At 70.5% G+C, this 55,339-nt stretch carries 55 protein-coding genes, 1 tRNA gene and 1 pseudogene (1 of these 57 only partly in view); 31 read left to right on the top strand and 26 right to left on the bottom strand.

What is annotated here, in order from left to right; translation table 11 throughout:
* Positions 1-389 precede the first annotated feature (389 nt).
* On the bottom strand, positions 390-1,103 hold the full coding sequence (locus C6N31_RS27385; RefSeq protein ID WP_164294345.1) for a GOLPH3/VPS74 family protein: 714 nt from the start codon (positions 1,101-1,103) through the stop codon (positions 390-392).
* Positions 1,104-1,363: 260 nt separating this feature from the next.
* On the opposite strand from C6N31_RS27385, the gene C6N31_RS45955 reads away from it, so the two are divergent.
* The gene (locus C6N31_RS45955; protein ID WP_198358480.1) at positions 1,364-3,754 is read left to right on the top strand and encodes a D-alanyl-D-alanine carboxypeptidase; all 2,391 of its coding nucleotides are present in this window, start codon (positions 1,364-1,366) and stop codon (positions 3,752-3,754) included.
* Here the strand turns inward: C6N31_RS45955 and C6N31_RS27375 are convergent.
* On the bottom strand, positions 3,738-4,427 hold the full coding sequence (locus C6N31_RS27375) for a rhomboid-like protein (protein WP_198358479.1): 690 nt from the start codon (positions 4,425-4,427) through the stop codon (positions 3,738-3,740). The genes C6N31_RS45955 and C6N31_RS27375 overlap by 17 nt on opposite strands.
* 105 nt (positions 4,428-4,532) lie before the next feature.
* Positions 4,533-5,756 carry a winged helix DNA-binding domain-containing protein gene (locus tag C6N31_RS27370; RefSeq protein WP_198358478.1) on the bottom strand — a complete coding sequence of 408 codons (1,224 nt, stop codon included), beginning with the start codon at positions 5,754-5,756 and terminating at the stop codon, positions 4,533-4,535.
* 148 nt (positions 5,757-5,904) lie between these two features.
* Here C6N31_RS27370 and C6N31_RS27365 point away from each other — a divergent pair, with 148 nt between their 5' ends.
* A complete protein-coding gene (locus tag C6N31_RS27365; protein ID WP_138359345.1) occupies positions 5,905-6,318 on the top strand; it encodes an SsgA family sporulation/cell division regulator in 414 nt (137 codons plus the stop codon).
* Between the two features lie 36 nt (positions 6,319-6,354).
* On the opposite strand, the gene C6N31_RS27360 is transcribed toward C6N31_RS27365, so the two are convergent.
* From C6N31_RS27360 to C6N31_RS27350, 3 genes are read right to left on the bottom strand one after another with little or no spacing between them, the layout of a single operon-like run.
* Complete coding sequence (locus C6N31_RS27360; protein WP_187145297.1) at positions 6,355-8,601, bottom strand: heavy metal translocating P-type ATPase; 2,247 nt, start codon at positions 8,599-8,601, stop codon at positions 6,355-6,357.
* A gap of 58 nt (positions 8,602-8,659) precedes the next feature.
* Positions 8,660-8,806 carry a hypothetical protein gene (locus C6N31_RS27355; RefSeq protein WP_164294349.1) on the bottom strand — a complete coding sequence of 49 codons (147 nt, stop codon included), beginning with the start codon at positions 8,804-8,806 and terminating at the stop codon, positions 8,660-8,662.
* Complete coding sequence (locus C6N31_RS27350) at positions 8,803-9,078, bottom strand: heavy-metal-associated domain-containing protein (protein WP_187145296.1); 276 nt, start codon at positions 9,076-9,078, stop codon at positions 8,803-8,805. Before C6N31_RS27350 ends, C6N31_RS27355 begins: the two co-directional genes overlap by 4 nt.
* A gap of 198 nt (positions 9,079-9,276) precedes the next feature.
* Between C6N31_RS27350 and C6N31_RS27345 the strand changes: the two genes are divergently transcribed.
* The 4 genes from C6N31_RS27345 to C6N31_RS27330 all read left to right on the top strand — a co-directional run bounded on the left by C6N31_RS27345 (position 9,277) and on the right by C6N31_RS27330 (position 11,009).
* Positions 9,277-9,681 carry a hypothetical protein gene (locus C6N31_RS27345; RefSeq protein WP_187144908.1) on the top strand — a complete coding sequence of 135 codons (405 nt, stop codon included), beginning with the start codon at positions 9,277-9,279 and terminating at the stop codon, positions 9,679-9,681.
* 130 nt (positions 9,682-9,811) lie between these two features.
* A complete protein-coding gene (locus C6N31_RS27340; protein ID WP_187144907.1) occupies positions 9,812-9,967 on the top strand; it encodes a hypothetical protein in 156 nt (51 codons plus the stop codon).
* Positions 9,964-10,575: a PRC-barrel domain-containing protein gene (locus tag C6N31_RS27335; protein WP_138359351.1), complete on the top strand. Its 612-nt coding sequence runs from the start codon at positions 9,964-9,966 to the stop codon at positions 10,573-10,575. Before C6N31_RS27340 ends, C6N31_RS27335 begins: the two co-directional genes overlap by 4 nt.
* On the top strand, positions 10,575-11,009 hold the full coding sequence (locus tag C6N31_RS27330) for a PRC-barrel domain-containing protein (RefSeq protein ID WP_138359353.1): 435 nt from the start codon (positions 10,575-10,577) through the stop codon (positions 11,007-11,009). The genes C6N31_RS27335 and C6N31_RS27330 overlap by 1 nt, the downstream gene beginning before the upstream one ends.
* 108 nt (positions 11,010-11,117) lie before the next feature.
* On the opposite strand, the gene C6N31_RS27325 is transcribed toward C6N31_RS27330, so the two are convergent.
* From C6N31_RS27325 to C6N31_RS27305, 5 genes are all read right to left on the bottom strand, one after another.
* Entirely contained in the window at positions 11,118-13,469 is a 2,352-nt protein-coding gene (locus tag C6N31_RS27325) for a right-handed parallel beta-helix repeat-containing protein (protein ID WP_138354764.1), read from the bottom strand.
* Positions 13,470-13,472: 3 nt separating this feature from the next.
* On the bottom strand, positions 13,473-15,782 hold the full coding sequence (locus C6N31_RS27320; protein WP_198358477.1) for a NosD domain-containing protein: 2,310 nt from the start codon (positions 15,780-15,782) through the stop codon (positions 13,473-13,475).
* A 72-nt stretch (positions 15,783-15,854) separates the two neighbouring features.
* Positions 15,855-18,149, bottom strand: coding sequence for a right-handed parallel beta-helix repeat-containing protein (locus C6N31_RS27315; RefSeq protein WP_138354762.1), 2,295 nt, complete (start codon positions 18,147-18,149; stop codon positions 15,855-15,857).
* Between the two features lie 485 nt (positions 18,150-18,634).
* Complete coding sequence (locus C6N31_RS27310) at positions 18,635-18,889, bottom strand: hypothetical protein (RefSeq protein WP_198358476.1); 255 nt, start codon at positions 18,887-18,889, stop codon at positions 18,635-18,637.
* A gap of 665 nt (positions 18,890-19,554) precedes the next feature.
* Positions 19,555-20,028: an NUDIX hydrolase gene (locus C6N31_RS27305; RefSeq protein ID WP_198358485.1), complete on the bottom strand. Its 474-nt coding sequence runs from the start codon at positions 20,026-20,028 to the stop codon at positions 19,555-19,557.
* 18 nt (positions 20,029-20,046) lie between these two features.
* Here C6N31_RS27305 and C6N31_RS27300 point away from each other — a divergent pair, with 18 nt between their 5' ends.
* The 13 genes from C6N31_RS27300 (at position 20,047) to C6N31_RS27240 (ending at position 29,016) form a co-directional block, all read left to right on the top strand.
* Complete coding sequence (locus tag C6N31_RS27300; protein WP_198358475.1) at positions 20,047-20,826, top strand: GntR family transcriptional regulator; 780 nt, start codon at positions 20,047-20,049, stop codon at positions 20,824-20,826.
* Positions 20,827-20,963: 137 nt separating this feature from the next.
* Positions 20,964-21,317 (top strand): SCO3933 family regulatory protein, encoded by a 354-nt coding sequence (locus C6N31_RS27295; RefSeq protein WP_164294355.1) that lies wholly within the window; start codon positions 20,964-20,966, stop codon positions 21,315-21,317.
* Positions 21,318-21,322: 5 nt separating this feature from the next.
* On the top strand, positions 21,323-22,693 hold the full coding sequence (locus C6N31_RS27290) for an FtsK/SpoIIIE domain-containing protein (RefSeq protein ID WP_498063721.1): 1,371 nt from the start codon (positions 21,323-21,325) through the stop codon (positions 22,691-22,693).
* Between the two features lie 80 nt (positions 22,694-22,773).
* Entirely contained in the window at positions 22,774-22,950 is a 177-nt protein-coding gene (locus tag C6N31_RS27285) for a hypothetical protein (protein WP_198358474.1), read from the top strand.
* 81 nt (positions 22,951-23,031) lie between these two features.
* Positions 23,032-23,676: a DUF2637 domain-containing protein gene (locus C6N31_RS27280; RefSeq protein WP_198358473.1), complete on the top strand. Its 645-nt coding sequence runs from the start codon at positions 23,032-23,034 to the stop codon at positions 23,674-23,676.
* 14 nt (positions 23,677-23,690) lie between these two features.
* Positions 23,691-23,882 (top strand): mobile element transfer protein, encoded by a 192-nt coding sequence (locus C6N31_RS27275; RefSeq protein WP_198358472.1) that lies wholly within the window; start codon positions 23,691-23,693, stop codon positions 23,880-23,882.
* Positions 23,883-23,903: 21 nt separating this feature from the next.
* Positions 23,904-24,101 (top strand): hypothetical protein, encoded by a 198-nt coding sequence (locus C6N31_RS27270; protein ID WP_198358471.1) that lies wholly within the window; start codon positions 23,904-23,906, stop codon positions 24,099-24,101.
* A 19-nt stretch (positions 24,102-24,120) separates the two neighbouring features.
* The gene (locus C6N31_RS27265; RefSeq protein ID WP_198358470.1) at positions 24,121-24,438 is read left to right on the top strand and encodes a SpdD-like protein; all 318 of its coding nucleotides are present in this window, start codon (positions 24,121-24,123) and stop codon (positions 24,436-24,438) included.
* A 97-nt stretch (positions 24,439-24,535) separates the two neighbouring features.
* The gene (locus C6N31_RS27260; RefSeq protein ID WP_198358469.1) at positions 24,536-24,736 is read left to right on the top strand and encodes a hypothetical protein; all 201 of its coding nucleotides are present in this window, start codon (positions 24,536-24,538) and stop codon (positions 24,734-24,736) included.
* Positions 24,730-26,250, top strand: coding sequence for a DNA cytosine methyltransferase (locus C6N31_RS27255; protein ID WP_198358468.1), 1,521 nt, complete (start codon positions 24,730-24,732; stop codon positions 26,248-26,250). Before C6N31_RS27260 ends, C6N31_RS27255 begins: the two co-directional genes overlap by 7 nt.
* The gene (gene repSA, locus C6N31_RS27250; protein ID WP_198358467.1) at positions 26,247-27,641 is read left to right on the top strand and encodes a replication initiator protein RepSA; all 1,395 of its coding nucleotides are present in this window, start codon (positions 26,247-26,249) and stop codon (positions 27,639-27,641) included. Before C6N31_RS27255 ends, repSA begins: the two co-directional genes overlap by 4 nt.
* A gap of 2 nt (positions 27,642-27,643) precedes the next feature.
* Positions 27,644-27,853 (top strand): excisionase family DNA-binding protein, encoded by a 210-nt coding sequence (locus C6N31_RS27245; RefSeq protein ID WP_198358466.1) that lies wholly within the window; start codon positions 27,644-27,646, stop codon positions 27,851-27,853.
* A complete protein-coding gene (locus C6N31_RS27240; protein WP_198358465.1) occupies positions 27,853-29,016 on the top strand; it encodes a tyrosine-type recombinase/integrase in 1,164 nt (387 codons plus the stop codon). Before C6N31_RS27245 ends, C6N31_RS27240 begins: the two co-directional genes overlap by 1 nt.
* A 95-nt stretch (positions 29,017-29,111) precedes the next feature.
* Here the strand turns inward: C6N31_RS27240 and C6N31_RS27235 are convergent.
* Both C6N31_RS27235 and C6N31_RS27230 read right to left on the bottom strand, forming a co-directional pair.
* Positions 29,112-29,184: transfer RNA gene (locus C6N31_RS27235), tRNA-Arg, on the bottom strand.
* 108 nt (positions 29,185-29,292) lie between these two features.
* On the bottom strand, positions 29,293-29,778 hold the full coding sequence (locus tag C6N31_RS27230) for a MarR family winged helix-turn-helix transcriptional regulator (RefSeq protein ID WP_138354761.1): 486 nt from the start codon (positions 29,776-29,778) through the stop codon (positions 29,293-29,295).
* A 106-nt stretch (positions 29,779-29,884) separates the two neighbouring features.
* On the opposite strand from C6N31_RS27230, the gene C6N31_RS27225 reads away from it, so the two are divergent.
* Complete coding sequence (locus C6N31_RS27225) at positions 29,885-30,301, top strand: organic hydroperoxide resistance protein (RefSeq protein WP_138354760.1); 417 nt, start codon at positions 29,885-29,887, stop codon at positions 30,299-30,301.
* An 83-nt stretch (positions 30,302-30,384) separates the two neighbouring features.
* Here C6N31_RS27225 and C6N31_RS27220 read toward each other — a convergent pair whose 3' ends face one another.
* Positions 30,385-30,867 (bottom strand): MarR family winged helix-turn-helix transcriptional regulator, encoded by a 483-nt coding sequence (locus tag C6N31_RS27220; protein WP_138354759.1) that lies wholly within the window; start codon positions 30,865-30,867, stop codon positions 30,385-30,387.
* A 231-nt stretch (positions 30,868-31,098) separates the two neighbouring features.
* Here C6N31_RS27220 and C6N31_RS27215 point away from each other — a divergent pair, with 231 nt between their 5' ends.
* Both C6N31_RS27215 and C6N31_RS27210 read left to right on the top strand, forming a co-directional pair.
* The gene (locus C6N31_RS27215; protein ID WP_138354758.1) at positions 31,099-31,743 is read left to right on the top strand and encodes a TetR/AcrR family transcriptional regulator; all 645 of its coding nucleotides are present in this window, start codon (positions 31,099-31,101) and stop codon (positions 31,741-31,743) included.
* A gap of 57 nt (positions 31,744-31,800) precedes the next feature.
* Entirely contained in the window at positions 31,801-33,327 is a 1,527-nt protein-coding gene (locus C6N31_RS27210; RefSeq protein ID WP_198358464.1) for an MFS transporter, read from the top strand.
* Between the two features lie 162 nt (positions 33,328-33,489).
* Here C6N31_RS27210 and C6N31_RS27205 read toward each other — a convergent pair whose 3' ends face one another.
* Positions 33,490-34,113: a hypothetical protein gene (locus C6N31_RS27205; protein ID WP_164294369.1), complete on the bottom strand. Its 624-nt coding sequence runs from the start codon at positions 34,111-34,113 to the stop codon at positions 33,490-33,492.
* Between the two features lie 138 nt (positions 34,114-34,251).
* Entirely contained in the window at positions 34,252-35,430 is a 1,179-nt protein-coding gene (locus C6N31_RS27200) for a questin oxidase family protein (RefSeq protein ID WP_198358463.1), read from the bottom strand.
* A gap of 514 nt (positions 35,431-35,944) precedes the next feature.
* Here C6N31_RS27200 and C6N31_RS27195 point away from each other — a divergent pair.
* The 5 genes from C6N31_RS27195 (at position 35,945) to C6N31_RS27175 (ending at position 41,918) form a co-directional block, all read left to right on the top strand.
* Complete coding sequence (locus C6N31_RS27195; protein WP_138354754.1) at positions 35,945-36,940, top strand: sigma-70 family RNA polymerase sigma factor; 996 nt, start codon at positions 35,945-35,947, stop codon at positions 36,938-36,940.
* A 238-nt stretch (positions 36,941-37,178) separates the two neighbouring features.
* Entirely contained in the window at positions 37,179-37,940 is a 762-nt protein-coding gene (locus tag C6N31_RS27190) for a DeoR/GlpR family DNA-binding transcription regulator (RefSeq protein WP_138354773.1), read from the top strand.
* Positions 37,937-38,881 (top strand): 1-phosphofructokinase, encoded by a 945-nt coding sequence (pfkB, locus tag C6N31_RS27185; protein WP_138354753.1) that lies wholly within the window; start codon positions 37,937-37,939, stop codon positions 38,879-38,881. The genes C6N31_RS27190 and pfkB overlap by 4 nt, the downstream gene beginning before the upstream one ends.
* Positions 38,882-39,026: 145 nt before the next feature.
* Entirely contained in the window at positions 39,027-41,087 is a 2,061-nt protein-coding gene (locus C6N31_RS27180) for a PTS fructose transporter subunit IIABC (RefSeq protein WP_198358462.1), read from the top strand.
* A 36-nt stretch (positions 41,088-41,123) separates the two neighbouring features.
* The gene (locus tag C6N31_RS27175) at positions 41,124-41,918 is read left to right on the top strand and encodes a VIT1/CCC1 transporter family protein (protein ID WP_138354751.1); all 795 of its coding nucleotides are present in this window, start codon (positions 41,124-41,126) and stop codon (positions 41,916-41,918) included.
* Between the two features lie 38 nt (positions 41,919-41,956).
* Here the strand turns inward: C6N31_RS27175 and C6N31_RS27170 are convergent, their stop codons facing one another.
* Both C6N31_RS27170 and C6N31_RS27165 read right to left on the bottom strand, forming a co-directional pair.
* Positions 41,957-42,718, bottom strand: a complete 762-nt coding sequence (locus tag C6N31_RS27170) for a VC0807 family protein (RefSeq protein WP_138354750.1) — start codon at positions 42,716-42,718, stop codon at positions 41,957-41,959.
* A gap of 138 nt (positions 42,719-42,856) precedes the next feature.
* Entirely contained in the window at positions 42,857-44,032 is a 1,176-nt protein-coding gene (locus C6N31_RS27165) for a low temperature requirement protein A (RefSeq protein WP_138354749.1), read from the bottom strand.
* A 109-nt stretch (positions 44,033-44,141) separates the two neighbouring features.
* Between C6N31_RS27165 and C6N31_RS27160 the strand changes: the two genes are divergently transcribed.
* Positions 44,142-44,594 (top strand): group III truncated hemoglobin, encoded by a 453-nt coding sequence (locus C6N31_RS27160; RefSeq protein WP_138354748.1) that lies wholly within the window; start codon positions 44,142-44,144, stop codon positions 44,592-44,594.
* Positions 44,595-44,621: 27 nt separating this feature from the next.
* Here C6N31_RS27160 and C6N31_RS27155 read toward each other — a convergent pair whose 3' ends face one another.
* Positions 44,622-45,782, bottom strand: a complete 1,161-nt coding sequence (locus C6N31_RS27155; RefSeq protein WP_138354747.1) for a PLP-dependent cysteine synthase family protein — start codon at positions 45,780-45,782, stop codon at positions 44,622-44,624.
* Between the two features lie 111 nt (positions 45,783-45,893).
* Between C6N31_RS27155 and C6N31_RS27150 the strand changes: the two are divergent.
* Positions 45,894-46,244: pseudogene (locus tag C6N31_RS27150) on the top strand (hypothetical protein).
* Positions 46,245-46,322: 78 nt separating this feature from the next.
* On the top strand, positions 46,323-46,535 hold the full coding sequence (locus C6N31_RS27145; RefSeq protein WP_138354746.1) for a hypothetical protein: 213 nt from the start codon (positions 46,323-46,325) through the stop codon (positions 46,533-46,535).
* A gap of 10 nt (positions 46,536-46,545) precedes the next feature.
* Here the strand turns inward: C6N31_RS27145 and mscL are convergent, their stop codons facing one another.
* The 6 genes from mscL to C6N31_RS27115 form a co-directional block, all read right to left on the bottom strand.
* The gene (gene mscL, locus C6N31_RS27140; protein ID WP_138354745.1) at positions 46,546-47,001 is read right to left on the bottom strand and encodes a large conductance mechanosensitive channel protein MscL; all 456 of its coding nucleotides are present in this window, start codon (positions 46,999-47,001) and stop codon (positions 46,546-46,548) included.
* A 102-nt stretch (positions 47,002-47,103) separates the two neighbouring features.
* The gene (locus tag C6N31_RS27135) at positions 47,104-47,568 is read right to left on the bottom strand and encodes a hypothetical protein (protein ID WP_307811553.1); all 465 of its coding nucleotides are present in this window, start codon (positions 47,566-47,568) and stop codon (positions 47,104-47,106) included.
* A gap of 332 nt (positions 47,569-47,900) precedes the next feature.
* Complete coding sequence (locus tag C6N31_RS27130; RefSeq protein ID WP_164294385.1) at positions 47,901-48,749, bottom strand: S-methyl-5'-thioadenosine phosphorylase; 849 nt, start codon at positions 48,747-48,749, stop codon at positions 47,901-47,903.
* 116 nt (positions 48,750-48,865) lie between these two features.
* On the bottom strand, positions 48,866-49,180 hold the full coding sequence (locus C6N31_RS27125; RefSeq protein WP_138354742.1) for an FmdB family zinc ribbon protein: 315 nt from the start codon (positions 49,178-49,180) through the stop codon (positions 48,866-48,868).
* A 66-nt stretch (positions 49,181-49,246) separates the two neighbouring features.
* Positions 49,247-50,542 (bottom strand): MFS transporter, encoded by a 1,296-nt coding sequence (locus tag C6N31_RS27120; RefSeq protein WP_244809209.1) that lies wholly within the window; start codon positions 50,540-50,542, stop codon positions 49,247-49,249.
* A gap of 240 nt (positions 50,543-50,782) precedes the next feature.
* Positions 50,783-52,270 (bottom strand): potassium/proton antiporter, encoded by a 1,488-nt coding sequence (locus C6N31_RS27115; RefSeq protein WP_138354740.1) that lies wholly within the window; start codon positions 52,268-52,270, stop codon positions 50,783-50,785.
* 185 nt (positions 52,271-52,455) lie between these two features.
* On the opposite strand from C6N31_RS27115, the gene C6N31_RS27110 reads away from it, so the two are divergent.
* On the top strand, positions 52,456-55,158 hold the full coding sequence (locus C6N31_RS27110) for a penicillin acylase family protein (RefSeq protein ID WP_138354739.1): 2,703 nt from the start codon (positions 52,456-52,458) through the stop codon (positions 55,156-55,158).
* A gap of 7 nt (positions 55,159-55,165) precedes the next feature.
* On the opposite strand, the gene C6N31_RS27105 is transcribed toward C6N31_RS27110, so the two are convergent.
* A protein-coding gene (locus C6N31_RS27105) for a 5-formyltetrahydrofolate cyclo-ligase (protein WP_138354738.1) crosses the window boundary here: on the bottom strand, positions 55,166-55,339 show its 3' end. It continues 420 nt past the right edge of the window; 174 of the gene's 594 nt are visible here — the last part of the coding sequence; its start codon lies beyond the right edge, outside the window — the gene reads right to left on this strand; the stop codon is at positions 55,166-55,168.

Here is a 55,339-nt window from a genome sequence, read left to right as displayed (position 1 = left end):
ATTGGCATTGGCGACCACAGGGAGTGCACCTCCGGTTCCGTACTGCTCTTTGTACGGCCGCCTCGCTTCTGGCCGTCTACTGCTGGTCAGCAGCCTGCCACTACCGGTCATCACCGCGCTGGCGATTGGTCGTACGAACTGCGCAAACGCAACGCGCGGGGTGGGGGACCGGCGTTGACCGGTGCCCCACCCCGCGCGTCGTAGCGGTTCCCTGGATTTCCCCGGGCCCGAGGGCCGGGGGAGGGTCGCTGAGGACGGCGGGCCTTCGGTGTCCGGTCCCTGCCGCCGGACACCGTGCCCTTGCCTGCCGTCCCTGCTGTCTGCGTGCTGCTCATCTGCCGGGTACCGCGAACTGCGAACTTCGCCCCGCGCACTGCTCCGGGGCGCCGCTATCGCGCTCCGGCCCGGGCCATGCTGTTGTGCCCGGCCGGCCCCACCGCTGCGGGCCGTCCCTGCACGGGAGCCCGCTTCGGCTGTGCCGCGGCGCCGTTCTGCACGTCCATGACGGCGTGCGCGACGAGACCGCCCATCGGGTCGTATCTGATCAGGTCCCGCAGGCGCGATCGCGATGACCGGCCCTCGTTCCCCGGATACAGGTGCTTGCCGAGGCCCACCGCGTGGGCGAGGGCAGCGAGAGCCGCGGTCCGCGGGTCCGGCGGGACGCCGGTGCGGATCGCGTTGTCGAGCCGGGCTCTGATGTCCCGGCTGACCTCGCTGTCGCTCGCCTGGTAGCGAGTCGTCGGCAGCACCCCGCACATCTGTCCCGCTACGGCATGCACCATGCCGCACCGCTCCAGATGCGCGAGATACGTCTGGCGCAGCCCCAGGCGGGGCCCGCCGATCCAGTGGACAGCGCGAACCGGACTGCCACGACGGCGCAGCAGCTCGAGCGCGGAGTCCAGTGTCGGATCTCCTGTCGGCCGTGGGTGTACCACGGCGATACGATCCCCATCAGGGGCTATCCGTCCAGCCAGGGCCAGCTCGACGAGCTGTGCCCCGGCGAGGCCGAGGTCGAGCGACTGCGGCTGCGCTGTGGTCCCGGTCGTCGGGTCCAGAGCGAGCAGCAACAGCTCTTCCGGAATCGTTCTGCGGCTCTTGCCCATCCATGCCTCCCCGCGTGGATGAATGACAGGGTGACGCCTCTCACATTCATCTGTCGAGAGCGCCTGGAGTGTTCGGGATGGAACCGACTGGTATGTCGTTCTCGTCTAGGGGGTGAGCGGTGGTGTCGCAGACGGGCCGCGAATGGTTCCGGCGGGTCTGTTAGGGGCTTCCAGGCCGGGAACTGGAAACTGGTGGAGTGAGATGGGGCGTCGTGCGTCGTGCACGGGACCGCCCCTCGCGATGTGTGGAGGAGGTCTGCGTGGCGGGCGAGTCCCCCGGCAGGGAGCAGCAGCAGGAGTCGTCGGGGGTGGCGGCCGACAAGAAGGCGCTTGATCCGAGGCTGACGGTGTTCCGTGGGCCGAATGTGGTGCCTGAAGCCGTGCGCGAGGAGCACGGCGGCCTGTCCGACGACCCGGGCTCCGGCACGGACCCCCGTCCTGAAGATCGCCCGGTGTCCTCCGGAACCCCCGGCGGGGCCGGTGGCGAGGACGCGGACAGCGGCCGCGGGAGCCTGCCGCGCCAGTCGGGCGCGTCTGCATCCGGCACTGGTCCGGATACGCCGGACGACGTACCCGGTCCGGACGACGCCATCGCGGAACCTACGGTCCCCGAGGACGCGCACGACGGGACGGATGACGCAGCGCCTGCCGATGCGCCCGTCTCTCCGGCCGTGGACGCTCCCGAGAATTCGCTTGCGGAACCGGAGCCGGCGGCCGACGAGCCTGTTGACGAGTCCGTCGAGGAGCCCGTCGGCGAGGCGGCCGACGAGCCCGAGGACGCAAGGCCGGTGGGTGCTGAGGACGCGTCCGAAGCGTCCGACGCACCCCGAGCGCCTGCCACGCCCGAGGACGAGACCCCGGACGAGCCGGCGGCCGAGCCCGAGGACGAGACCCCGGACGAGCCGGCGGCCGAGCCCGAGGACGAGCCCCGGGATGCTTCCGCGGAGGCGCCGGCGGAAGAACCGGTGGAAGAACCGGCGCAGGAGCCGGTGGCCGAGCCGGTCCACGCGCCCGCCGCCGAGCCTGCCGACCGCAGGCCGGAGTGGAAAGCCGCCAGGAGCGCCCCGGCGGACGTGCCGGCCGCCCCGCGCACGGAATCCCCCGCGGAGCCCCCGCGGGTCTCACAGGAGCAGTCAGCGTCGCCGTACGCCCTCGCATGGCCGGAGGTGGAGCGTCCGGTGCGCCCGGCCGCCCCTGCAGCCGCCGTCCCGGCAGCCCCGTCCGCCCCCGCTGCCCCATCGACCCCTTCGGCCCCGGCGCCGGCGCCGAAGCCGTCCGCGTTCGGCCAGGCTCCCGACGCGCAGCCCGACGCGCAGCCCGACGCCGGCCCGCAGGGCACCCGGCAGATGCCGTTGCCGCCGGCGCCCGCGCAGCCGCTGAAGCTGCTGGCGGAGCTGACGAACACTCCGCCGCCGCCCCAGACGAAGCTGCGGACGGTGGTCAGGCGGTTCAAGATCTGGACGCCGCTGGTGGTGCTGCTGCTGATCGCCGTCGCGGTCGCGCAGTCGCTCCGTCCGCTGCCGGCCCCGGCGCTGACGCTGACCTCGGCGTCCTCGTACACCTTCCAGGGCGGTCCGCTGTCGCTGCCGTGGCCCGTGATGGGCCAGTCGGTCGTCGAGGTCGAAGGCGTCGGGAACATGGGTGTGCGCGGCGCGCAGACCCCGGTGCCGATCGCGAGCGTCACGAAGGTGATGACCGCGTACCTGATCCTCCGCGACCACCCGCTCAAGGGGAAGGAGACCGGCCCGAAGATCAAGATCGACCAGACCGCCGCGGACGAGGCGGCGTCGGTCGACGAGTCCAGGGTGCTGGTCAAGCTCGGCCAGGAGTTCACCGAGCGGCAGATGCTGGAGCTGCTGCTGATTCCGTCCGGCAACAACATCGCCCGCGCGCTGGCCCGCTGGGACTCCGGCACGCAGGAAGCTTTCGTCGTCAAGATGCAGAAGGCCGCCGCCGACCTGGGCATGAAGAACACCACGTACACCGGGGCGAGCGGGTTCGAGGAGACGACGAAGAGCACGGCGGTCGACCAGCTGATGCTGGCGCGGACGGTCATGAAGAACGAGGTCTTCCGCTCCGTGGTGGCCATGGAGAACGCCGACATCCCCGGCGTGTCCAGGATCTACAACAACAACGGGCTGCTGACGGACACCCCGGGCGTCATCGGCATCAAGACCGGCTCCAGCACCCCGGCGGCCGGCGCCCTGATGTGGGCGGCGCAGAAGACCATCGACGGCAAGCCGCGGCTGATCCTCGGTGTGGTGCTGCAGCAGCGCAAGGGCTCGACGCCCAACGACATGCTGAAGTACGCCCTGTCCACCAGCGACACGCTGGTCAGGGGCGCGCGCGCCGCGCTCGCCTCGGCCGTGGTGGTGAAGAAGGGCGACGTCGTCGGCTATGTGGACGACGGTCTCGGCGGGAAGACCCCGGTGGTCGCCACCAAGGATCTGACGGCGATCGGCTGGTCGGGCCTGAAGTCCGATCTGAAGCTGGCGGCCGGCACGTCCGGCGTTCCGCACTCGGCGAAGGCCGGGACCGAGGTCGGCACGCTGAGCCTCGGCAGCGGTACGGGCGAGACCAAGGTGCCGGTGGCACTGCAGTCGGACCTCAAGGAGCCGTCCTTCGGGGACAAGCTCATCCGTCTCGGCTGATCAGCCGGACGGCACGGGAGAAGACGGCGGCCGGGTCCAGGCGACCCGGCCGCCCTCGTGTCAGCGGGTAGCAGGCGAAGCCGAGCAGCACGGCGGTGAAGTGGCCGACGTCGGTGAACGTGCGGCCGTGGACCAGGGCGAGACCGTAGAAGCCCAGGACGCAGAAGCCGTAGAAGAACCGCCAGCGGAGGACGAGGAAGTACGTCAGGACGGCCTCGACGACCGCCAGGCCGTAGCTCACGCCCACGTCCAGGGTGTCGACCGAGGTCTGGGGCGCCCGGCCGTGGTGGATCGCCCAGAGCAGCACGCCCTCGCTGATGTACGTCGCCACGACATGGCCGATGAGGACGACGGTCAGCCAGCGCAGGGTGCCGAGCCAGCGCTCGGCGGTGGCGTGGAAGACGGTGTAGAGGAACGCGTAGAACAGCCAGCCGCCGCCGCTGATCCACAGCGCGCTCCGGATCAGCGCCCTGACCGGTTCCTCCGACAGGTTGTGCAGGTTCGTCGACCGCTCGCCGAGCAGCTCGTCCAGCTGGGAGGGCGAGACATGGCGCATGACGACGGTCGTCACGAACAGGATGGCCAGCCAGATGTAGGTGCCGGGGGCGCTCCGGATGTAGGACCGTACGGCGCGCAGGAGCGACGTGAGGCGCGACCGCCAGGAAGTGTCCACGCTCGGATTGTGCTCGGAATGTGTCCGATAAGTGGCTTCTGATGACTCCCGGCGCGCCCCGGACGGCAGCAAGGCACCGGGCCACGCATGGCCCCCGCGGTCCGCTCAGGCCGACAGTTCCCGCTCCAGCGGCGTACGGAACCGCGGGGTGACCCGGACGTCCCCCAGCCAGTCGCCGAGCCGCGCCGCCTCGGCCTCGATCGCCGCCACCGCCTCCTTGCCGGGCCCCTTGCCCGAGCTCTTCCCCGCGCCCTTTCCCGACCCCTTTCCGGGGCCGGGCAGCAGCCGCCACACGATCTCCCCGTCCGGGCGCTGCGCCCATCCGCCGACGACCTGCCCGTCCCACCACACCGTCGGTCCGACGTTCCCGGTCTTGTCGAAGAGTGCGGGCCGGTGTTCGTCCGGCAGGAACCAGCCCCGCTGCTGCCAGCCCATCGGCGTCGGGTCGAGACCCGGCAGCAGGGCGGCCCACGGCGCGGCGGCCGGCGCGGGTTCCACATCGCCGGGGAGTACGTAGCCGGTGCCCTCGTCCAGCGCGACCTGCTGGGCGCCGACCGCGGCCAGTGCCTTGCGCACGTCCGTCAGCGTCCAGCCCGTCCACCACTTGAGGTCGGCCTCGGTGCCGGGGCCGTACGCCGCCAGCCAGTCACGGGCCAGCGCGGCCTTCGCCTCGGCGGCGGGCGGTTCGGAGAGCGGCTCGGCCACCGTCCACCGGAACTGACTGCTCGTCCACGACCCCACCGGTCTGCGCCGGGTGATCCTGCCCTCCGCCGCGAGCACCCGGATGATGCGGCTCGCCACGTTCTGCCGGGTCTCGTACGGTTTTCCGGCCGCGATGACCACCTGCTCGCGCAGCCGCGGTTCGTACCCGCCCAGCTGCGCGGCGGTCGACTCGCCGTGCACCGCCAGCGCGGCGACCACGGCCTCCTCGACCTCCGACAGCCAGGCGCCGTCCCAGCCGCCGCCCTCCGCGAGGTGCTTGAGCAACCCGGCCCGTTCCTTCACGGCGATCGCGCGGGACGCCGCCGCGTACACCACCGGTGCGGAGTCCAGAGTGACGACGAACATCGTCCGCCGCATCGCCAGCAGCCGCACCAGCGAACCGTCCTCGTACAGCGCCCGTTCCACATCCGTGAAGCCGGGCTCGGTGAGCCGGGCCGCCGTGGAGAGATAGACCGTCGCCGCGTCCGTCGCGTGCAGCGCCACCAGCGACCGGGTGACCTGCTCCGCGGACTTCGCGCGCAGCCCCGGCGCCAGGCGATGCCGCACCCCCAGCCGCGCCCGCCGCTCGTCCCCGCCGATCCGCCGCACCGCCCCGTCGCCCGTCATGTCCCCATGCTCACACGCACCTCTGACAGCGGCCCCGAGCGGCACGTGGCGCACATCACAGCGATCGGGACCGAAGTCACGTAATCCCCGGCCCGATTTCCCTGTCTTGGAGAGGAGTGGACACTACCCAGCGGGAGAGGGACACCTCATGCTGACCGTCATCGACCAGACCCTCCGGGCCCGGCTCTGCGCGTCCCCGGCCGGGGACCGCGTCATCGCCGCGACTCTGATCTACCAGTGCGACGACCCGCTGGCCGCGCGGATGTCGTTCCCGGCATCGGCGACGCTCGACGGCCTGGACGTCACCTGGACGTTCGCCCGCGATCTGCTGGCGGCCGGGCTCCGGATGCCGTCGGGCGAGGGCGACGTGCACGTCTGGCCCTGCGGGAAGCGGCGGACGATGATCGAACTCTCCTCGCCGGAGGGCATCGCCCTGCTCCAGCTCGACACCGAGGACGTCCAGGACTTCCTCACCCGCTCGTACACGGCCGTCCCGCCCGGCGACGAGCTCCGCCACATCGACCTGGAAGCCGACCTGGCGGCGCTCCTCGCGGACGAGTAGGCGCGCTGGATCAGGCCTTGAGGTCAGGCCTTGAGGTCAGGCCTTGAAGCTGCGCAGGCGCAGGCTGTTGCCGACGACGAAGACGGACGAGAAGGCCATGGCGGCGCCCGCGATCATCGGGTTGAGCAGCCCGGCCGCGGCGAGCGGCAGGGCGGCCACGTTGTAGCCGAAGGCCCAGAAGAGATTCACCTTGATCGTGCCGAGGGTCCGGCGCGACAGCCGGATGGCGTCGGCCGCGACCCGCAGGTCGCCCCGTACGAGGGTCAGATCGCCCGCCTCGATGGCGGCGTCGGTCCCGGTGCCCATCGCCAGGCCCAGATCGGCCTGGGCGAGCGCGGCGGCGTCGTTCACGCCGTCGCCGACCATCGCGACGGAACGGCCTTCGGCCTGCAGCCGCTTGATGACGGCCAGTTTGTCCTCGGGCATGACCTCGGCGATGACATCGTCGGCGGCGATCCCGACCTCCTCGGCCACCGCCCGCGCCACCGCCTCGTTGTCGCCGGTCAGCAGCATCGGGGTGAGGCCGAGGGCGCGCAGCCGCGTCACGGCCTCCGCGCTCGTCGGCTTGACGGCGTCGGCGACGACGAGGATCCCGCGGGCCGCCCCGTCCCAGCCGACGGCCACCGCCGTACGGCCCTTGGCCTCGGCCGCGGCCTTCGCGGCCACCAGGTCCGCGGGCAGGAACGCGGTCCACTCGGTCAGCAGCTTCTCGCGGCCGACCAGCACCGCGTGTCCTTCGACGACGCCCTGCACCCCGAGCCCCGGGACGTTGGCGAAGTCCTCGGGCACCGGCAGCGGGCCGCCCGTGCGCTCCTCGGCGGCCGTCGCGACGGCCCGGGCGATGGGGTGCTCGGAGGCGTGCTCCAGGGCGCCGGCCAGCCGCAGCACGGTCTTCTCGTCCTCGCCCTCGGCGACGTGCACCTCGGTGAGCGTCATGACGCCGGTGGTCACCGTGCCGGTCTTGTCGAGGACGATGGTGTCCACCGCGCGGGTGGACTCCAGGACCTCCGGGCCCTTGATGAGGATGCCGAGCTGGGCGCCGCGTCCGGTACCGACCATGAGGGCGGTGGGCGTCGCCAGTCCCAGCGCGCACGGGCAGGCGATGATCAGTACGGCGACGGCGGCGGTGAAGGCCGCGGAGGCGCCCTCGCCCACGCCGAGCCAGTAGCCGAGGGTCGCGACGGCGAGCGCGATCACGACGGGCACGAAGACCGCCGAGATCCGGTCGGCCAGCCGCTGCACGGCGGCCTTGCCGTTCTGCGCGTCCTCGACGAGCCGTGCCATCCGGGCGAGTTGGGTGTCGGCGCCGACCCGGGTGGCTTCGACCACGATCCGGCCGCCCGCGTTCACCGTGGCGCCGGTGACACCGTCGCCGGGGGCGACCTCCACCGGTACGGACTCGCCCGTCAGCATGGAGGCGTCGACGGCGGAGTTGCCCTCGCGGACGGTGCCGTCGGTGGCGATCTTCTCGCCGGGGCGGACGACGAACCGATCACCGACCGTCAGCTCGCCGGTGGGGACGCGCACTTCGCGTCCGTCCCGCAGTACGGCGACGTCCTTGGCCCCCAGCTGCAGCAGCGCCGTGAGCGCCGCTCCGGCCTTCCGCTTGGAGCGGGCCTCGAAGTACCGGCCGGCCAGGATGAACGCGGTCACCCCGGCGGCGGCCTCCAGGTAGATGTTGCCGCTGCCGTCACCGCGGGAGATCGTGAACTCGAAGGGGTGCTTCATCCCGGTCATGCCGGCCGTGCCGAAGAAGAGCGCCCACAGCGACCAGCCGAACGCGGCGAGCGTGCCCACCGAGATCAGCGTGTCCATGGTCGCGGCACCGTGCCGCAGATTCGTCCAGGCGGCCCGGTGGAACGGCCAGGCCGCGTACACGACGACGGGCGCGGTGAGCGTGAGCGAGAGCCACTGCCAGTTGTCGAACTGCAGCGCCGGCACCATCGCCATCGCGATCACCGGCACGGCCAGCACGACCGCGGTGAGCAGCCGCTGCCGCAAAGACGTGAGCTCGTCGGGCGCGGACTGCTCGGGACCGGATCCGGCGGAAGCGGGAGGGGCGGGCAGCACGGCGCTGTAGCCGGTCGCCTCGACGGTGGCGATGAGGTCGTCCACGGCGACGCCGCCGTCAAAGCTGACCTTGGCCTTCTCGGTCGCGTAGTTGACGGTCGCGGTGACGCCGTCCATCCGGTTGAGCTTCTTCTCGATGCGTGCCGCGCAGGAGGCGCAGGTCATGCCACCGATCTCCAGCTCCACCTGTCGGCCGGCAGCCGCCGTGGTCATCGCCACTTCACTCCACTCCTTCGATCAGGGCCGGTCCTTCGAACAGGGCCGACATGCCCTACATGCCCTGGTGCGAGGCCGGGCGCGGTTCCGGGGCGGCCGGTCCGCCGCCGTCCCCCCGCACCGCGCGGCCGAGGCCGAACGCGGCGCCGAGGACGACCAGCAGGATCAGCAGATAGCCGCCCAGCCTGACCGGTGCGGTCACGCCCGGCCGACCAGTTCGTAGCCCGCCTCGTCGACGGCGGCACGGATCGTCTCGTCGTCCAGCGGCTGCTCGGACGCGAGGGTGACCAGCCCGGTGGCGACGTCGACCTTGACGACGGTCACGCCGGAGACGGTCGCGAGCTCCTTGGTCACCGCGGACTCGCAGTGGCCGCAGGTCATGCCCGAGACGGAGTACACGACGGTGCCCGCGGCCTGCGACTCGTCGGTCGCGCCGTCGGTGTGGCAGGTTCCCTCGGGGGAGCAGCAGGACATGGCGTTCTCCTCATGCGTCTCGTGCGGTGACGGCTGTCGCCGTCCACTGGTGACCACCATATACCCCCCCAGGGTATTAAGCGAAGCCGGACCCGCTGTGGCCCCCGCGCGTCGTTAGGCCCGCCGCTCACCGGGTAGGCGCCGCAGCGACGGATTCGGCCACGTTCGGCCACCGTTCGACAACCGGAGGTGACTCGGATGCTGTTCCTGGGATTGGTGCTGCTCGCCGCGACCGGAACACTCACGGGACTATTGATCGCGGGCAACCTGGGCGGCGGGCCCGACTACACGGTCGCCCTGCTGGGCCATGACCTCATCACGATGAACTCGCTCTCCATCTTCTGCGCCGGCCTCGCCCTGGCCCTGGTCGGCTGCCTGAGCCTGCTGATGGCGGGCGAAGGCGCCGCGCTGCGCCGCCGCAAGGCGGTAAAGCTCAAGGAGGCGCGCAACGACGCGGCCGTGGCGGCCGCCGAGCGCGACGCCCTCGCCGCCCGGGTCGAGCAGCAGCGCACCGACAACGCCCACCCGGCGCGGACCTCCGCCCCGGAGATGCCGCTGCAGCAGCCGCGCAAGCACCGCGCGCCGCACGCGCTCGGCAGCTGACCGCGGGTCGTCGCCACCCAGGTCCCTCATCTCCCCTCCTCTTCTCCGCTCCCCGCGAGTGGGAGAGGGGGATCGGGGAAGGGGAGGAGAGGGCTACGGATTCTGCCGATTCTGCGGGGAGTGGTGCGCGATGGACTGGTGGATCTGGATCGTCGTCGTGGTGGCGGTCCTGCTGGTACTGGCCGGATCGGCGGCGGGCGTGCAGGCACGGCGCCGCAGCGGTGGGGTGATCGCGGTACGCCGCGGCGCCATCGGCCGGCGGGCCGGGAAGGGACGCGTGAAATGACCGCGCCGACGCACGAGCCCGGGCCCGCTTCCTCTTCCGCGATGATGCTCGCCTCGGAGATCACCAAGCGGCCGGTCGTGACACTGGCCGGTGCGGCTGTCGCGCAGGTCAAGGACCTCGTCTTCGACGGCACGGCCGGCCGGATCGCCGGCTTCACCCTGAGCGGCCGCGGCCTGCTCTCCGGACCGCTGCGGCACAGCCTGCCGTGGTCGGGGGTGCACGGGCTCGGCCACGACGCCGTGATGATCAAGGACGAGAGCGTCTTCGAGAGCAGGGCCGACGTCCTGGAACGCGGCTCCGCCGGCCGCGGCGACGTACTCGGCTCGCGGGTGCTGACCGACGGTGGCACCGACCTGGGCAGGATCTCCGACGTCGTCGTCGAGGTCGTCGAGGGCACCACGGCCCACGTCGTGGGCTACGAGATCGCCTCCTCGGACGCCCTCGACCGGCAGGGGCGCAAGGTGTTCATCCCGCTCTCCGAGACCACCGCGGTCTCCGGTGAGGCACTGGTCATCCCGGCGGCCGCGGCCGAGTTCGTCGCCGACGACCTTCCCGGGTTCGCGGCGGCGGTCCAGGCGTACCGCGCCCGCCGCAGGACGGAGGTCTGATGCTCTTCTCGGAAACGGCCGGCCGCCAGGTGGTCAGCGCCACCGAGGCCCGCACGGTCGGCATCGTCGACGGTTTCGTCGTCGACCCGGCGACGGCCTCCGTCGTGGCCCTGCGGCTCAAGAAGACCGACGGCTCCGGCGACACCCTCGTCTGGGAGCACATCCACGCCATCGGACCCGACGCCGTCATCGTCCGCTCCGGCGCCACCCTCGGCACCCCCTCGGGCGAACTGGCCCCTCTCGCCGACAAGCACCGTTCCCTGCCGGGCAAACGCGTCCTCGACGAACGCGGCGAGGCCCTCGGCACCGTCTCCGACGTCGACTTCGACGCCGACACCGGCGCGCTCCTCACCATCCGCACCACGACCGGCGACCACCCCGGCAAACGCGTCCTGGGCCTCGGCCCCTACGCCCTGATCCTCCGCGAACCCTGACCACCCCGCCCGCGACGCACCCCGCCCGCGACGCACCCCGCCCGCGACGCACCGCGGCCCGGCCCCCGCCGAAGCGGGGACCGGGCCGCGGTGGTGTGCTCCCGGGGATCAGGGGGCGTAGTAGCCGTTGAGGTCGGCGATGAGCTCGACGCTGCCCGCACTCGCGTTGTAGAAGCTGTTCATGCCCGCTTCGTTGTTCGCGACGACCACCTGATTCGCGATGGTCTGCCCGGCCGTCCAGTTCAGGTTGGAGACGGTCGGACGGGCGGAGTCCCGCGGGTAGACCGTCATGAAGCCGATCTGGGTGCCCTGTGTCACCGTGACGTTCAAGGACACTGCCTCAGCGTTCGAGTAAGCGACGTCCCGGACGCCCTGGGTCTGATGGCCGCCGACCGGCGCGGCCGGTATCCATTCACCGACACCGTCCGCGAACCACGGTGCCCGGGTGTCGATCACCCGGTGCGGTGCTACGGCGTGGAACTTGTCGCCGCCGGACGCGGTGAAGTAGCCGGTCACGTCCGCGAGCACCTGTACACCGTCGCTGTGGTTGTAGAACGACACCTTGCCGTCCTTGACCGGAACGGTCACCAGGTTCGGGATCGTCTGCCCCTTCGACCAGTTGAGGCTCGAAGCGGTCGGACGGTCGGTGCCGTGCGGGTACACCGTCAGGAAGCCACCGCTCTTGGGCTCGGTCGCGGTGACGTTCAAGGTCACTGCGGTCAGGCCACTGGCCGGGATGCCCTTGACGCCGGCCACCTGCAGGTCAACCGTGGCACCGGATCCCAGCGGGCCCTTGGGGGCGCCCACCGCGGACCGGGTGTCGAGGAGTCGGGACGGCGTGGTCGGCGTGAAGCCGCTTCCGGTGGTGCTGAAGTAGCCGAGCAGGTCGGCGAGCACGTGCACGGTTCCCGCGCTGCCGTTGTAGAACGACACCTTGCCGTCCTTCACCTGCACGGTCACCAGGTTCGGAATCGTCTGGCCCGGGGTCCAGTTCAGGTTCGACGCCGTCGGCCGGTCATCACCGTGCGGGTACACGGTGAGGAAGCCGCCCGCGACCGGCTCGGTGACCGTCACGTTCATGGTCACCGCCGTGACGCCGTCCGCCGGCACACCGTGCTGGCCGGCGACCGGCAGTTCGACGGTGCCGCCCGCCGGGACGGTACCCCCGGTGGTGCCGGTGCCGTCACGGGTGTCGAGGACCCGGACCGGGCCGATCGGTGTGTAGCGCGTACCGAAGTTGTCCTGTTCCATCGCCCCGCGATCCCGGTGGCCGGAGCCGGTGCCGGTGTCGGCGACCCACGGGTCGTCGACGGCGCGGGTCCCGACACGGTCCGTGGTGGGCATACCCGGCGCGTTCTCGTCCGCCGAGTCGATGAGCGGGGAAGGCGTTCCGCCGGAGTCACCCACCCAGGTCTCCAGCGTGACGTCGCCGATGAGGTCGTGGTCGCCCTGGCCCGTGGCGGCGGTGAAAGCGGACACGTTGTCGTACGTCGTGTCGGCCCAACTGTAGGCGGGACCGTCGTCCTTCGAGTCGAAGGCGTTGTAGGCGACCTTCGTACCGCTCGTCGCCGCGGTGTCCACGCGCAGACCGGCGACCGTGCCGCCCCCCGCACAGGGCTGTTCGCCCGTGTCGGAATGCGTGATCACGTTGTTCTCGACGACCGCGCCGGTGGATGCACCGGCCAGCCCGATCGCGTCCTGGCACCCGGCGGAGATGGTGTTGGCGACGATCACGGTGCCGGGTGCGGCGTCGGCCACAATGCCGGTGAGGTGGGTGCTGAAGATCAGATTGCCGGCGATGACCGTGCCCTGGACCCCGGGGTCCATCTTGGCGAATCCGTCCCTGGTTATTTCGTTGTTCCGGAGGATCCGCACCGATGATGCGGCCCCCGCGATCCGGACAGTGGGCCAGCTGGCTACGTCACCCGCCGCCAGGCCGCCCGCGAGCTGGTTGCGGGAGATCGTGATGTCGGAGCCGCCATTGACCAGTACCGCCTCCTGCTTGGCGGACAACGTCATCTCAAGAATCCGGATGTGCTCCGCACCGGAGAGCAGGAACGCATGGGCCTTCGAGCTGCCCAGGCCGCCGCCCACGGTGGTGGGGTTGTCGCGGTACTGGCCGGGCCCGCCCATTCCTGTGAAGGTGATCGGGGCCTCGGCCGTGCCCGAGCGGGTGACGGTGACCTGCTCCGGGTAGTCGCCCTCGGCGACATGCACCGTCTCGCCGGGCAGCACCTTCGCGGCGGCGGCCGAGATGGTGCAGTACGGCTGCGCCGGCGTGCCCTGACCGGCGTTGGAGCAGTGCGCACCGGCTGCGTTGTTGACGTACAGATTCACGACGGCCGCCGCCGCGCCCCCGGTACCGAGGGCGGGCAGCGCGACCGCGCCGAGCAGGAGAGCGCCGGTCAGGGCGCCTACGCGTGTCTTGATGGGGTCTCCAGGAGCTGAAAGGTATGGCATGGCTCAGACCGCCTGGTAGCCGAATTGGTCGACCACGAGGTGGATCGGCTTCGTGCTGCCGTTGTAGAAGGCGACCTTGCCGCCCTTGCCCACCTTCACCACGACCGCGTTGGGGATGGTCTCCCCGGCGTTCCAGTTCAGGTTGGACGCGAGCGGACGGGCCTGGCCCGACGGGTACACCGTCAGGAAGCCGCCGGCGCCGGGCTGGGTGACGGTGACGTTGAGCGTCAGGCCCGTGACCCAGGGCAGGCAGTTGGTAATTTCGAGGGTGCCGCCGGCGGGGATGGCGGACGCCGGGCGCGTCTTGTCCGTGCAGCCGTCGGTGGTCGGCTCCCGGGTGTCCATGAGCCGCTCGGTGAAGTAGCTCCGGTAGGTGTTGTGCCCGGTGGCGTCGAAGTAGCCGGCCACGTCGGCGATGACCTGGGTGGTGTTGCCGCCGCCCGCGACGTAGAGCGCGACCTTGCCGTCCACGACCGGGACCGTCACCAGGTTGGCGATGGTCTTCCCGGCCGGCCAGTTGATGTTCGACGCCGTCGGGCGGGCCTGGCCGTGCGGATACACCGTGAGGAACCCCTGACCGGTGGAGCCGGTCACCGTGACGTTCAGGGTCACGGCCGTCACGCCACTGGCCGGTACGCCCTTGGCGCCCGTCACCTGCAGGTTCACCGTGCCGCCGGCCTTGACGGCGCCCTTGGGGGCGCCGGTGCCGTCGCGGGTGTCCAGGGCGCGTGCCGGGCTGGTCTCATGGAAGACGCTGCCCTTGGCGCTGTAGTAGCCCTCCACGTCGGCGATCACGTGGGCGCCCATGCCGGCGCCGAAGTACTCGAACGTGACCTTGCCGTCCTCGCTGACCGGCACGGTGACCAGGTTCGCGATGGTCTCGCCCGCGGTCCAGTTGAGGACCGACGACAAGGACCCCGTCCCGGCCGCGAACACTTTCAGATAGCCCGCGCCGGTCGAACCGGTCACGGTGACGTTCAGGGTCACCGCGGTGACCCCGGCCGCCGGGACGCCGGCCTTGCCGCCCAGCTGAACGTCCATCCACGAGTTCAGCAGCCCCTTGGGAGCGCCGGTGCCGTCACGGGTGTCCAGGACACGGGTCGGCCCGGCAGGCGTGTACACGCTGCCGAGGTTCCCCATCTCCTCCGCACCGCGGTCCCGGTAGCCCGACCCCGTACCCGTGTTGGGCGTGATCGGGTCGTCGAGCGCGGCTGTCCTGTAGACGTCGGTGGTGAGCATCCCCGGGGCGTTCTCGTCGGCCGAGTCGACCGTCGGGAGCGGCTTGGCGTGCCGGTCGCCCTCGTTGGGGACGGTCGGGTCGGCGAAGACGTCCCGTGCGCCCTGTCCGGTGGCGGTGGTGAACGCCGCACGGTTGGCGTACTTGGTACCCGACCAGTTGTAGGCCTGCTCGCCGTTGGACGTGTTGATGACGTTGTAGTCGGTCTTGGTACCGGGCACGGATGCGGCCTCGACCATGACCCGGGTGGTCGCGGAGCAGCCGTCCGAGGTTCCCGAATAGTTGTCCGTCGTGACGACGTTGTTCTCGATCGTCGCGTTCGGCGACGTACCGGCCAGCACGATGCCGTCCTGGCAGTGGCTGTAGACCGAGTTGCCCACGATGACCGTGTTCGGCGCGTCCGTGACCGAAATGCCCCTGACGTTCGCGTTGAGGCTGTTCCCGGTCACCACGGTGCGCCGGGCACCGGCCTCGACAGCGACGCCGGCGCCGGAGTTGGCCCAGAGGTTGAACTTCCCGAGCGTGACGTCCTCGGACGCTCCGGTCACGCGCAGCGCGACCGACTGGGCCCCGGCCACCGTGCCGTTGATGACGGAGACGTCCTTGGAGCCCTCGACGTGCACGCCTTCGTCGACGGCGTCGAAGTTGAGGTCCTTGATCCTGATGTGCTCGGCGTTGGTGACGGACAGCGCCCGCGCCGTCCCCCCGGTCGCTTCGTAGCTGCCGATGATCGCGGCGTCCTGTATCGATCCCCACTCGGAGACATCGCCGGTGAAGGTGATCGGGGCCGCGGCCGTACCGGACTTCGTGATGCTGACCTGCTCGGGGTACGTCCCCGTCGCGATGTGCACCGTCTGGCCCGGCAGCGAGGCGTCGGCCGCGGCCTGGACGGTGCAGAACGGCTGGTCCTGCAGTCCGGTGCCGGCGTTCGAGCAGTGGGCCGCGGCCGCGTTGTCCACGTAGATGTTGGCCGGGACGGCTGCGGCGCCCGGTGCTCCGGCGGCCGGCAGTGCGATGGCTCCGAGAAGTACGGCAGCGCTGAGCATGCCTGTTCGCGTCTTGATGATGCCCCCCATGGGCGAAGAGATGAAGTGCCGAAAGCGGCCCCACCGCCCGGAGGCGGTGGGGCCGCATCAGCGCGGCAGGACCTAGAGGGCCTGGTAGCCGAAGACGTCGATCACCAGGTGCACCGCACCCTTGCTGCCGTTGTAGAACGAGACCTTGCCGTTGGCCCCGACCGGGACGACGACCTGGTTCGGAATCGTCTGGCCCGGGGTCCAGTTGATGTTCGACGCAAGCGGACGCTGCGCGCCGGCCGGGTAGGCCGTCAGGAAGCCGCCGGCCGCGGGCTGCGTGACGGTGACGTTCAGTACGACGGAGGTGGCGGGAACGGGCAGCGCCGACAGGGTCAGGGTGGCGCCGGGGGCGACGGTCCCCGCCTTGCGGATCAGCTCGCCTTCCTCGTACTGGTCGGAGCGGGTGTCCATGATCCGCCAGGGGCCGACGGGCCGGTAGGTGTTGTACCCCTTGGCGCTGTAGTAGCCGGCCACATCGGCGATCACGTCGACGCTTCCGGTGGGACCGCCGGCGTAGAACGAGACCTTGCCGTCGATCACCGGGACCGTGACGAGGTTGGCGATGGTCGTGCCCGGGGTCCAGTTGACGTTCGACGCGGTCGGACGCTCCTGGCCGTGCGGGTAGACGGTCAGGAAACCGCCGCCGACCGGGTTCGTCACGGTGACGTTCAGGGTGACCGCGGTGACGCCCTGCGCGGGTACGCCCTTGACGCCGGCCACCTGGAGGTCGACGGCGCCGCCCTGCGCGACCGGGGCCTTGACGCCGCCGGTGCCGGTGCCGTCACGGGTGTCGAGCACCCGGGACGGGCCTGCCGAGGTGAAGACGCTGCCCTTGGCGCTGTAGTAGCCGGCCAGGTCGGCGATCACATCGACGGCGCCCGCGGTGCCGCCGGCGTAGAAGGAGACCTTGCCGTCGACCACGGGGACCGTGACGAGGTTGGCGATGGTCGTCCCCGGCGTCCAGTTGAGGTTGGACGCGGTCGGGCGCTGCGCGCCGTGCGGGAACACCGTCAGGAATCCGCCGCTGGAGGGCTTGGCCACGGTGACGTTGAGCGTCACCGCCTGGACGCCGGTGGCCGGAAGGCCCGCGACACCGGCGAGCTGCAGGTCGACCGAGGAACCGGTGTGGACCGGCGCCTTGACGCCGCCGGTGCCGACGCCCTCGCGGGTGTCGAGCACGCGGGTCGGGCCGGCCGGGGTGTAGACGCCGCCGAAGTTCTGGAACTCCATCGCGCCGCGGTCGTGGAATCCGCTTCCGGTACCGGTGTTCGGCACGACCGGGTCGTCCAGCGTCGGCCAGCCCCAGGCGTCCAGGTCGATGACGCCGGGCGCGTTCTCGTCCGCCGAGTCCACCCAGGGGGCGATCTGCGGGGACTTGCCGTCGTACGGCATGGTGGGATCGGCGACGAAGTCGTGGGTGCCCTGGCCGGTCGCGGTCGTGAAGGCGGCCCGGTCCTTGTACGTCGTGCCGGCCCAGTCGTAGGCCGGGCCGCCGCTGGTCGGGCTGATGACGTTGTAGTCGACCTTCGCGGTCGGCGCTGCCGCCGCCGAGATGGTCAGCCCGGTGTCCGAGTCACCTGCCTTGCAGGGCTTGGTCGGGTAGTCGGCGGTGTCGCCCGTGTCGATCACGTTGTTCTCGACAACCGCGTCGGTCGAGGCGCCGGCGAGGGTGATCCCGTCGTTGCAGTGCGACTGCACCGTGTTGCCGACGACGACGGTGCCGGGCGAGCCCAGCGCCACGATCCGGGTGTCGACCTGATTGGTGCTGACGACCGTGCCGGTCGCGCCCTCGTCGACCAGGACGCCGGGGCCGTCGCTGCCACCGAGCTGGGATCCCGCGATGGTCACCTTGCTGGAGCCGGTGCTGACGCGCACCGCGGCGGTGCCCTCATAGCCGCCCCACGTGTTCGCCCGGGTCACCGAGACGTCGGTCGCGTGGTCGAAGAGGATCGGCTCGAGGGTGCCGGTGATGGACAGGTTCTGGACCCGGATGTGCTGAGCCCCCGCGACCAGCAGCCCGTTCTCGGGTGTCGGAGCGTCAGGGTTGCCGATGGACACCCGGTCGTCGGAGTCGTCCCGGTCGACCGTCGTGTGCACGAAGGTGATCGGCGCGTCCGCGGTGCCGGACCTGGTGAGCTTCAGCTTCTGCGGATAGTCACCCCGCGAGATGTGCACCGTCTGGCCCGGCAGCGAGACGTCCGCCGCGGCCTGGACGGTGCAGAAGGGTGCGGCCTGCGTGCCGGTGCCGCCGTTCGTGCAGTGGGCGCCGGCGGCGTTGTTGACATAGAGATCGGTGGTCGCCGCGTTCGCGCTGACCTGCCCTACGGCAGGGATCGCGAGCGCGGCGAGGAGTGCGGCGCCGGTCACGGCGCCGATACGAGTCTTGATAGTGCCCCCCCAAGGGCGTGAACGGGATGTCCCGTCGGCCGACTCGGCGGGAGTCCCCACCCTCGGCAGTCAGCCGAGCCGGATCATTTCACACGATTCACACAGGCACCATTGGTATCCCGACCACTTCGCCGCCCACGCGAAAGGCCCTCCCGTCAGTGCTGACGGGAGGGCCTCGCGGATGGTGTGCCCCAGGCAGGATTCGAACCTGCGACACCAGCTTTAGGAGGACGGGTGTCGAGGATCCGCGCTGACCTGCGCTAGGCGGGTGCTGGGCACGATCCCGTTCCGGAACTGCCCGCTACCGCGATTCCCCGTGAGTCCCCGCCCGATCTGGCACGGCTGTGGCACGGCTCCTCGATACGAACTACGGGCGCGACGGTCGCTGCGGTCTGTCGGGCGCCGTTGTTGTCACTCGGCGATGTCAGATCCCAGCTGCGCACCCCCCACCGTCGGGCGTCTCATCAGTTGGTTGCGGCCACCCCTACCGCCGTGATCAGAGCGATGGTTCCAAAGACCGCGCACACCCATCCGCACACGAGGTATGCCTTCTGCGCGAAGGGCACGTGCACTGATTGGCCGAGGCGCGGCGGCTCCTGCTTCCACTGGCGCTGCCTGTAGATGAGGTAGAACCCTCCCAGCAGGAACCCTGCCGCTATGAGGAACAGATGGCTCGGCGAAGGTGAATCCTGCTGTGCTGCGGCGTAGTCGCGGATCATGTCCCACCCCTGTATGGCTGATGTCGCTGGTGATCACCTCACGATCGGATCCGTGACGTCAAGGGCTGGCGGTCCGTCAGGGTGGTGAAGCGGCTTTGTCCGGCACGCTCGCCACGATGCTCCTGCCTGCCATCCCGTCTGCCGTCGTCCCACACTTCGTGGAGCGGGCGTGGTTCAGGGCGTCAAGGTGGAGCGCGCCACTGTACGAACGACCTTGACGCCCTGGGCCGCGACTGCTCGGCTCTGCCTGGGACGACGGTGGACGGGATGGCAGCTCCCACCTTCACCACGTACGACCTGCGGTCGCCGTCCGGGTTTCCGCCATCCCAGAGTCGGAGCGCCCCCGCCGGAGGCACTGCCTGTACCTGTCGGCTGGTACTGCGCGCCACCGCCTACCCCGAATCCCCGGACCTGTGCTTTCCCCACCTTGTGGGCGCGGACGGCGGCCGGCGCGGTCCGCCGGTGGCGCAGACATGGAGGCGAGGCCGCGCCGGGCGACGGCCGGCGCCGCCGCGCTGTGCGCGGCCCTGATCTCCCTGAGAGAAGACTGCCTTGCAGACCCTGGAGGCCCGGAGCTACGGGCCAGCGGCGAGCGCAGCGAGTCGCCTTGATCTAGTAGAGAAACTCCTACCGCGCAGGATGCGGCCGTCTTGCTCTCGGCGTCGTTAGAGGTCCATGGAGCTGGTCAGCTTGCGCCCATCGTGTGCGCGGACATGAGGAGCGTCATCGCGGAGTGCGTCGGTGATGCGCACGGCGTATACCTCGCCCATGCTGGCGATCACCTCGTCCGGGGTCAGCCACTCGACCGCGATGGACTCGTCGGAGAGCTGCTCCTGGCCGCCCTCGGGACGGCAGCGGAACACGATGGCGACGATCCCGCGCGCCGTGTTCTTGTACACCCCGGTCAGCCGCTCGACCTGGATCTTGATGCCGGTCTCCTCGTAGACCTCCCGACGAACGCCGTCCTCAAGGGTCTCGGTGAGTTCCAGTACACCGCCGGGCGGCTCCCACGTTCCGTTGTCGGCGCGCTTGATTGCCAGGACACGCCCGTCTTGCCGTACGACGACTCCGGCCACAGACACGGAGTGGAGAGGCGTTGACGTGGCTTCGTGGCGGCTGTTACTCATGTACAGGAGAATAGGAGACAGGGAAGGACTATGGCGAGTGCTGAGGTGGCTTCTACGGCCCAGGCGAAGTACCTGCTGATCGCAGGTGACCTCGCCGCACAGATCCGGGCAGGCACGTTGGCGCCCGGCGATGCCGTGCCGAGTGAAGCGGACCTGATGGCCCGCTATACCGCCGCTTCCGGCACCGTACGCAAGGCAGTCGCGGAGCTGCGTACGGCTCAACTGATCGAGACCCACCATGGGCGGGGATCGTTCGTCCGCTCCCGTCCGCCTGTGCAGCGGAAGTCCTCCGACCGCTTCCGTCGGGCCCACCGCAAGGCAGGGAAGGCCGCCTACCTGGCAGAAGCTGAGCAGTCCGGTGGCAAACCTGGCGTGAACGTCCTCTTCATCGGACCGGTTGACGCTCCGCCTGAGATCGCAGTGAGGTTGGACGTGCCGGCCGGAACGAAGGTGCTGGCACGCAAGCGCCGGTACTTCCGCGATGGCACTCCGACGGAGGAAGCGACCTCCTACCTGCCGTGGGACGTGGTGAAGGACATCCCGGAGATGTTCGCCGAGAACCCCGGTGGTGGCGGGATCTACGCGCGCCTTGAAGAGCACGGCCACACCCTTGCGGAGTTCACGGAGACCGTGCGGGCGCGGCTGGCGACCAAGCCTGAGACGTCTGCCTTGGCTCTCAGCCCAGGCTCCCCGGTGATCCATCTCGTACGGGATGCGATGACACACGAGGGCCGCGTAGTCGAGGTCTGCGACACGATCATGGCCGCTGACCAGTTCGTTCTGGACTACCGCTTCCCTGCGGGCGATTGATCGCCCATCAGATCTGACAACCCGCCACAAGATTCTTTCTAGTGGCGGGTTGACTCATGTACAGGAGTCGGGCACTCTTCTAATCACTACTCCTGTACATGAGTGCAGGAGGGTGTCACTTCTAGAGGAGTGCGATCGTGCGTCAGATCCCCGTAGACGTGAACGCTGCGACCGTGATGGTGGCGCAGCCTCCGCAGACGAAGATGAAGGACAAGAAGAACGGCGTGATGGCCGTCGACAGCGACACTGGCCAGCCGCTCAAGACGGTGGACGTGATGTTCGTGGCCAACGGTGAGGCCGAGGTCATGACCGTGACGGTGGTCGAGTCGGGCATTACCGGTGAGCTGGTCATGGGCACGCTGGTGGCGCTGACGGGTCTGGTGGCCCGGCCGTGGGAGAACGAGTTCAACGGCACCAAGCGGCACGGGATCGCCTTCCGAGCCGCTGCGGTTACCGCGATCTCTGCGGCTACCTCGAACGGCAAGGGCTGATCGGCGTGCGGGGGACATTAGTCCTGGTCCTGCTGGCGCTCGTGGTTGCCGGGGTGGTGCTGCTTCGGTCGAAGCGTCCGGCTTGGTACTGGATGACCTTCGGCGCTCTGGTGGCGCTGGTCCGGATCGCCTTCACCTACAACTCGGTGATGGAGGCGTGCGGGCTGACCGTTCCGCCGTCTCGGTTGCGTCTGGTGCTGGCTCGGATGGCCCGCCGGGAAGTCCCGCCGGACCGCCCACCGCGACTCCTGCGGACCCGGGTCACCCGTACCGGATTGGTCCTGCGCCTGGGACTGCGCCCGGGACAGGACGCCTTCGACGTCGCCGCCTCGACCGATCGCCTACGGCACTCCTTCCGCGCCTACGGCGTCACCTCCCGGGAGCTCCGGGCGGGTGTGGTCGAGCTGCGGATGACCGGGTACGACGTGCTCAAGCGGGTGCAGATGCCGGCTAAGACCGACCGCGGCACCATGCGGGTTCCGGTGGCGCTGCGTGATGACGGCTCGGTCCAGTACCGCGACTACCGCCAGATCCCGCACGCCCTGAACCTCGGCGCCACTCAGTCCGGCAAGTCCGTCTACCAACGCAACCTCGTCAAAGAGCTCGCTGCGCAGCGTGTAGCGCTGGTCGGGATCGACTGCAAACAGGCCGTCGAACTCGCCCCGCTGGCCCGCCGCTTCTCCGCCCTCGCTGACAACCCCGACAGTGCGGTACTCCTGCTGGAAGCCCTCGTGGACCGGATGGCCGGCACGTACCGGATCATCCGGCGTGAGCAGCGCATCAGTGCGGACATCCCGGATGCGGAGATCACCGCCGACATCTGGGGCCTGCCCGAGAAGATGCGGCCGGTGCCGGTGGTCGTCGTGATTGATGAGGTGGCTGAGCTGGCGTTGTGGGCGAACACGGCAGAGAAGAAGCGCCGGGATCGGATCATCACCGCTCTGGTTCGGCTCGCTCAGCTCGGCCGTGCCGCCGGGATCTACCTGGAGGTGTGCGGGCAGCGCTTCGGGTCCGAACTCGGTGACGGAATCACCATGCTCCGAGCCCAGTTGACCGGCCGCACCTCGCACCGGGTCAACGATGAAGCCTCGGCGAAGATGGCCTTTGGCGACATCTCCCCGGACGCTGTCCTGTCCGTCCAAGCGATCTCTGCCGAACGTCCCGGGACCGCGATCGTGGGCGACTACTCCGGCGGCTGGTACCGCACCCGCACCCCGCACACCACCCTCCGCCAGGCCGTCACCGCCTGCAACGAGACCGCGCACCTGACCCCGGACCTGCCCGAGCTGGCAGCCTTCCGGCCCGTGCTGCCCCCGCTCGTCACCGCTGGACCGCCGTCGCTGATCAAGCTCCGGCCCCGCCCGGTCACCGAGTAACACCCCTTCGCCCCACCGGTCGGCGCGACCACCCCGCGCCAGGTCCCTACCCCGCCCATGCCTCGATCGGAGAGGTCGCCATGACCGCACGGAAGGCCACCACCCGCCGCACCACCGCCAAAGCCCCGCCGAAGTGCCAGGTCTGCAAGGGCACCGGAGAGGTCGCCGTCCCGGTCAAGGTCGGCCGCAAGCAACGGATCACCGACGACCAGCAGGTCGGGATGTGCCTGACCTGTTTCGGCTCCGGCGAAGCCTGATCCCTCGATCCCTGGTGCCGGGCGGCCGGACCCGTTCCCCGCCCGGCATCAGCCCCCACACCTTGAAGGAGGTGAACGACCATGCGTCTTTTGATCCGTCCCGATGCGGTTCTCGTGCAAGCGGTCATCGCCGGCGCCCTGTCCTTCGCCCACCTGCACGACATCGCCAACGCCGCCGGACAACACGGCTGGAAGGCATGGGCCTACCCGATCAGCGTCGATCTGCTCCTGGTCGCAGCCTGGCACCGCCTGCGGACCCTGCGAGCCGCTGACAGCCCGGCACGGTCCGCGTGGATCTGGTTCGCCGTCGCCCTGGTCGCCTCACTCGGCGCCAACGTCGCCACCGCCGGACTCCTCGACCTGCACCAGGTCCCCGCCTGGCTGCGGATCCTCGTCGCCGGATGGCCCGCGCTGGCCTTCCTCGGCGGAACCTTCCTCGCCCACAACCCCGTACCCCAGGCCGAACCCCAGGTGCTCGCGCCGGCCGACTGTGACCCCGAACCGTCCATCGGCCTCGAACCGGTCCGGGAAGAGGTGGCCGCTCCTGAGCATGCCCCGGCTCTGCCTCCGGCTCCTGTTCCCGCTCCTGGGCTGGTCGCTCATGCCCGCAAGGTCGCCGCCGACCACCTCACAGCCACCGGAACCCCGATCGACCTCGACACCCTCACCGCCCGTCTCGGTGTCCCCGCTCAACTCGCCCAGTCCATCGCCGCCCAACTCACCTGAAAGGACAACCGCCCATGGCCCGTAACGAGAACTTCCACTCCGTCTCCCACGTCGGCCCGGTCCAGATCGGCACCTACCGCGATCACCTCGGCCGCACCCGGCACGCCGCCGCCTGCACCAACGACGGCTGCGGCTGGTCCTCGGACTACTCCAGCCGCGCCGCCGCCTCCCTCGCCGCCCGCACTCACCGCTGCCGCGTCCGCTGACCCCGGAAAGGACCACTCCTCATGCCCGAGTCCGTGCCGTTCTGGTTCGCCATCGCTGTCGTCGGCTACCTCGGCTACAAGCTCGCCCGCCCGCCCATGTGGCTCGTGATCGTCCTTCTCATTGCCGGGTTCCTGCTCGCGAACAGCTTCCTCGCCCCGGTCATCGAGTCCGGCACCACGACCGGCGTCTCCGTCGTCACCCCGACCACCCAACCCTGATCCGGAAGGAAGTCCCGCCATGTTCCGACCGCAGATCCCGACCATGCCCACCGCCACGTTCACCACCCCGCAGCACACGGCCCCGGTCGTCGCTCAGCACTCGGCCTGCGCCTGCCAGCACCCGACCACCGCGCCGGCCCCCCTCCCGTCCCGCCCGCCGGTTCGACTCACCCCGGCCGGCCTGGTCGCCGTCGTCGGTGGCGGTGTCGCTGCCGTCCTGGTCGTCGGCGCCGTCCTGGTCTCCCTGCTCCTGGCCGTCGCCATCACCGCCGCCTCGATCGCGGTCTGCGCCGTCGTCCTGCGCTCCCTGCTCAAGACCGAGCACCACCGCCGCTAACCGGCTCCCGGGGTGGCACACAGCCGCCAAGCAACGGCCACCCCGAGAGCCCGCACCTCCCGCCCGTCCCGAAAGACCGACAAGGAGAAAACCCATTATGTCCAGCCTGACTGTGCCCTCCCCGCGCGTGTGCCAGGACTGCGACGGCTTCCCCGTCGTCGCGATCACCACCGGCACCCGGCTGCGCAACGGCTCCCGCGCCACCCTGCGCGTCACCTGCAACGGATGCCACGGCACCGGCACCACGCCCGCCCGTCGCCCGGTCCGCCTGTCGGTGTCGGCAGGTGCCTCGTGCTGACCTACGTCGACTTCTTCGCCGGCCTCGGCGGCTCGTCCTTCGGCGCCTCCCTCGTCCCCGGCATCCAACCGGTGCTGGCCGCGAACCACTGGGACCGGGCGATTGCCTCGCACTCGGTCAACTTTCCCGCCGTCGATCACTTCCAGGGTGACCTGCACGCCGCCGACGTGGCCGGCTTCCCCGCCGCCGACTTGTTCTGGGCTTCACCCGAATGCCCGAAGTGGTCCAACGCACGCGGTAAGCAACGGGACTTCGACAAGCAACCCGACCTGTTCGGCGAGACATTGCCCGACCCGGCCGCCGACCGCTCCCGCGCCCTGATGTGGGACGTACCGCGGTACCTCGAATCCTGCGCCGCACGCGGCCGCCCCGTCCTGGCCGGTGTGGTCGAGAACGTCATCGACGTCCGCGCCTGGGACCTCTGGCAGCCCTGGCGCGACCGCATCCGTCTCCTGGGCTATGACACGAAGTTGATCGCGCTGAACTCCATGCACGCCACCCCGGTTCGGACCGCCTTCGCCCCGCAGTCCCGCGATCGGCTCTACCTCGCCTACTGGCGCCGCTCCCTGGGCCGGACTCCGGACTGGGACAAGTGGCTGCGCCCGTCGGCCTGGTGCCCGACTTGTGAGAGGACGGTTCGGGCGGTGCAGGCGTTCAAGAACCTGCGGCGTGACATGGGCCGTTACCGCTCGCAGTACGCCTACCGGTGCCCGAACACGGCCTGCCGCAACACCATCGTGGAACCCGTCGTCCGCTCGGCCGCGACCGCGATCGACTGGGCGCTTGCCGGTACCCCGATCGGGGACCGACCCAAGGGGCTGTCGCCCAAGACCCTCGCCCGCATCCAAGCCGGACTGGATCGCTACGCGCTGCCCGTGACCGTCCCGGCTGGCGGCACCTGGCGGGACTCGGCCGCACCGGTCACCGACCCCATGCCCACCAGCACGACCACCGAGAACGACGCCCTCGCAGTACCTCCGCTCCTCGTGCCGGTGGAAGGGCGAGACGGCAAGTACGCCTCGCCGGCCGCCGACCCGCTGCGCACGCAGACCGCCCGCAACGAGACCGGGCTGGCCTGGCTGCCGTTCATCGCCGAACTGCGCGGCGGCTCCTCCGATGCCCGACCCATCACCGACGCCCTCGCAACCGTCACAGCATCCGGCAACCACCACGGCCTCGTCACCCCCGCCGACCCGGCCGACCACCTGCTCGTTCCGTACTACCGGACCGGCATGGCCAAGACCGTCGCTGAGCCGATCGGGACTCTGTCCACCCGGGATCGCTTCGCCCTGGTGCGGACTGCGGTGGATCTGGACAGCGTGTTGTTCCGGATGCTCGAACCCGCCGAGATCGGCCGGGCGATGGCCTTCCGCGATTCGTACATGGTGCTGGGCACCAAGCGGGAGAAGGTCCGCCAGTACGGCAACGCCGTCACCCCACCCGTCGCGGAGGTCCTCCTGTCGGCGCTCGTCGAGGCCGTCACGGGAACGGATCTGGATCGGGGGTGCGTGTGACCGACACCGCGACCCTCGCGGGCCTGGACCCGGCCACCTGGGGCGATCTGCTCTCGGTGGCCGGGGATCCGGGTTTCCACCGCTGGCACCACCAAGTCACCCGCACCGGCGGCTGCTCCAACCCCATCCACCTGCGCGGCTTCACCCGCACCAGCGACCGGACCACCGGTCAGACCCTCCACACCTACTCGACCGCTGACGAGCCGGGTGGGCGGTTACGGCTGGCCTGCGGCAACCGACGGGCCTCGCGCTGCGAACCGTGCGCCGCCGTCTACGCCGCCGACACCTACCACCTGATCCGCGCCGGGCTGGCAGGAGACGACAGCAAGGACGTTCCCGGCACGGTGCGCGACCACCCCCGGGTCTTCGCCACCTTCACCGCTCCGTCGTTCGGCCCGGTCCACAACCAGCCCAGTTCCCGGCGCTGCCAGTGCGGTACCGCCCACCCGGACGGGGACGATCTGTTGGGAACGCCGCTGCATCCGGAGCGGTACGACTACGCGGGCGCCGTGCTCTTCAACAACCACGCGGGCGACCTGTGGATGAGATTCACCAACCGACTCCGCCGAGAGATCGCCGCCAGGGCGGGCCTGACCCAACGGGAACTGTCGGAAGTCGCACGAGTCTCGTACGGGAAGGTCGCCGAGTTCCAGAAGCGCGGGGCTGTTCACTTCCACGCCGTGATCCGCCTCGACGGGCCCGAAGGCCAGGACGCGCCCCCGGCCTGGGCCACCACCGATCTCCTGACCGACTGCATCCGGGCCGCAGCCATCCACACCTACACGACCATCACCGTGCCGGCCGCACCGGACGCCGGATACCCGGACCCGTGGGTTCTGCGCTGGGGCACCCAGCTCGACATCCGACCCATCCGGGCGTTCGGTGCGGGGGAGGACGTGAGTGAACAGGCGGTCGCCTCGTACGTGGCGAAGTACGCCACCAAAGCCGCCGAGTCCACCGGCACTGTTGATCGACGTGTCGGGAACCTCGAAGCGCTCGACCTCCTCGGCGTCCCGCCGCACCCGCGCCGGCTGATCGAAGCCTGCTTCGACCTGGACCGCGTCTTCCCCGACCGGAAGCTTCTGGCCTGGGCGCACATGCTCGGCTTCCGGGGGCACTTCTCGTCCAAGTCCCGCCGCTACTCGACCACTCTCGGCGCCCTCCGACAGGTTCGGGCGGACTACCGCGCCGCGGAGCAACGCGAAGCCCTCGGTCTGCCCGACTACACCCACGATCCGACCGTGCTCGTCATGGCTGACTGGCAGTACGCGGGCCAGGGCCACACCCCCGGTGAATCGCTGCTCGCGGCCAGCGTCGCCCGGGACCTGCGCATCAACCGCGAAACCGCCCGCGAAGCCCTACGCGAGATCCAGACGGAAGGGGAGTGGTGACCATGGATCGACTCCTGAGCGTTGAGCAGGTGGCGGAACGGCTCGGCACCACCGTGCGCTTCCCCCGGCGGCTGATCGAGGAACGGCGGATCACGTTCGTCAAGGTCGGGCGTCACGTCCGCATCCCCGAGAGCGCCGTTGACTCGTTCGTTCTGGCGAACACCGTGCAGCCGATCCGGGTGCGCCGGATCACCTACGGGAGGGCCGCCTGATGGCCAACGGGAAGGGCAAACGGCGGCGGTTCGGCTCGGTTCGACAGCTCCCGTCCGGCCGCTGGCAGGTGCGCTATCCAGATCCCGAGACCGGGGAGACTCGGACGGGGGAGGAGACGTTTCCGACCAAGACTGACGCTGACCTGGCTCTGGTGCAGATTGAGGCGGACATCAGCCGCAATCAGTGGACTGATCCTGACGCGGGCAAGGTGAGCTTCGAGGACTTCGCCACTGGCTGGCTCAAGGACCGGAAGCTGGAGGAGAGCACCCGCGAGCGCTATGAGACCGTGCTGCGGCTGCACATCCTGCCGGCCCTGGGCACGGCGACCGTGGAGGAGATCACGCCTCCTCGGGTGCGCGCCTGGCGTACGGGTCTGCTGGCGGTGACGGGCGAGCCGACCGTGGTCAAGGCGTACCAAATGCTGCGGGCCATTCTGAATACGGCCGTGGATGACGAACTGATCCGCCGGAATCCGTGCCGGATCAAGGGTGCGGACGCCTACGAGGTGCCGGAGCGCCCGGTGCTCACCGTGCCGGAGGTCTACGCGGTCGCTGCCGCGATCAGCTTGCGCTGGCGGGCCCTGGTGCTGCTCACCGCGTTCACGACCCTGCGCTTCGGGGAGCTGGCCGCGCTCCGGCGCCGGGATATCGACCTGGAAGCGCGCGTGGTCCGGGTCAAGCGGCAGCAGGCCGAGTTGAACAGTGGCCGGCTGTTCGACAAGGCGCCCAAGAGCCGTGCGGGATTCCGGCCAGTGGCGTTCCCAGTGGAGATCATGCCCGACCTGGTGGATCACCTGGAGTGCTTCGTCGGCAAGAAGCCGAACGCGCATGTCTTCATCGGGCCTCGCGGCGGCAAGCTGCGGCGCAGCAACTTCCGGGATGACTGGCTGGAGGCCCGCGCCCGTGCCGGGATCACTGAGGACGTGCACTTCCACGATCTGCGGCACACGGGGAACACCCTTGCCTCGCAGAGCGGGGCCAGTACCCGGGAGCTGATGACCCGCATGGGACACAGCACCACCCGGGCGGCGCTGATCTACCAGCACATGGCCAGCGAGCGGGACCGGGTGATCGCCGACCACATGGGCGCGGCGGTCCGGAAGGCACTGGACAAGCAAGATCCACCGGCCGCATCTGGCACGGACGTGGCACGGCCGGACTGACCGGCTTCCGCAATCGAACAACGACTGAGGGCCAGGTTCCCGGGACTAACCCGGTGACCTGGCCCTCAGTGCGTCATGTGCCGCTGACGCGGGTGTGCCCCAGGCAGGATTCGAACCTGCGACACCAGCTTTAGGAGAGCTGTGCTCTATCCCCTGAGCTACTGGGGCGGGGTGAGGACAGGTTAGCGGATTCGGGGCGCCCGGCGCTGGCGGGTCCCGGCGGCCGCGGTGTCGGACGGCCGCGATGTCGGGCGGCCGCGGTGTCGGGCGGCCGGGTTACTCGGGGGTGGGGTCGGCCGCCGGGTCCGGGGTGGCCGCGTCCAGGGTGGTGGTCAGGTGGTGGAGGCGCGTGCGCAGGTCGGTCAGGTCGGTGAGGGTGAGGCCGGTGGCCGTCGCGATCTGTTCCGGGACCCGCTGGGCGCGCTCGCGCAGGGCGTCGCCCGCGGTGGTGAGGCGGACGGTGACCGAGCGCTCGTCGAGGGCGCTGCGCTCGCGCTGGACCAGGCCTGCGGCCTCCAGGCGCTTCAGGAGCGGGGAGAGGGTGCCGGAGTCGAGGCGCAGATGCTCGCCGATCTTCTTGACGGGCAGCTCGCCGTGTTCCCACAGGACCAGCATCACCAGGTACTGGGGGTAGGTCAGGGCGAGGTCGCGCAGCGCCGTCCGGTAGAGGCTGCCGAACGCTCTGGACGCCGCGTGCAGCGCGAAGCAGATCTGGTTGTCCAGTCGCAGGTATTCGGCGGGTGCCGTTTCGGTCGTCCTCATGTAACCAGCGTACCCTTTAGTTGTGCACAATTGAGTTGTGTGCTCTAGTAGTGCTGAGCGCGGCCCGGGGCAACCGGGCCGTGAAGTGTGGAGAGGGATGGTTCCGATGAGTGCGCTGTACACCGCTGTGGCCACGGCCAATGGACGCGACGGCCGGGCCGTGAGCTCGGACGGTCAGCTGGACCTGCAGCTGGCCATGCCGCCGGCCCTGGGCGGGAACGGCAAGGGCACCAACCCCGAGCAGCTCTTCGCGGCCGGCTACGCGGCGTGCTTCTCCAGCGCGCTCGGGCTCGTGGGGCGTGAGGCGAAGGTCGACACCAAGGACGTTTCGGTGACCGCCGAGGTAGGCATAGGCGCCGATGCCGCGAACGGCGGCTTCGAGCTCGCCGTCACGCTGCGCGTGGAGCTGCCCGCGGAGCTGGAGGGCGAGATCGGCCGCAAGCTGGTCGAGCAGGCGCACGGTGTGTGCCCGTACTCGAAGGCGACCCGCGGGAACATCACCGTCGAGATCGTCGTGGAGTAGGTGGCGTAGTCAGCCGGTTGCATGACCGAGCGGTTCCCACGGACCCGCTCCTGGCTTTCCGACAGGCGCCGATCCGCCTTGGCTCACCGCAGCCAGGGCAGGTCGGCGCCTTCCGGTTGCAGGCCCTCGGCGATGATGCGGGAGATCTCGCCCAGCTGCTGGACCTGCTCGGGGGTGAGCCGGTCGAAGATCGCCGAGCGGACGGCCGTGACGTGTCCTGGCGCGGTCCGCACCAGCACCGCGTACCCTTCGTCGGTGAGCACGGCCATCTGACCTCGACGGTCGGAGGGGCAGTCCTCGCGGGCGATCCAGCCGTTCTTCTCCAGCCGGGTGACGGCGTGCGAGAGCCGGGAGCGGGTGATCTTCGTCTGCTGCGCCAGTTCGGTCATCCGCATCCGGCGGGTGGGGGCGTCGGAGAGCGTGGTCAGCAGCGCGTAGTACATGTGCGGCATGCCGGCGTCGCGCTGCAGCTGCCGGTCGAGGTGGTCCTCCAGGAGCGTCGTGGCGTGCACATACGCGCGCCAGGAGGCCTGCTCTTCTTCCGTCAGCCATTTCATGCTGTCCATCCTATGTCCACTTCTTGAAGATTCAATGAAAGTGCGGGAAAGCGCTCCGGACGGCTCGCGACCGGCCGTTCGCCGCCTGGTCGCGGACGTTGATCCGGAATGTGTCGCAGGTCACACAGGGGACCCGAAATATCCGGGGACCATCTCCCCGTTTAGTCTGGTGTCAGAGCGAAGCGGGGACTGATTCCCCGCTTCACCTTCACCTTCCCCTTTCGCCAGAAGGAGTGTCCGGTGGTCGGCAGCGCCGTGAAATCGCGATCCCCCCGGTTGCGGGCAGATGCCTCGCGCAACCGGGAGCGGATCGTCGCCGCCGCGCGCGAAGCCTTCGTCGAGCACGGGGCCGAGGTCCCGCTGGACGAGGTCGCGCGCCGCGCCGGAGTCGGCAACGCCACGCTCTACCGGCACTTCGCGGACCGGGCCGAACTCGTCCGGGAGGTGGTCCTGTCGGTGATGGCGCGGATCACCGAGCGGACCGAGGCCGCGGTCGCACAGGAGCCCGACGCCTTCGAGGCCCTGCGGCGCTTCGTCTTCGAATCGGCGGAGGACCGGGTCGGCGCGCTGTGCCCGATGCTCTCCGAGGCCTTCGACGGGAACGATCCGGCGATCTTCGCGGCTCGTGACCGGCTGAATCGCTCGATCGAGGACATAATGGACAGAGCGCGAACCTCTGGCCAACTCCGCACCGACATCGCCGTCGGTGACCTGATGGTTGCGATCACGCAGCTCACGCGACCGCTGCCCGGTAAGGCGTGCATGGACATGGACCGGTTCGTGCACCGTCACCTGCAGATCTTCCTCGATGGGCTGCGCGCCCCGGCGTGGTCGGCGCTACCGGGCGCCGCCGTGACGTTGGAGGACCTGCAGCAGCAGCGCTGACGAATTCCCACAAACGTCCCCATTTCCTGCCCCTCCGCACCCTTAGTGAGTACAGCTATGCCTGCTATGCCCGACAAGACACTGCAGCCGGATCCCCGGCGCTGGAAAGCACTCATATTCATCGCGATCGCTCAGCTGATGGTCGTGCTCGACGCGACCATCGTGAACATCGCCCTTCCCTCCGCCCAGACGGACCTCGGCATCTCCGACGCCAACAAGCAGTGGGTCATCACGGCCTACAGCCTCGCGTTCGGTGGACTGCTGCTCTTCGGTGGCCGTATCTCCGACCTGTTCGGCCGTAAGAACGCCTTCATCGTCGGTCTGCTCGGCTTCGCCGCCGCCTCCGCGATCGGTGGCGCGGCCGTCAACACCGGCATGTTGCTCGGCGCCCGCGCCCTGCAGGGTGCGTTCGGCGCACTGCTCGCGCCGGCCGCCCTGTCGCTGCTCGCGGTGCTGTTCACCGATGCCAAGGAACGTGCCAAGGCGTTCGGTGTCTACGGTGCCATCGCCGGTGCCGGTGCCGCTGTGGGTCTGATCCTCGGCGGTGTCCTCACCGAGTTCCTGAACTGGCGCTGGACGCTCTTCGTCAACATCGCCTTCGCGGTCGTCGCCGCCATCGGCGCCTACCTGGTGGTGCACGAGCCGGCCGGTTCGCGTAACCCGAACCGCCTCGACATCCCCGGCGTGATCCTTTCCACCCTGGGTCTGGTCTCCCTGGTCTACGGCTTCACCGTCGCGGCCGAGGACGGCTGGAGCTCCACCAAGACGATCGCCCTGCTGATCGCGTCCGTCGTGCTGCTCGCGGCGTTCGTGTTCTACGAGAGCCGCGCGAAGGCGCCACTGCTCCCGCTGCGCGTCATCTCCGACCGCAACCGTGGCGGCGTCTACCTGTCGCTCGGTATCGCGATCATCGGCATGTTCGGTCTGTTCCTGTTCCTGACGTTCTACCTGCAGAACATCCTGGGCTACTCGGCGATGAAGTCCGGGTTCGCGTTCCTGCCCATGGTCGCGGGCATGATCGTCGGTTCCACGCAGATCGGCACCCGGCTCATGCTCCGTGTGCCGCCGCGCATGCTGATGGCACCGGGCTTCCTGGTCGCCTCCGTCGGCATGCTGATCCTCACCCAGATCTCGACCACCCCGAACTACGCGGGCATCGTCCTGCCGGGCCTGGTCCTGATGGGTCTCGGCATGGGTTCGGCCTTCATGCCGGCCATGAGCCTGGCGACGCACGGCGTCCAGCCGCGCGACTCCGGAATCGCTTCCGCGATGGTCAACACCTCGCAGCAGGTCGGTGGCTCCATCGGCACCGCGCTGCTGAACACCATCGCCGCCAGCGCCACCACCACGTGGGCCGCGTCCAACCTGGCCTCCGCCGGGAAGCTCGGCAAGGTGGGCTTCGCGAACGAGGCGGCCGTGCACGGCTTCTCCACAGCGATCTGGTGGGCCTTCGGCGCACTGGTGCTCGCGGCCCTCATCGCGGCGACGTTCATCAACACGGGCGTCCCCGGCAGCGAGGTCTCGGGCCAGAGCCTGGAGGACGAGATGGCCGAGGGCCTGCCGATCCCGGTCATCGTTCACTGATCAGGATCCACACCCGTGGTCAGCAGTAGTCAGTAGTACGCAGTAAGTCAGTACGCGGAACCAGGAAGGGCCCCGTCTCCGGACAACCGGAGGCGGGGCCCTTCCTGTGCCGGCTGTCGAACGGTCGCCGTCAAAGGGGCGCCGCCAAGGGTTCTCCGACGGTCAGACGCCCGCGGGGAAGGCGTAGGCCGACGGCACCTCCGTGCCGGGCTTGCCGTAGACGATGGCGATCTCCGCGTGCGCGGTGAGCTTGACGGCGGCCGGATCGCCGCTCTGCTCCTTGCCGTTGACGTAGACGTGCAGCTCCTTGCCGCCGCCGGTCCTCAGAGGGCCGAGCCGGTCCTTGGTGAGCGGCACGTTCCACTCGGTCATGAACTGGCCGAGGGTGAAGTCGGCCTGCACCGGCGACTCGATGTGGACGATGCCGGTCGTGTCGTGGGTGTGCAGTGGGCTGATCTTCTGCTGCTCCAGGTCGATGCCGATGTCGGCGGGCACCACCAGGGACCTGCCGTTGACCAGTACGTCCACGTGGCTGTGGATGTGCAGCACCTGGCCCTCGGCGCCCAGCATCGGCAGTCCGGCCACCTTGGCGCGGGCGGAGGCGTCCGCGGGCGCGGGCCAGGGCGCGCCGCCGGTGACGGGAACGGGAGCGGCGGCGGTGGCGGAGGCCGGGGTGGAGGCGGGAGAAGTGGGCTTCGTGCCGCCGCCGTCCCCGGAACCGCAGGCGGCGAGGGTGACGGTGCCGGCCAGGACGGCCGATCCGATCAGGAGGCGGCGTACGAGCATGGTGGGTGGCTTCCGTTCAGCTGATCGGGCGCGAGAGCTGGGCGCCGTCGAGCGTAAACGAAAGGCGGGGGCGCCCGGAGTGGACTCCGGAGAACCCCCGCCATGCCCGCGCATGGGGTCCTGGGGTCGTGGGGTCCGTTACAGGGCGGGCTCGATCAGCTCGGTCGCCCGGACGGCTGCCACGAGAGCGACCGTACTGCCGGTGGCGGCGGCCACGTCGAGTGCGGTGTCGGCGAACTTCACCGTGTGCTCGTCGCCGTGCCGGACCGCCCGCGCGAAGAGTTCCTCGGAGGCCTCGGCCACGGATCCGGCCGGGGGCTCGGGCAGTCCGGCGGCGGGAGTGGGCGCGGTGGGCGAGTAGAGCGCGGTCACGGCCGCGCCGGCCGCCCAGGCCGCGCCCAGGCTCGGCACCCACAGTTCGGACGGCAGCGCGGGGAGGGTGCGCAGCACGGCGTTGGGCGCTGTCGCGGCGTGCACCAGCATGACCGGGTTCTGGTGGCCGTAGGCGGCGTAGCGGTACGTGGCCGCCCTGACCAGCTCGGCGAGCAGGTCCCGGGCCTCGTCCGGGGTGGCGGGCGCGCGGAGCGAGGCGCTGGCCGCCGTCCAGCCAGGGGTGTCGGCGAGCAGGGCGATGCCGTCCCGGTACCCCGACCCCTGGCCGGCTATCGGCGGGACGCCGTCCAGGGCCTCGGCCGGGGCGGCCGTGCCGGACAGCGGCGCGAGGCCGGGTGTCGGGAGGCTGCGGGCCGCCCAATAACCGAGCCCGTGGGCGAGTTCGGCGAGCCGGGGGCCGTCGGCCGCGACCGCTTGCCCGTTGCTGCCTGACCCGCCTGACCCGCCTGACCCGCCTGACCCGCCTGCCCCGCCTGGCCTGCCTGCCGCGCCTGACCTGTCCGCCTCATCGGCGAGCAGGGTGCGGACGGCGTGACCGACGCGGATCACCGGATGGGTGGCGCCGGCGGCGATCCCGGGAAGCAGCCGCGGCCACCACTGCGCCAGCACGTCGCGCCACGGGCGTTCGCTCGTCTCGCGGACGAAGTACTCCGTCCAGTCGGCGGTCCTGCGCGGATCGCCGAGCGCCTCCTGCCAGCCGCCGGCGGTGATCGGCTCGGTGGGGCGCGGCGGATCCTCCAGTTTGGTGCGGTAGTAGTCCAGCCAGCGGTGGACCTCGGCGGCGTGGCCGCCCCGGACCAGGGCCTCGACGGCCATCGGGCCGTGGTTCGTCAGCCAGCCGTTGAATTCCGGGCCGGTGGAGTGCAGTCGCTGGAGGGCCTCGTCGAGGACGCCGGTCGTGTCGGTCGTACGCCTGGGTTCCATGGGGCCGACGGTAGGCCGGGGTGCCATTGGGGCGTAACGGGCTGGGGACCTAGGTCCCGGGGACCAGGGTCATTCAGGGCTTCTTCGCCTGTTTGGGCAACCAATATGCGGTACGGGCCGTCTTGTGGGTAGGAGAGCAGCCACGGGCGGCGAAGCCCGGGCGCGGGACCCGACAGCGGACAGTGACGGCGGACGGTGCCAGTGGATGCCGACACCGGATGCCGGTCACGGGCCACGGATGTGAGCGGCGTCTCACGGGCACAGCGGCCGTGGAAGTCCGCCAAGGCCCCGGATCGCCCCGCGACCGGCCCTGACCTGGGCTTCCCGGCCACCCACAGCGCTGCGCCTCGCTGTGTGGCGGCACAGGATACTGCAAGATCGCGAAAATCAGTGATCGACAGGGGAATTGTGTCCGGATTCCAGTCGTTATCCAGATCAGAGCGGGCAGCCGAAGGGCAGCATCAAGAGTCCCGCTCCAACCGACACCCGACCGAACCTTCGCAAGGGAGCACGCATGGCAACCCGTGCCGTCGCCCGTCGTTCCGCAGGCGGGAGCAGCAGCGTCCGCGCCGTTGGCGGGGAAGCCGCAGACCGCGACCTCGTCGGTATGTACCTCGACGAGATCGCTCGTACGCCGCTGCTCGACGCTGCGCAGGAAGTCGAACTGTCCCGGGAGATCGAGGCCGGCGTCTACGCCGAGCGCATACTCTCCGGTGACTCCCAGCTCGTCGAAGGTGCCGGGGCTGGTGCCGATCGCGAGGAGCTGGAGGCGCTGGTCGCCATCGGCGACCGCGCCAAGGACGTCTTCATCCGCTCCAATCTGCGCCTCGTCGTAGCGGTCGCCCGCCGCTACCCGCGCAGCGGTCTTCCGCTGCTCGACCTCATCCAGGAGGGGAACGCGGGCCTGGTGCGCGCCGTCGAGAAGTTCGACTACGCCAAGGGCTTCAAGTTCTCCACGTACGCGACCTGGTGGATCCGCCAGGCCATCACGCGCTCCATCGCCGACCAGTCCCGCACCATCCGGCTCCCCGTCCACCTGGTGGAGGAGCTGGGCCGGATCCGGCGTGTGCAGCGGGAGTTCAACCGTGAGCACGGGCGCGACCCGGAGCACGAGGAGATCGCCGCCGAGCTGGACTCGACGCCGTCCCGCGTGCATGACGTGCTCGACTGGGCCCGTGACCCGGTCAGCCTGAACATGTCCGTGGACGCGGACGGCGAGACCGAGTTCGGGGATCTCGTGGAGGACGGCGCCGCCGCCTCTCCCGAGCAGTCCGTCCTCGTCATGCTGCGCCGAGAGGAGCTCGAAGAGCTCATCGGCCGACTCGACGAACGCACGGCTTCGATCATCCGGTCCCGGTACGGTATCGAGGACGGCCGCGAGCGGACGCTGACCGAGGTCGGCAAGCAGCACGGCCTGACGCGTGAGCGCATCCGGCAGATCGAGAAGCACGCCCTGGCAGACCTCAAGCGCATGGCCCGCGACACGGGCCTGGAGTACGAGGCCGCCTGACCCGCGGCGGGGTCCGTCCCCGCCGCCCCTGAACCCGAACCTCGGCGCAACCCCCCCCGCGCCGGGGTTCGGCCATGTCCGGACCCGGTCCGGGATCCATCGCCCCCTTCCTGGCCATGACGTCCCGCCTATGTCCGAATGAATCCGCCGCATGCCTGTTTGTTTTTACTTTCGGTCGAACCGTGCGTACGGTGACGGCATAGCAACACACTCGGGCATGAGGCGGAGGCAAAACCACATGTACGCCCCGGAGCGGCAGCAAGAGATCCTGCGGCGGGCCCGCGATCTCGGAAGCGTCGACGTCCCCTCGCTGGCCGAGGAGTTCGACGTCACGCCGGAGACGATCCGCCGCGATCTCAAGGCACTCGACCGGGCCGGACTGATCCAGCGCGTGCACGGCGGGGCCATACCGGCCGGGCGCCTCGACTTCGAGCCCGACCTCGCCGAGCGCGAGGCGACGGCGGCCGACGAGAAGGACCGGATCGCGCGCGCCGCGCTGGCCGAACTGCCCGCCGAGGGCAGCGTCGTCATGGACGCGGGCAGCACCGCGGCCCGGCTCGCCGCCGTCCTCCCGCTCGACTCACGGCTCACCGTCGTGACGCACGCCCTGCCGATCGCCGCGCGCCTGTCGGAGTACCCGGACCTCACCCTGCACCTCGTCGGCGGCCGGCTCCGGCACCGCACCCGCGCCGCGGTGGACGCGTGGGCGCTGCGCGCCTACAGCGAGATCCACGCCGACGTGCTGTTCCTCGCCGCGAACGGCTTCTCCGCCGAGGGCGGGCTCACCACCCCCGACCTCGCCGAAGCCGCCGTGAAGCGGGCGATGATCGCCGCCGCGCGGCGCGTCGTGCTGCTCGCCGACTCCTCGAAGTACGGACAGCGGAACTTCGCACGCTTCGGAGACCTCTCCCATGTCGACCTGCTCATCACCGACCAGGGACTCAGCCCCGAAGCAGCCCGCGCGATCGAGAGCGCGGGCACGGAAGTAGTACGCGCATGATCGTCACCGTCACGCCGAATCCGAGCCTGGACCGTACGTACGAGATCCCCGCGCTCGAGCGCGGGGCCGTGCTGCGGGCCACCGCCGACCGGGTCGACCCCGGCGGCAAGGGCGTCAACGTCTCGCGCGCGGTGGCCGCCGCCGGGCGGCGCACGGTCGCCGTGCTGCCGATCGGCGGTCCCGAAGGTGCGCTGCTCGGCCGGCTGTTGGGGGAGCAGGGCATCGAGGTCGCGGGAGTCGGCATCGCCGGCTCGACCCGGGTCAACGTCTCGGTCGCCGAGCCGGACGGGACCCTGACCAAGCTCAACGCGGCCGGACCCACGCTCACCGCCGCCGAGTCGGAGGCACTGCTCGACGCGGTCGGCACCCGGTCCGCCGACGCCCGCTGGATCGCCTGCTGCGGCAGCCTCCCGCGCGGGCTGCCGCCCGAGTGGTACGCCGAACTCGTCGCCCGCGCGCACCGGGCCGGCGCCCGCGTCGCCCTCGACACCTCGGGTCCCTCGCTGCTCGCCGCGCTCGCGATGCGCCCCGATGTCGTCAAGCCCAACGCGGAGGAACTGGCCGCGGCCGTCGGCCGGCCGCTCACGACGGTCGGCGACGTGGTGAAGGCGGCGGGAGAACTGCGCGCCCTGGGCGCGCGGGCGGTGCTGGCCAGCCTCGGCGCGGACGGCCAGCTGCTCGTCGACGACTCCGGTACGTACTTCGGGCAGGCGCGGGTCGCGGTGGTCCGCAGCAACGTCGGGGCCGGGGACGCCTCGTTGGCGGGGTTCCTCGGCGCGGGCGGCGACGGGGAGGCGGCCCTCGCCTCGGCCGTCGCCCATGGGGCGGCCGCCGTGCAGCTGCCGGGCAGCGTCATGCCGGCGCCGGCGGATCTCGACCCGTCGGCGGTCACCGTGACCGCGGACGTTCCCCTCTCCCGGCTGCTGCGGGAACCGGCATGAGGGGCGCCGGCATTACGGACGCCTTCATAACGGGCGTCCGTATGACGGGCGCCGGGCAGCCGACCTGCCCGGTGGCCGCAGCACCCCGTTCCACCCACAGTCCGTTCCGCCCGCCGGGCGGGGACGCGAGCAATGGAGCCGCGCGATGAGTGCCATGATCACCGCGGAGCTGGTCGATCTCGACCTGGCCGCCGACAGCAAGGAAGCGGCGGCACGTTCGCTCGCCGAGCGGATGGTGGCCGCCGGACGCGTCACCGATCTGGAGGGGTTCCTCGCGGATGTGGCCGCGCGCGAGGCCCAGATGCCGACCGGTCTCGACGGCGGCATCGGGATCCCGCACTGCCGCAGCGCGCATGTCGCCGAGCCGACCCTCGCGTTCGGCCGCAGCGCCACCCGTATCGACTTCGGCGCCCCGGACGGCCCGGCCGACCTCGTCTTCCTCATCGCGGCACCGGCCGGTGCCGACACCGACCACCTGACGATCCTGTCGGCCCTCGCCCGCCGCCTCATGGACCCGGAGTTCACCGCGGCCCTGCGCACGGCCGAAGACCCGGCGACGGCCGCGGCCCTGATCGCGGGCGGGCCGGTAGCGGAGCCCGCGACCGCGGAGCCGGAGGTCATACCGCCGGCCACCCCGGCCACCCAGGCCGTCACCGCATCGGAAGCCGCACCGGAAACCGCAGCCGAAGGCGTTCCGCAGGAGCGGCCGTTCCGCGTCGTGGCGGTGACGTCGTGCCCGACGGGCATCGCGCACACGTACATGGCGGCGGAGTCCCTGGAGAACGCCGCCCGGGACGCCGGTGTGCAGATCACCGTGGAGACCCAAGGCTCGGCCGGCTTCAAGAAGTTGCCGAAGGCGGCGATCGAGGCCGCGGACGCGGTGATCCTCGCCCATGACGTGGAGGTCCGCGACAAGGAGCGCTTCGCGGGGAAGCCGACGGTGGACGTCGGGGTGAAGGCGGGTATCAGCCGCGCACCGGAGCTCATCGCCGAGGCGCGCGGCAGGGCGGAACGCGGCGAGGTGACGGCCGCGGCACACCCGGCGGGCGCCGACGGCAGCGATGCGCCGTTCGGAACGGCCGGCGAACCCGACGAGTCCGCCGAAGGCTTCGGCACGCGGCTGCGCAAGTGGCTGATGACCGGCGTCAGTTACATGGTGCCGTTCGTCGCCGCCGGCGGGCTGCTGATCGCGCTCGCCTTCGCGATCGGCGGCTACGAGATCAACGCCGCGCCCTCCGTCACCGATCACTTCCTCTGGAACGAGGGCGCGAGCTGGGCGGCGCTGCTCTTCCAGATCGGCGACACCGCGTTCACGTTCCTCGTCCCGATCCTGGCCGGATACATCGCGTTCGGGATGGTGGACCGGCCGGGGCTGGTCCCCGGCATCGTCGGCGGTGCCATCGCGCTGACGATCAACGCGGGTTTCCTGGGCGGCCTGGTGGCCGGTCTGCTCGCGGGCACCGTCGTCATGGCGATCCAGCGGATCGCGATCCCACCGGTGCTGCGCGGCATCATGCCGGTCGTGGTGATCCCACTGATCTCCTCGGCGGTGGTGGGCTTCCTGATGTTCCTGGTGGTCGGCAAGCCGATCGCCTGGCTCCAGAAGCAGCTCACCGACTGGCTGAACGGCCTGACGGGCTCGAACGCGATCATCCTCGGCGTCGTCCTCGGCCTGATGATGTGCTTCGACATGGGTGGTCCGCTGAACAAGGTCGCGTACGCCTTCGCCGTGGGAGGTCTGGCCGACCCGAACGACGGCAGCCTCAAGGTCATGGCGTGCGTGATGGCGGCGGGCATGGTGCCGCCGCTGGGCCTGGCGCTGGCGACGACCGTCCGGGGGCGGCTCTTCACCCGTACGGAACGCGAGAACGGCAAGGCGGCCTGGGTGCTCGGCGCTTCGTTCATCACCGAGGGCGCGATCCCGTTCGCCGCGGCCGACCCGCTACGGGTCATCCCGTCGGCGATGGTCGGCGGCGCGGTCACCGGCGCCCTGTCGATGGCCTTCGGCTGCACGCTGCGCGCCCCGCACGGCGGCATCTTCGTGGTGCCGCTGATCGGCAACCCGTGGCTGTACCTGGTCGCCGTCGCGGCGGGCACGGTCGTCACCGCGGCCCTCGTCGTCCTGCTGAAGGGGCTGCGCAGGCCCGCCGCGCCCGAGGCGGCGCCGCCGGTGCCGGACGACGCCAGGACACCGGTCGCGGCCTGACCGCCCGCGGGCGGTCAGGAATGAGACCCTCGCGGCATGAGTGACGGCGGGCAGAACGGCGAGGACAGCGGTGAGCGGGACGGCGGCGCCGGCCCCGTGGAGCAGGGCGAGGTGGAGCACAGCGAGGTGGAGCACGGTGAGCCGCACCACGCGGGCGGGCTCGCGAGCCGGCTGAACTGGCTGCGGGCGGGGGTGCTGGGCGCCAACGACGGAGTCGTGTCGACGGCCGGGCTGGTCGTCGGCGTGGCCGGGGCCACCGACTCCCGTTCGGCGATCCTGACCGCCGGGCTGGCCGGACTGCTGGCCGGATCCCTGTCGATGGCGGCGGGGGAGTACGTCTCGGTCAGCACCCAGCGCGACTCCGAGCAGGCCGCCCTGGCCATGGAGCGCGAGGAGCTGGCCACCGAGCCGAAGGCGGAACTCGCCGAGCTCACCGGTCTGCTGGAGGACCGCGGGCTGACCCGGGAACTCGCCCGCGAGGTCGCGGAGCAGCTCACCGAACGCGACGCCCTCGGCGCGCACGCCCGGGTCGAGCTCGGCATCAACCCCGACGAACTGACCAACCCGTGGCACGCGGCGGCCGCGAGCTTCGCCGCGTTCACCGCGGGGGCGCTCCTGCCCCTGCTGGCGATCGTGCTGCTGCCTCCGCCGCTGCGGCTGTCCGTCACGGTGGTGGCGGTGCTGATCGCGCTCGCGCTGTGCGGGTGGGAGAGCGCGCGGCTGGGCAGCGCGCCGGCCCGCCCCGCCGTCCTGCGGAACATGGCGGGCGGGGCGACGGCGATGGCCGTCACGTACGCGGCCGGATCACTGCTCGGTGCCACGGGTCTCTGACGCGATTCTCCCATGCGATGAGACCCGTGGCGGGGCCATCAGGCTTCGGCCGGAGCTGCCGGAGCTGCCGGAGCTGCCGGACCGACGGAGCCGGCCGGAGCCGCCGGGGCGTCGGCCGGAGCCGCCGCGGCCTCCGCCGCTTCCGCGGCCACCCGCCGGGCCTCGCCCTTCCTGCCGGTGCGGATCGTGTAGAAGACCAGCCCAGCGGTGAACACGAACGGCAGCACGCCGGAGACGCCCACCATCGTGTCGGTGGAGAGCACGTACGTCAGGGCGATGCGGATGCCGGACTCCACGAGGAAGGTGACGCCCCACACCACCGTCAGCATGCGCTGGGTGGCGCGGAAGCCCGCGTACTTGTCCCACAGGCCGTTCCAGGCCGTGACGCCCGCGTCGGTGCCGTCGGTCGCGAACTTGCGGCCGAAGTAGAAGATCAGCGGCCGCTTCGCGAACAGGCTGAGCAGGAAGGCCAGTCCGAGCAGTCCGGTCAGCGCCGAGTCCTTGATGAACACCATCTTGGTGCTGTTGTAGGCCAGCGCGCTGACCGCGCTCAGCAGCAGCGTTCCGAGGATCATGATGCTGAACTCGTCCAGGCGGCGGTGGATCGCGAAGTACACCACCATCTCCACCACCGGCCAGCCGGAGATGATCAGCAGTGCGGGAACCTGCGCGACACCGTGGTCCGTCAGCATCCCGTAGGTGACCCACGGCAGGATGATGCTGAACAGCACCGTCGGGCCCCAGCTCAGCAGCATCGCTCTGCCGCGGCCCGGCCCGCCCGCCGTATCCGTCTTGATCATTTCCGGCTCCCCCTTGACGTGACACCGCGGCGCCGTGGCGCCCCGCCGCCGTAACGCCGTATTGCCTGGTCAGGCTGGTCGTCGGGGCAGATCGTACGGTCGTGGGAATGCGGTGGGAAGGACTTTGCCCATCCTTGATCAGACCTGTGGGGAGACACTGCGACGCGCCAGCGTGACCCCGACCGCGACGGTCAGCGCCGACACCACCCCGGCCAGTAGCACCGCCGATTCCCCGGCGAACGTGCAGGCCAGGACCAGCAACGAGGCGACCGGCAGGACGAGTTGCTGGGCGAGGCCGCTCTTGTAGTGCCGGGAGTGCAGCAGCCAGACGGTGAAGAACAGGACGGCGGTCGGCACGGTCACCGCGGCGGAGGCGGCCCGTACCGAGATCTCCGCCTTCCCGACGCTCTGCTCCACGGCCACTTCGAGGCCGGCGCCGATCGCCGCGGCGGAGACGAACACGATGTAGTGGCCGTAACCCCAGGGGATCGCCTCGCGGTTGGAGACCAGGTGCTCCTCGATGGGCACGGCGAAGTAGATCCACCAGGCCGCGAAGACGATCAGCAGCCCGCCGCCCGCGATCGGCAGCAGCTCGGCCACCGCCTCGTGCTCGTCGAGCGCGGACTGCACGGCGACGGTCGCCGCCGCGATCGACTCGCCGAGCACGATGATGGTGAACAGGCCGTACCGCTCGGCGATGTGCTGCGGGTGCCAGGGCGTCTGGTGGCGGCGCTCGGCGAACAGCGGCACCGACAGCTCGACGACGATCAGGCCGAGGAACGCCCACACCTTCGCACCGTCGGGCAGGAAGAGCAGCCCGATCCACCCGAACTGGCAGACGGTGACGCCGAACGCGTACCGCAGCGCGCAGCTGCGCGCGTCACCGGTCTCACCGCGCGCGGCCCGCAGCCACTGCGAGGCCAGCGCCAGCCGCATCACCGAGTAGCCGATCACCGAGATCGTCCAGTCGTTGTCGTCGAAGGCGCGCGGCACGCCGGCGGCGAAGATGAGGACGCCGGTGATCTGCACCAGCGTGGTGATCCGGTACAGCACGTCGTCCGTGTCGTAGGCGGAAGCGAACCAGGAGAAGTTCATCCAGGCCCACCAGATGCCGAAGAACACCAGCAGATAGCCGACGACCCCGTTGCCGGGATGGCCCGCGGCCAGCGCGTGCACCAGCCGGGCGCCCGCCTGGGCGACGGCGACCACGAAGCAGAGGTCGAAAAAGAGCTCGAGCGGGGTCGAGGCCCGGTGCGCCTCGTCACGGCTGCGGGCGGTCATACGGCGGAACGCGGCGCCGGCGGGGTTGCTCATGGAGGCCACCTTGCGGCAGAACCCGCGCGAGGAACACCATGGCACGCTGCCGTATCCGGGTCTTTCGGCCCTGGCGGCCGGTCCGCCCCACACGGACCCTGGAAGGACCATGGTCACTGCCAAGCCCGACATCGCCGACCGCGCCGACCTCGGCACGCTGCTGCGCCGCTTCTACGAGGCGGCGCTCGCCGACCGGCTGATCGGCCCGTACTTCACCGAGATCGCGGGCCTCGACCTCGAGGACCACCTCCCCAGGATCACCGACTTCTGGGAACGCGCCCTGCTCCGGACGGCCGACTACAGCGGCAACGCCTTCGCCCCGCACGCCGCCCTGCACGACACCCGGCCGATGACCGCCGAGCACTTCGGCCGCTGGGTCCAGCTGTGGCGCGCCTCCGTCGACGGGCTGTACGCGGGCCCCAACGCGGACCACGCCAAGGCGCAGGGCGAACGGATAGCCCTGTCGATGCTGCGCCGGCTGTCGGGGACCGACGCCTCCACCGAGGGATCCGGCCCCGGCTTCGTGCCGCTCGCCTCCGTGCGGCTCCGCACGGAGGCCTGACGGCGCCGGTCCCCGGCCCGCTGAGCGTCAGACGGCCTGCGCGGCGTGCTCGCTGACGGGCGTGACGGTGCTGGGCGCGACGGTGCTGGGCGCGACGGTGCTGAGTTCGCCCGTCGTGAGGAAGTGCTCGATCCGCGCGGTGAACGGGGCGATGTCGATGCCCTGCGCGGCCAGCCACTCGTCCGAGTAGTACTTCTCCAGGTACCGCTCGCCGGGGTCGCACAACAGCCCCACCACGCTGCCCTGTTCGCCGGCCGCCCGCATGTCGGAGATGATCCGGAAGGCGGCCCACAGGCCGGTGCCGGTGGAGGCGCCGGCCTTGCGTCCCAGCAGCCGTTCCAGCACGCGGATACAGGCGACGGACGCGGCGTCCGGCACCCGCATCATGCGGTCGATCGCCCCGGGGACGAAGCTCGGCTCCACCCGCTGGCGGCCGATGCCCTCGATGCGGGAGCCGCGGTCGGTGACGACGTCCGGGTCGTCCGACTGCCAGCTGGGGAAGAACGCGGAGTTCTCCGGGTCGGCGACACAGACCCCGGTGTCCTGCTGGGTGTAGTGGACGAAGCGGGCGATGGTGGCGGACGTTCCGCCGGTGCCGGCGGTCGCGACGATCCAGGCCGGTACGGGGTGCCGCTCCAGCGCCAGCTGCCGGAAGATCGAGTCGGCGATGTTGTTGTTGCCGCGCCAGTCGGTGGCGCGCTCGGCGTACGTGAACTGGTCCATGTAGTGGCCGCCCGATTCGGCCGCGAGCCGCACCGCCACCTCATAGACCTCGCAGGGGTCGTCGACGAGATGACATCGGCCGCCGTGGAACTCGATCAGGTCGATCTTGGAGCGCACGGTGCTCTTCGCCATCACGGCGATGAACGGCACCCCGATCAGCTTCGCGAAGTACGCCTCGGAGACCGCCGTCGAGCCGCTGGACGCCTCGATGACCGGCTTCCCGGGGCGGATCCAGCCGTTGCACAGCCCGTACAGGAACAGCGAGCGGGCCAGCCGGTGCTTGAGCGAGCCGGTCGGGTGCGTCGACTCGTCCTTCAGATACAGGTCGATGCCCCACTCGGCCGGCAGCGGCACCGACAGCAGATGGGTGTCGGCGGACCGGTTGGCGTCGGCCTGCACCTTGCCGACGGCGTCCTTGAGCCAGTTCCGGTACACCGGGTCACGCCGGTCGATGTCGAGTTCCATGGCCCCAGGTATAGCTGGCGGGGTGTCCCAAACCGGCGCTTGGGGTTTCTCCCCGCTGACGCTTGGGGGCCGTTGGGCCGCCGCGGCCGGTGACCTTCGCGGAACGATCAGGTGGCCAACGCGCCCTACCACCCCGGCAGCGACCGGCCACGGCTGAACCGGCCGGTGCGCGAGCGCTCCCCCCGGATCCGCCCGACCAGCGGCTACGGCGACCCCCGGGTGCGCCACACCGGCCCCGGTCCCGGCGCCGGCACCGACCAGGACCCGGAGCGCTCCGCCAAGCTCTCCGCCCGGCCGGCGCCGGCGATCACGGTCGTCATCGGCCAGCTGTGAGCGCTGTCCATCGCCGTCAATGAGTGGATGCGGGGCGACACGTCCATCGCCTGGTGGTGCGCCGGCTTCCTCGGGGTGTCCTTCCTGGTGGTGCCCGGTATCTGGCTGCTCGGCCCGAAGGACCGATGACGTAGGACCGCGCGGGGCGGCCCGGTGCGCGCGAGGACGCGGAGCCGCCCGGCAGGCCCGCGGCCGTACCCTGGAGGCATGAGCACCGCTCCCGCACCCGAGTCCGACCCCCGGCCCGAAGCACGGCCCGGGAAGCCGCGGCGCGACCCCGCCGCCGCGCTGGTCTTCGACGACCCGCTCAGCCGGCAGTCGTCCGACGACACGGACGGGGGCTGGGGCGAGCGCCCGTCGGGCGGCGGGAACGACGACCTCGCCCGCTTCCTCGACGAGAAGCCCCCGCACCACATCTGATCCAGGTGGCTCAGCTGCGCTGGGACACCATGACGTCGCGGATCTCGCGCAGCAGCGCCACCTCGGCGGCCTCCGCCTCCGCGTGCACCACGGCCTCCTGCCGGGCCCGCGCCGCCTTCTTCGCCAGGTAGCGGGACATCGGCAGCACCATCAGGAAATAGACCACCGCGGCAGTGATCACGAACGTGAGGACCGCGCTGAGCACCGAGCCCCACAGGATCGGAATACCGCTCACCGCGTCGCCCGCGTCGTTCACCACGCACGGGCCCTTGAGGCACGACCGGTAGTGCTCCAGATCCTTGGTGCCGAACGCACCGACCAGGGGATTGATGACGCCCTTGACCACGGAGCTCACGACGCTGGTGAACGCGGCACCGATGACGACGGCGACGGCCAGGTCGATCACGTTCCCGCGCATCAGGAATTCCTTGAAGCCGCCCAGGACCCCGGTCTTCTCGTCGCTCATTGAATTCTCTCTTTCCCCGCACACAGGTGACGGCACAGCAAGGCCCGCAACCTATGGCATTCCGGGAGTGAGGTGTCCAATCCGTACACACGAAAGAGTGAGTCAACACAGCGTCACCGCCAGGGGAGTTGACGCTGCCGCGCCGATGATCGCAGCAGCCGTCCGGCGCGGCACCGCCAGCACGATCAGCGCGCCCTCACCGATGCGTCCGGCCGCCTCGCCGCCGTCCGCCGGCACGGACACCACCGGCGCCGCAACGGCCACCACCCGGTCGGCGGCCAGCACGTCCACCCGGTCGCCGGGCCGTAACAGCCGCACCGCCGCCGCGTCCGCGATCCGCACCGGCGCCCGCACCGTGTCCGGGGCGTCGCGCACGTCCTGAGCTGCTGTCGCATCGCGACCGGATGCTATGGCCCGCGCGCCCCGGGCGTCCTGTGCGGCAGTCGCCGCCGGGGGTACGTGTGGTTCACCGCGTGGTGCCTGGGAGTCCGCGCGCGGGGCGGAGGCCGCCAGCGCGGCGGCGGCCATCGCCAGCCCCGCGGCCACGGCCCGGCGCCTGCGGTGCACCGGCCTCCACAGCCGGATCCGCCCGCGCCCGCCACCGGCCCGGATCGGCTGGAAGGACGGCACGACGCAGCGCGGGAGCGCGTAGGAATCCGGGGGAGTGGGAGCAGGAGAAGGGGATGCGGCGGGAGAGGGAGAGGGATTGGGAAATGCGGGCACGGCGACCACCGCCTCTTAGGGATCTCTGCGACTGGGATCCCTACGATCCCGCACCCGGCTGACGGCCCTCTCGGGCCTGTGGATTACTCACCAGTTGTGGAAAACTCCGTCACCCGCGCGGGTGAAAATCCCGAACCCGCAGATCCGCGAACCCGCGCACCCACAGCTCCACAGCCCTACGGCAGCGTGATCCCCGGGTCCTGGCCGCCCCACGGGTCCACGCACAGGCAGTTCCGCTCCGCGATCGGCGGCAGCCCGCCGACCACGTCGAACAGCACGGTCCGCATCCGGCCGACGTTCGCCGCGAAGACCTCCAGGACCTCCTCGTGGGAGACCCCCTCGCCCGTCTCGGCGCCCGCGTCCAGGTCCGTCACCAGCGTCAGGGACGTGTAGCAGAGCCCGAGTTCCCGCGCGAGGATCGCCTCGGGGTGCCCGGTCATGCCGACCACCGACCAGCCCTGCGCCGCATGCCACCGGGACTCCGCCCGGGTCGAGAACCGGGGCCCCTCGACGACGACCAGCGTCCCGCCGTCGACCGCGTCCCAGCCGCCCGCCCGCGCGGTGTCCACCGCGACCTGGCGGCCCACCGGGCAGTACGGGTCGGCCAGCGAGACATGCACGACGTTCGGCTGCCTGCCGTCCGGCAGCACCTCACCGTCGAAGTACGTCTGGACGCGGGACTTCGTGCGGTCCACGAGCTGGTCGGGCACCAGCAGGGTGCCGGGGCCGAACTCCGCGCGCAGTCCGCCCACCGCGCACGGGCCGAGCACCTGGCGCGCGCCGACCGAGCGCAGCGCCCACAGGTTGGCCCGGTAGTTGATCTTGTGCGGCGGCAAGTGGTGCTTGCGGCCGTGCCGCGGCAGGAATGCCACCCGCCGGCCGGCCACTTCGCCGAGGAAGAGCGAGTCGCTCGGCGGACCGTAGGGGGTCTCGACCGTGATCTCGGTCACATCCTCGAGGAACGAGTAGAAACCGGACCCGCCAATGACGCCGATATCGGCTCGCGCACCGCTCATCTCCACCATGCGGATCACCCTAACGGCGGCCGGATACGACGAGGACCCCGCCGACTGGATCGGCGGGGTCCGTCATCGACGCGTAAGCCTTGCGACTCGCTCGCGGGCTCACACGTGCACAGCGATCAGGCTGCGGAAGACCCGCTGGAAGAGCTGCTCGAACCGGATGAGGAGCTGCCGGACGATGCCGAGGACGGCGCGGACGTCGTCGAAGGCTTCGCATCCGAGCTGCTCTTGGCCGCGGGGGTGCTCGCCGAGGACGAGCCACGGCTGTCGGTCCGGTAGAAACCGGAACCCTTGAACACGACCCCGACCGCCGAGAAGATCTTGCGCAGGCGTCCGCTGCAGGTCGGGCAAACGGTCAGAGCGTCATCGCTGAACTTCTGCACCGCCTCGAGGCCCTCGCCGCACTCGGTGCACTGGTACTGGTACGTCGGCACTTGATCCTCCTGGCACTCTCACTCGATGAGTGCTAACGACATTCAATAGTGCAGCATTCCGCCGCGTCAGTCCACCGTGACCGGCACGCGGTGACTCATCCCACGTGTCGAACCCTGGACGATCCGTCCCTCGGAGCGTGGTTTGAGCCGCTTGCGCAGCGCCACGAGGGTGGCCAGAGCCAGCGCCGTACCGGCCAGCGGCACCACGAAGGCGGCGCTCGCGCTGACCCGGTCGGCCAGCTGGCCGGCGGCCGTGACCGCGATGGCCTGGCCGAGCGCGACCGAGCCGGTCAGCCAGGTGAAGGCCTCGGTGCGGGAGGTGGCCGGCACCAGGGATTCGACCAGGGTGTAGCCGGTGATCAGGGCGGGGGCGATGCACAGCCCGATGAGCAGGCCGAGCGCGCCGAGCAGCGGCACCGAGTGCACGGCCCACAGCGCGGAGCAGGCCAGTGCGAGCGCCGCGTACGCGATCAGCAGCCGGCCCTGCGGGCTGCGGCGCCAGGCGATGGCCCCGCAGACGACTCCGGCCAGCATGTTGCCCGCCGCGAAGGTGCCGTACAGCAGCCCCGCGATGCCCTGGCGGCCGATCTCCTCGGTGAAGGACGTCAGGCCGACCTGCATGCCGCCGAAGACCGCGCCGATGCCGAGGAAGGCCACGGCCAGCGCCCTGACGCCCGGGATGGTCAGCGCCGAGGTGTGCTTCGCGCGGACGCCGTCGACGGTCCTGTTGGGCGCCGGTGCGGTGCTGCGCTGGGCGGCGAAGAACAGGCCGCCGACCAGGGTGAGGGTGGCCTCGGCGATCAGGCCGGCCGCCGGGTGCACTCCCGTGCACAGCGCGGTGGCCAGCACCGGGCCGATGACGAAGGTGAACTCGTCCGTCACGGACTCGAAGGCCGCGGCGGTCGACATCAGGGGCGAACCGTCCAGCTTGGCCGCCCAGCGGGCCCGGACCATCGGTCCGATCTGCGGCACCGAGGCGCCGGCCGGCACGGCGGCCGCGAACAGCGCCCACAGGGGGGCGTGCGACAGGGCCAGCACGGTCAGCAGGATGACGGAGGCCGTGTGCACGAGGACGCCCGGCAACAGGACGGCGCTCTGTCCGAAACGGTCGGCGAGCTTGCCGTTCTGCGGGGCGAAGATCGCCATGGAGACACCGGTCACCGCGGCGACGGCGCCCGCCGTGCCGTAGGAGCCGGTGGTGTTCTGGACGAGCAGCACGATGCCGATGGTGAGCATCGCGAAGGGCTGCCGGGCCGCGAACCCGGGCAGCAGGAACGTCCAGGCGCGGGGTGTGCGCAGAAGTTGTCCGTAACCGGGCCGCTTGGTGGCGGGGCTGTCCGGCTGGTTCACCGTGGATGCCACGGCTTGGTCCTTTGTGCTGTCTGGTAGCGGCATCCGTCACGGATGGCGCCGAGAGCTGTCCGCTCGCGCAAGACACGGGACGACTGTGGTCGTCCCGTCGCGCCAGCTCTGCGTCAGACAGAGGTCTGTGTACTCAACACGTACGTGGTCAAGACGTACCGGCCCAGCTTAGCGGCACTCAGTGCCATTCGCCCCGAGTGCCACCCATTTCCCCCTGAGACCTCGCTCACCCCAGCTCGCTCACCCCTCGCCCAGCCAGTTCGCGAGCTTGCCGCCCTTCCCGATCGCGCGCAGCCGCCGCTCCGCCGCGTCCCGCACCGGATCGGTGGCGACGACCAGCAGCTCGTCGCCGCGCCGCAGCACCGTGTTCGGCAGCGGTACGAAGCTGGCCCCGTCCCGTACGACGAGCGTGACGGCCGCCCCGGCAGGCAGCCGCAGCTCGTTGACCTCCACGCCGTGCATCCGGGACTCCTCCGGGATGGACACCGAGAGGAGGTGGCCGCGCAGCCGTTCCAGCGGCGCCGACTCGATGCCCAGGTCGGCCGCCCCGTCGCGGACGCCGAGGCGCAGCCGCCGGGCGAGCCACGGCAGCGTCGGGCCCTGCACCAGCGTGTAGACGATCACCAGAATGAAGACGATGTTGAATATCCGGCGGCTGTTGGGCACGCCCGCGACCATCGGGATGGTGGCCAGCACGATGGGCACGGCGCCGCGCAGCCCGGCCCAGGACATCAGCGCCTGCTCGCGCCAGGGGATGCTGAACGGCGCCAGGCTCGCGGTCACCGACAGCGGTCTGGCCACCGCGGTCAGGATCAGGCCGATGACCAGTGCGGGCAGGATGTCGTCGCCGAGTTCGTGCGGGGTGACGAGCAGTCCGAGCAGGACGAAGAGGCCGATCTGCGCGATCCAGCCGAGCCCTTCGGCGAAGCCCCGGGTGGCCGGCCGGTGCGGCAGTTTCGCGTTGCCCAGTATCAGGGAGGCGATGTAGACGGCGAGGAATCCGGAGCCGTGCGCCGTCGCGCCGGCGGCGTAGGCGAAGACCGCGATGGCCATCACCGCGATCGGGTAGAGGCCGGAGGCGGGCAGGGCGATGTGCCGCAACGCGTAGGCGCCGAGCCAGCCGACCGTCAGTCCGATCGCGGCGCCGATCGCCAGCTCCATGGCGATCTCCGCGACGAGCACGTACCAGTGGTCGACGGGTCCCGCGGTGGAGAAGGCGACCACGAGGATGACGACCGGGGCGTCGTTGAAGCCGGATTCCGCTTCCAGAACTCCGGTGATTCGTTTCGGCAGCGGCACGTTGCGCAGGACCGAGAACACCGCCGCCGCGTCCGTGGACGACACCACCGCTCCGATGATGAGCGCCTGCCGCCAGTCCAGCCCCACCAGATAGTGGGCCGCACCCGCCGTGATGAAGACGCTCAGCATGAGGCCGAACGTCGAGAGCACGGCGGCGGCGGGCACCACCGGTTTGATCTCCTGCCACTTCGTGCCGAGTCCACCTTCGGCAAGAATCACCACAAGTGCCGCATATCCCAGGACCTGGGTCAGCTGGACGTCGTCGAAGGTGAAGCCGAACGGGCCGTCCTGGCCGATCGCGACGCCGATGCCGAGGTAGATGAGCAGAGTGGGCAGGCCGCTGCGGGACGCCAGTCGCACGGCGACCACCGCGATGAGCAGCACGAGGGCGCCGATCAACAGGAGTTCATTGAGACGGTGGACAGTCAGGGCGCGGTCCTTCCTCGAAGGCCAGGGAGAAGTTCATTGCCTTGCCTAACATTTTACCGGTACTTGAACTTCCGCGGTCAACGATGACTCCGCGTAGGGGTGCCCCGATCGCTGCGCCTATGGTTGCTCCAGCACCAATCCAGCACCAAGAGCACCCGGTCCACCCTGCCCCTCGAAGGACAGAGATGCCCGCCAAGAAGAAGTCCCGCCGCCTTCGCCTCTTTGTGATCGCGTTCGTGGTCCTGCTGGTGGGGGGCATCGGATACGGGTCGTACTGGAGCGTCAGCACCGTGCGGGCCTCGTTCCCCGAGACCACCGGTTCGCTGAAACTCAAGGGCCTGACCGCGCCGGTCGACGTGGAGCGTGACGGCAACGGCATCCCGCAGATCTACGCGGACACCTCCGAGGACCTGTTCCGGGCCCAGGGCTTCGTCCAGGCGCAGGACCGGTTCTACGAGATGGACGTCCGACGCCACCTCACCGCGGGCCGGCTGTCGGAGATGTTCGGCTCCGGACAGGTGGAGACCGACGCGTTCCTCCGCACGCTCGGCTGGCGCGGCATCGCGCAGAAGGAGTACGACACCAAGCTCGACGCGACGACCAAGAAGTACCTGCAGGCCTATTCGGACGGCGTCAACGCGTATCTGAAGGATCACAGCGGTGCGAGCCTGTCCGTCGAGTACGCGGCCCTGTCGTTCTCCAACGACTACAAGCCCGAGCAGTGGACCCCGGTCGACTCCGTCGCCTGGCTCAAGGCCATGGCCTGGGACCTGCGCGGCAACATGCAGGAGGAGATCGACCGGGCGCTCATGACGAGCCGGCTCGACAGCAGCCAGATCGAGTCGCTCTACCCCGGCTACCCGTACCAGCGGCACCAGCCGATCGTCGACGGCGGCAAGCTCGACCCGATCACCAAGAAGTACACACCGGCCGGCGCCGGGGGCACCCCGATCGCCGCCGGCGCCCTGAACAGCCAGCTCTCCGGGCTCTCCGAGATCATCGACCAGATGCCCAATCTGCTCGGCCCGTCCGGCAACGGCATCGGCTCCAACTCCTGGGTCGTCTCCGGCAAGTACACGACCACCGGCAAGCCGATGCTGGCCAACGACCCGCACCTGGCACCGCAGATGCCGTCCCTCTGGTACCAGATGGGGCTGCACTGCCGCAGCGTCGGCACGGCCTGTCCGTTCGACGTGGCCGGCTACACGTTCTCCGGAATGCCCGGTGTCGTCATCGGCCACAACCAGAACATCGCCTGGGGGATGACCAACCTCGGCGCCGACGTGACCGACCTGTACCTGGAGAAGGTCACCGCGGACAGCTACCTCTACGACGGCAAGCAGAAGCCGTTCACGACCCGCAAGGAGACCATCAAGGTCGCCGGCGGCGCCGACCGCGACATCGTCGTGCGCACCACCAACAACGGCCCGATCATCTCCGACCGCTCCGACGAACTGCTCAAGGTCGGCGAGAGCGCGCCCGTCCAGGACGCCGCCCCGGACCGCAGCGGCGGTTACGCGGTCGCCCTGCGGTGGACCGCACTCGACCCCGGCAAGAGCATGGACGCGGTCTTCGAGATCGACAAGGCGCAGGACTTCACCCAGTTCCGGGCCGCGGCGGCCGACTTCGAGGTCCCGTCACAGAACCTGATCTACGCCGACAAGCAGGGCCACATCGGCTACCAGGCCCCGGGCAGGATCCCGGTGCGCGCCAACGGCGACGGCCGCTACCCCGCGCCCGGCTGGGACTCGCGCTACCGCTGGGACACGTACATCCCGTTCAAGTCCATGCCCTGGGAGGAGGACCCGGCGCGCGGCTACATCGTCACCGCCAACCAGGCCGTGATCGACGAGGACAAGTACGGCCCGATGCTGACCAAGGACTGGGGCTACGGCGCCCGCAGCCAGCGCATCAACGACCTCATCGCGTCCAAGATCAAGGACGGCGGCAAGGTCTCCATGGACGACATGCAGTCCATGCAGTCCGACAGCAGCAGCGAGATCGCGAAGCTGCTGGTGCCCTATCTGCTCAAGGTCGACGTCAAGGACTCCTACGTCCGCGACGCCCAGCAGCTGCTGGAGGGCTGGGACTTCAACCAGGACGCCGACTCCGCGGCCGCCGCCTACTTCAACGCGGTCTGGCGCAACACCCTCAAGCTCGCCTTCGGCAACAAGCTGCCCAAGGAGCTGCGCCCCGAGGACCAGTGCCTGCGCGTCCCGGCCGTCGACCGGTCGGGCCCGGTCGACGACCTCAACGGCAAGAGCGAGACCGTCAACGAGTGCGGTGAGCGCGAAGCCGACCAGGCGCAGCCGGACGGCGGCGACCGCTGGTTCGAGGTGGTCCGCAAGATCCTTCCGGACGAGAAGAACGCCTGGTGGACGATGTCGCCGACCGCGTTCTTCGACAAGACCTCGGCGCCGTCCGCGCACACCACGCGGGACCAGCTGCTCCGGCAGGCGATGCAGGACGCGCGGTACGAGCTGACCGCCAAGCTCGGCAAGGACATCGACACCTGGAGCTGGGGCCGGCTGCACAAGCTGGAACTCAAGAACCAGACGCTGGGCACCGGCGGCCCCGCCGTGGTGAAGTGGCTGCTCAACCGCGGCCCGTGGCAGCTCGGCGGCGGCGAGGCGGCCGTCAACGCGACGGGCTGGAACGCGGCCGGTGGCTACGACGTCGTCTGGGTGCCGTCGATGCGCATGATCGTCAACCTCGACGACTTCGACAAGTCCCGCTGGATCAACCTCACCGGCGCCTCGGGGCACGCGTACAACGCGCACTACTCCGACCAGACGGCGCTGTGGGCCAAGGGCGAGCTCCTGCCGTGGGTCTTCTCCAGACCCACGGTGGACGGCGCGACGGACGACAAGATGGCGCTCACGCCGTAACCCCCTTTCAGGGGGTGAAGCGGTGGATCCCCTCGGGGGTGACCGCGAAGTGCACGGGGTGGTCGTGCGGTTCCCTCGGGACCCGGGCGACCACCTCGTTCGCGTAGAGCAGCACCATGAGGGCCGGCCGCCCGCCCGCCCGCTCCAGCCGGGCCAGCACGCGGTCGTACGAGCCCCCGCC

The organism is Streptomyces fildesensis (assembly GCF_016107395.1).
Classification (GTDB): Bacteria; Actinomycetota; Actinomycetes; order Streptomycetales; family Streptomycetaceae; genus Actinacidiphila; species Actinacidiphila fildesensis.
This window is presented reverse-complemented; position numbering and strand designations above follow the sequence as displayed.

Excerpts from the sequence above, each read along its gene's own strand:
- C6N31_RS27340 (WP_187144907.1), top strand. The coding sequence starts at position 9,812 with ATGGACTGGTGGATCTGGATCGTCGTCGTGGTGGCGGTCCTGCTGGTA.
- C6N31_RS27160 (WP_138354748.1), top strand. The coding sequence starts at position 44,142 with ATGGTCACTGCCAAGCCCGACATCGCCGACCGCGCCGACCTCGGCACG.
- C6N31_RS27155 (WP_138354747.1), bottom strand. The coding sequence starts at position 45,782 with ATGGAACTCGACATCGACCGGCGTGACCCGGTGTACCGGAACTGGCTC.
- C6N31_RS27200 (WP_198358463.1), bottom strand. The coding sequence starts at position 35,430 with ATGGAACCCAGGCGTACGACCGACACGACCGGCGTCCTCGACGAGGCC.
- C6N31_RS27220 (WP_138354759.1), bottom strand. The coding sequence starts at position 30,867 with ATGGACAGCATGAAATGGCTGACGGAAGAAGAGCAGGCCTCCTGGCGC.
- C6N31_RS27310 (WP_198358476.1), bottom strand. The coding sequence starts at position 18,889 with ATGATCCGCGACTACGCCGCAGCACAGCAGGATTCACCTTCGCCGAGC.
- C6N31_RS27190 (WP_138354773.1), top strand. The coding sequence starts at position 37,179 with ATGTACGCCCCGGAGCGGCAGCAAGAGATCCTGCGGCGGGCCCGCGAT.
- C6N31_RS27165 (WP_138354749.1), bottom strand. The coding sequence starts at position 44,032 with ATGAGCAACCCCGCCGGCGCCGCGTTCCGCCGTATGACCGCCCGCAGC.
- C6N31_RS27325 (WP_138354764.1), bottom strand. The coding sequence starts at position 13,469 with ATGCCATACCTTTCAGCTCCTGGAGACCCCATCAAGACACGCGTAGGC.
- C6N31_RS27385 (WP_164294345.1), bottom strand. The coding sequence starts at position 1,103 with ATGGGCAAGAGCCGCAGAACGATTCCGGAAGAGCTGTTGCTGCTCGCT.
- C6N31_RS27240 (WP_198358465.1), top strand. The coding sequence starts at position 27,853 with ATGGCCAACGGGAAGGGCAAACGGCGGCGGTTCGGCTCGGTTCGACAG.
- C6N31_RS27365 (WP_138359345.1), top strand. The coding sequence starts at position 5,905 with ATGCTGACCGTCATCGACCAGACCCTCCGGGCCCGGCTCTGCGCGTCC.
- C6N31_RS27360 (WP_187145297.1), bottom strand. The coding sequence starts at position 8,601 with ATGACCACGGCGGCTGCCGGCCGACAGGTGGAGCTGGAGATCGGTGGC.
- C6N31_RS27370 (WP_198358478.1), bottom strand. The coding sequence starts at position 5,756 with ATGACGGGCGACGGGGCGGTGCGGCGGATCGGCGGGGACGAGCGGCGG.
- C6N31_RS27205 (WP_164294369.1), bottom strand. The coding sequence starts at position 34,113 with ATGCTCGTACGCCGCCTCCTGATCGGATCGGCCGTCCTGGCCGGCACC.
- C6N31_RS27335 (WP_138359351.1), top strand. The coding sequence starts at position 9,964 with ATGACCGCGCCGACGCACGAGCCCGGGCCCGCTTCCTCTTCCGCGATG.
- C6N31_RS27195 (WP_138354754.1), top strand. The coding sequence starts at position 35,945 with ATGGCAACCCGTGCCGTCGCCCGTCGTTCCGCAGGCGGGAGCAGCAGC.
- C6N31_RS27270 (WP_198358471.1), top strand. The coding sequence starts at position 23,904 with ATGCCCGAGTCCGTGCCGTTCTGGTTCGCCATCGCTGTCGTCGGCTAC.
- C6N31_RS27345 (WP_187144908.1), top strand. The coding sequence starts at position 9,277 with ATGCTGTTCCTGGGATTGGTGCTGCTCGCCGCGACCGGAACACTCACG.
- mscL (WP_138354745.1), bottom strand. The coding sequence starts at position 47,001 with ATGAGCGACGAGAAGACCGGGGTCCTGGGCGGCTTCAAGGAATTCCTG.
- C6N31_RS27225 (WP_138354760.1), top strand. The coding sequence starts at position 29,885 with ATGAGTGCGCTGTACACCGCTGTGGCCACGGCCAATGGACGCGACGGC.
- C6N31_RS27280 (WP_198358473.1), top strand. The coding sequence starts at position 23,032 with ATGCGTCTTTTGATCCGTCCCGATGCGGTTCTCGTGCAAGCGGTCATC.
- C6N31_RS27230 (WP_138354761.1), bottom strand. The coding sequence starts at position 29,778 with ATGAGGACGACCGAAACGGCACCCGCCGAATACCTGCGACTGGACAAC.
- C6N31_RS27350 (WP_187145296.1), bottom strand. The coding sequence starts at position 9,078 with ATGTCCTGCTGCTCCCCCGAGGGAACCTGCCACACCGACGGCGCGACC.
- C6N31_RS27110 (WP_138354739.1), top strand. The coding sequence starts at position 52,456 with ATGCCCGCCAAGAAGAAGTCCCGCCGCCTTCGCCTCTTTGTGATCGCG.
- pfkB (WP_138354753.1), top strand. The coding sequence starts at position 37,937 with ATGATCGTCACCGTCACGCCGAATCCGAGCCTGGACCGTACGTACGAG.
- C6N31_RS27170 (WP_138354750.1), bottom strand. The coding sequence starts at position 42,718 with ATGATCAAGACGGATACGGCGGGCGGGCCGGGCCGCGGCAGAGCGATG.
- C6N31_RS27210 (WP_198358464.1), top strand. The coding sequence starts at position 31,801 with ATGCCTGCTATGCCCGACAAGACACTGCAGCCGGATCCCCGGCGCTGG.
- C6N31_RS27180 (WP_198358462.1), top strand. The coding sequence starts at position 39,027 with ATGAGTGCCATGATCACCGCGGAGCTGGTCGATCTCGACCTGGCCGCC.
- C6N31_RS27275 (WP_198358472.1), top strand. The coding sequence starts at position 23,691 with ATGGCCCGTAACGAGAACTTCCACTCCGTCTCCCACGTCGGCCCGGTC.
- C6N31_RS27245 (WP_198358466.1), top strand. The coding sequence starts at position 27,644 with ATGGATCGACTCCTGAGCGTTGAGCAGGTGGCGGAACGGCTCGGCACC.
- C6N31_RS27300 (WP_198358475.1), top strand. The coding sequence starts at position 20,047 with ATGGCGAGTGCTGAGGTGGCTTCTACGGCCCAGGCGAAGTACCTGCTG.
- C6N31_RS27260 (WP_198358469.1), top strand. The coding sequence starts at position 24,536 with ATGTCCAGCCTGACTGTGCCCTCCCCGCGCGTGTGCCAGGACTGCGAC.
- C6N31_RS27145 (WP_138354746.1), top strand. The coding sequence starts at position 46,323 with ATGAGCACCGCTCCCGCACCCGAGTCCGACCCCCGGCCCGAAGCACGG.
- C6N31_RS27330 (WP_138359353.1), top strand. The coding sequence starts at position 10,575 with ATGCTCTTCTCGGAAACGGCCGGCCGCCAGGTGGTCAGCGCCACCGAG.
- C6N31_RS27320 (WP_198358477.1), bottom strand. The coding sequence starts at position 15,782 with ATGGGGGGCATCATCAAGACGCGAACAGGCATGCTCAGCGCTGCCGTA.
- C6N31_RS27265 (WP_198358470.1), top strand. The coding sequence starts at position 24,121 with ATGTTCCGACCGCAGATCCCGACCATGCCCACCGCCACGTTCACCACC.
- C6N31_RS27130 (WP_164294385.1), bottom strand. The coding sequence starts at position 48,749 with ATGGTGGAGATGAGCGGTGCGCGAGCCGATATCGGCGTCATTGGCGGG.
- C6N31_RS27175 (WP_138354751.1), top strand. The coding sequence starts at position 41,124 with ATGAGTGACGGCGGGCAGAACGGCGAGGACAGCGGTGAGCGGGACGGC.
- C6N31_RS27285 (WP_198358474.1), top strand. The coding sequence starts at position 22,774 with ATGACCGCACGGAAGGCCACCACCCGCCGCACCACCGCCAAAGCCCCG.